General features: G+C 37.7%; 61 protein-coding genes and 1 riboswitch (1 of these 62 running past the window's edge). Of the genes, 47 read left to right on the top strand and 14 right to left on the bottom strand.

Going from position 1 to position 57421, the window contains the following annotated elements; translation table 11 throughout:
• Nucleotides 1-19 precede the first annotated feature (19 nt).
• Nucleotides 20-1918 (top strand): ribosomal protection-like ABC-F family protein, encoded by a 1899-nt coding sequence (gene abc-f / locus G3O09_RS06985; RefSeq protein WP_163100775.1) that lies wholly within the window; start codon nucleotides 20-22, stop codon nucleotides 1916-1918.
• 50 nt (nucleotides 1919-1968) lie between these two features.
• Nucleotides 1969-2397: a cytidine deaminase gene (locus tag G3O09_RS06980; protein ID WP_163100774.1), complete on the top strand. Its 429-nt coding sequence runs from the start codon at nucleotides 1969-1971 to the stop codon at nucleotides 2395-2397.
• A 276-nt stretch (nucleotides 2398-2673) separates the two neighbouring features.
• Here G3O09_RS06980 and G3O09_RS06975 read toward each other — a convergent pair whose 3' ends face one another.
• Both G3O09_RS06975 and G3O09_RS22170 read right to left on the bottom strand, forming a co-directional pair.
• Entirely contained in the window at nucleotides 2674-3078 is a 405-nt protein-coding gene (locus G3O09_RS06975) for a hypothetical protein (protein ID WP_240338365.1), read from the bottom strand.
• A 124-nt stretch (nucleotides 3079-3202) separates the two neighbouring features.
• The gene (locus G3O09_RS22170) at nucleotides 3203-3379 is read right to left on the bottom strand and encodes a hypothetical protein (RefSeq protein ID WP_205439621.1); all 177 of its coding nucleotides are present in this window, start codon (nucleotides 3377-3379) and stop codon (nucleotides 3203-3205) included.
• Between the two features lie 253 nt (nucleotides 3380-3632).
• Here G3O09_RS22170 and G3O09_RS06970 point away from each other — a divergent pair, with 253 nt between their 5' ends.
• Together G3O09_RS06970 and G3O09_RS06965 are read left to right on the top strand one after the other, a co-directional pair.
• Nucleotides 3633-3788, top strand: a complete 156-nt coding sequence (locus G3O09_RS06970) for a hypothetical protein (RefSeq protein ID WP_163100773.1) — start codon at nucleotides 3633-3635, stop codon at nucleotides 3786-3788.
• A gap of 139 nt (nucleotides 3789-3927) precedes the next feature.
• Nucleotides 3928-4692: a MerR family transcriptional regulator gene (locus G3O09_RS06965; RefSeq protein ID WP_163100772.1), complete on the top strand. Its 765-nt coding sequence runs from the start codon at nucleotides 3928-3930 to the stop codon at nucleotides 4690-4692.
• Nucleotides 4693-4783: 91 nt separating this feature from the next.
• Here G3O09_RS06965 and G3O09_RS06960 read toward each other — a convergent pair whose 3' ends face one another.
• Nucleotides 4784-5260, bottom strand: a complete 477-nt coding sequence (locus G3O09_RS06960; protein ID WP_163100771.1) for a hypothetical protein — start codon at nucleotides 5258-5260, stop codon at nucleotides 4784-4786.
• Nucleotides 5261-5422: 162 nt separating this feature from the next.
• Between G3O09_RS06960 and G3O09_RS06955 the strand changes: the two genes are divergently transcribed.
• The 3 genes from G3O09_RS06955 (at nucleotide 5423) to ybaK (ending at nucleotide 6942) form a co-directional block, all read left to right on the top strand.
• Nucleotides 5423-6058 (top strand): FMN-dependent NADH-azoreductase, encoded by a 636-nt coding sequence (locus tag G3O09_RS06955; RefSeq protein WP_163100770.1) that lies wholly within the window; start codon nucleotides 5423-5425, stop codon nucleotides 6056-6058.
• A 41-nt stretch (nucleotides 6059-6099) separates the two neighbouring features.
• A complete protein-coding gene (locus tag G3O09_RS22165; protein ID WP_205439620.1) occupies nucleotides 6100-6240 on the top strand; it encodes a hypothetical protein in 141 nt (46 codons plus the stop codon).
• A gap of 225 nt (nucleotides 6241-6465) precedes the next feature.
• Nucleotides 6466-6942, top strand: a complete 477-nt coding sequence (gene ybaK, locus G3O09_RS06950; protein ID WP_163100769.1) for a Cys-tRNA(Pro) deacylase — start codon at nucleotides 6466-6468, stop codon at nucleotides 6940-6942.
• A 148-nt stretch (nucleotides 6943-7090) separates the two neighbouring features.
• Here the strand turns inward: ybaK and G3O09_RS06945 are convergent, their stop codons facing one another.
• On the bottom strand, nucleotides 7091-7654 hold the full coding sequence (locus tag G3O09_RS06945; protein ID WP_163100768.1) for a thioredoxin family protein: 564 nt from the start codon (nucleotides 7652-7654) through the stop codon (nucleotides 7091-7093).
• Between the two features lie 132 nt (nucleotides 7655-7786).
• A riboswitch (TPP riboswitch) is annotated at nucleotides 7787-7896 on the top strand.
• Between the two features lie 132 nt (nucleotides 7897-8028).
• Between G3O09_RS06945 and G3O09_RS06940 the strand changes: the two genes are divergently transcribed.
• From G3O09_RS06940 to G3O09_RS06825, 24 genes are all read left to right on the top strand, one after another.
• A complete protein-coding gene (locus tag G3O09_RS06940) occupies nucleotides 8029-9024 on the top strand; it encodes an ABC transporter substrate-binding protein (protein ID WP_163100767.1) in 996 nt (331 codons plus the stop codon).
• Between the two features lie 13 nt (nucleotides 9025-9037).
• Nucleotides 9038-9322: a thiamine-binding protein gene (locus G3O09_RS06935; RefSeq protein ID WP_163100766.1), complete on the top strand. Its 285-nt coding sequence runs from the start codon at nucleotides 9038-9040 to the stop codon at nucleotides 9320-9322.
• Nucleotides 9319-10098, top strand: a complete 780-nt coding sequence (locus G3O09_RS06930; protein ID WP_163100765.1) for an ABC transporter permease — start codon at nucleotides 9319-9321, stop codon at nucleotides 10096-10098. The genes G3O09_RS06935 and G3O09_RS06930 overlap by 4 nt, the downstream gene beginning before the upstream one ends.
• Nucleotides 10085-10831, top strand: coding sequence for an ABC transporter ATP-binding protein (locus G3O09_RS06925; protein WP_163100764.1), 747 nt, complete (start codon nucleotides 10085-10087; stop codon nucleotides 10829-10831). Before G3O09_RS06930 ends, G3O09_RS06925 begins: the two co-directional genes overlap by 14 nt.
• Nucleotide 10832: 1 nt before the next feature.
• Entirely contained in the window at nucleotides 10833-11603 is a 771-nt protein-coding gene (locus G3O09_RS06920; RefSeq protein WP_163100763.1) for a TatD family hydrolase, read from the top strand.
• Nucleotides 11604-11660: 57 nt separating this feature from the next.
• Entirely contained in the window at nucleotides 11661-12212 is a 552-nt protein-coding gene (locus G3O09_RS06915) for a hypothetical protein (protein WP_163100762.1), read from the top strand.
• Between the two features lie 180 nt (nucleotides 12213-12392).
• Nucleotides 12393-15644 (top strand): BTAD domain-containing putative transcriptional regulator, encoded by a 3252-nt coding sequence (locus G3O09_RS06910; protein ID WP_240338364.1) that lies wholly within the window; start codon nucleotides 12393-12395, stop codon nucleotides 15642-15644.
• A gap of 414 nt (nucleotides 15645-16058) precedes the next feature.
• On the top strand, nucleotides 16059-17291 hold the full coding sequence (locus G3O09_RS06905) for an S-layer homology domain-containing protein (RefSeq protein WP_163100760.1): 1233 nt from the start codon (nucleotides 16059-16061) through the stop codon (nucleotides 17289-17291).
• A gap of 18 nt (nucleotides 17292-17309) precedes the next feature.
• The gene (locus tag G3O09_RS06900; RefSeq protein WP_163100759.1) at nucleotides 17310-18920 is read left to right on the top strand and encodes an ABC transporter substrate-binding protein; all 1611 of its coding nucleotides are present in this window, start codon (nucleotides 17310-17312) and stop codon (nucleotides 18918-18920) included.
• Nucleotides 18921-19090: 170 nt separating this feature from the next.
• A complete protein-coding gene (locus G3O09_RS06895) occupies nucleotides 19091-20053 on the top strand; it encodes an ABC transporter permease (protein ID WP_163100758.1) in 963 nt (320 codons plus the stop codon).
• 14 nt (nucleotides 20054-20067) lie between these two features.
• Complete coding sequence (opp4C, locus tag G3O09_RS06890; RefSeq protein ID WP_163100757.1) at nucleotides 20068-20985, top strand: oligopeptide ABC transporter permease; 918 nt, start codon at nucleotides 20068-20070, stop codon at nucleotides 20983-20985.
• Between the two features lie 15 nt (nucleotides 20986-21000).
• Entirely contained in the window at nucleotides 21001-22002 is a 1002-nt protein-coding gene (locus G3O09_RS06885; protein ID WP_163100756.1) for an ABC transporter ATP-binding protein, read from the top strand.
• 5 nt (nucleotides 22003-22007) lie between these two features.
• Nucleotides 22008-23027 (top strand): ABC transporter ATP-binding protein, encoded by a 1020-nt coding sequence (locus G3O09_RS06880; protein WP_163100755.1) that lies wholly within the window; start codon nucleotides 22008-22010, stop codon nucleotides 23025-23027.
• A 95-nt stretch (nucleotides 23028-23122) separates the two neighbouring features.
• Nucleotides 23123-23869, top strand: a complete 747-nt coding sequence (locus G3O09_RS06875) for a response regulator transcription factor (protein ID WP_163100754.1) — start codon at nucleotides 23123-23125, stop codon at nucleotides 23867-23869.
• 376 nt (nucleotides 23870-24245) lie between these two features.
• Entirely contained in the window at nucleotides 24246-25466 is a 1221-nt protein-coding gene (locus tag G3O09_RS06870; protein WP_163100753.1) for a substrate-binding domain-containing protein, read from the top strand.
• A gap of 123 nt (nucleotides 25467-25589) precedes the next feature.
• Nucleotides 25590-26357 (top strand): ABC transporter ATP-binding protein, encoded by a 768-nt coding sequence (locus G3O09_RS06865; RefSeq protein WP_163100752.1) that lies wholly within the window; start codon nucleotides 25590-25592, stop codon nucleotides 26355-26357.
• A complete protein-coding gene (locus G3O09_RS06860) occupies nucleotides 26341-27048 on the top strand; it encodes an ABC transporter ATP-binding protein (protein WP_163100751.1) in 708 nt (235 codons plus the stop codon). The genes G3O09_RS06865 and G3O09_RS06860 overlap by 17 nt, the downstream gene beginning before the upstream one ends.
• Before the next feature lie 11 nt (nucleotides 27049-27059).
• Nucleotides 27060-27920: a branched-chain amino acid ABC transporter permease gene (locus tag G3O09_RS06855; protein ID WP_163100750.1), complete on the top strand. Its 861-nt coding sequence runs from the start codon at nucleotides 27060-27062 to the stop codon at nucleotides 27918-27920.
• A 4-nt stretch (nucleotides 27921-27924) separates the two neighbouring features.
• On the top strand, nucleotides 27925-28935 hold the full coding sequence (locus tag G3O09_RS06850) for a branched-chain amino acid ABC transporter permease (protein WP_163100749.1): 1011 nt from the start codon (nucleotides 27925-27927) through the stop codon (nucleotides 28933-28935).
• Nucleotides 28936-28946: 11 nt separating this feature from the next.
• Nucleotides 28947-29144, top strand: a complete 198-nt coding sequence (locus G3O09_RS06845) for a hypothetical protein (RefSeq protein ID WP_163100748.1) — start codon at nucleotides 28947-28949, stop codon at nucleotides 29142-29144.
• A 16-nt stretch (nucleotides 29145-29160) separates the two neighbouring features.
• Entirely contained in the window at nucleotides 29161-30171 is a 1011-nt protein-coding gene (locus G3O09_RS06840) for a 3-oxoacyl-ACP synthase (protein ID WP_163100747.1), read from the top strand.
• Nucleotides 30172-30187: 16 nt separating this feature from the next.
• Entirely contained in the window at nucleotides 30188-31105 is a 918-nt protein-coding gene (gene phaZ, locus G3O09_RS06835; protein ID WP_163100746.1) for an intracellular short-chain-length polyhydroxyalkanoate depolymerase, read from the top strand.
• Nucleotides 31089-31829 (top strand): 3-oxoacyl-ACP reductase FabG, encoded by a 741-nt coding sequence (gene fabG, locus G3O09_RS06830; protein ID WP_163100745.1) that lies wholly within the window; start codon nucleotides 31089-31091, stop codon nucleotides 31827-31829. The genes phaZ and fabG overlap by 17 nt, the downstream gene beginning before the upstream one ends.
• A 117-nt stretch (nucleotides 31830-31946) precedes the next feature.
• Nucleotides 31947-33431, top strand: coding sequence for a class I adenylate-forming enzyme family protein (locus G3O09_RS06825; RefSeq protein ID WP_163100744.1), 1485 nt, complete (start codon nucleotides 31947-31949; stop codon nucleotides 33429-33431).
• Nucleotides 33432-33693: 262 nt separating this feature from the next.
• Here G3O09_RS06825 and mreBH read toward each other — a convergent pair whose 3' ends face one another.
• Together mreBH and G3O09_RS06815 are read right to left on the bottom strand one after the other, a co-directional pair.
• Nucleotides 33694-34701 (bottom strand): rod-share determining protein MreBH, encoded by a 1008-nt coding sequence (gene mreBH, locus G3O09_RS06820; protein ID WP_163100743.1) that lies wholly within the window; start codon nucleotides 34699-34701, stop codon nucleotides 33694-33696.
• 128 nt (nucleotides 34702-34829) lie between these two features.
• Nucleotides 34830-36113, bottom strand: coding sequence for an MDR family MFS transporter (locus G3O09_RS06815; protein WP_163100742.1), 1284 nt, complete (start codon nucleotides 36111-36113; stop codon nucleotides 34830-34832).
• Between the two features lie 377 nt (nucleotides 36114-36490).
• Between G3O09_RS06815 and G3O09_RS06810 the strand changes: the two genes are divergently transcribed.
• Nucleotides 36491-38137, top strand: coding sequence for a M20/M25/M40 family metallo-hydrolase (locus G3O09_RS06810; protein ID WP_163100741.1), 1647 nt, complete (start codon nucleotides 36491-36493; stop codon nucleotides 38135-38137).
• 184 nt (nucleotides 38138-38321) lie between these two features.
• Here G3O09_RS06810 and G3O09_RS22160 read toward each other — a convergent pair whose 3' ends face one another.
• On the bottom strand, nucleotides 38322-38489 hold the full coding sequence (locus tag G3O09_RS22160) for a hypothetical protein (RefSeq protein WP_205439619.1): 168 nt from the start codon (nucleotides 38487-38489) through the stop codon (nucleotides 38322-38324).
• A gap of 139 nt (nucleotides 38490-38628) precedes the next feature.
• Nucleotides 38629-39072, bottom strand: a complete 444-nt coding sequence (locus tag G3O09_RS06805) for a C40 family peptidase (RefSeq protein WP_163100740.1) — start codon at nucleotides 39070-39072, stop codon at nucleotides 38629-38631.
• Nucleotides 39073-39380: 308 nt separating this feature from the next.
• On the opposite strand from G3O09_RS06805, the gene G3O09_RS06800 reads away from it, so the two are divergent.
• From G3O09_RS06800 to motB, 3 genes are all read left to right on the top strand, one after another.
• Nucleotides 39381-39752: a DnaJ family domain-containing protein gene (locus G3O09_RS06800; RefSeq protein WP_163100739.1), complete on the top strand. Its 372-nt coding sequence runs from the start codon at nucleotides 39381-39383 to the stop codon at nucleotides 39750-39752.
• A 102-nt stretch (nucleotides 39753-39854) separates the two neighbouring features.
• On the top strand, nucleotides 39855-40646 hold the full coding sequence (motA, locus tag G3O09_RS06795; RefSeq protein ID WP_163100738.1) for a flagellar motor stator protein MotA: 792 nt from the start codon (nucleotides 39855-39857) through the stop codon (nucleotides 40644-40646).
• A complete protein-coding gene (gene motB / locus G3O09_RS06790) occupies nucleotides 40639-41415 on the top strand; it encodes a flagellar motor protein MotB (RefSeq protein WP_163100737.1) in 777 nt (258 codons plus the stop codon). Before motA ends, motB begins: the two co-directional genes overlap by 8 nt.
• Nucleotides 41416-41721: 306 nt before the next feature.
• On the opposite strand, the gene G3O09_RS06785 is transcribed toward motB, so the two are convergent.
• On the bottom strand, nucleotides 41722-42114 hold the full coding sequence (locus tag G3O09_RS06785; protein ID WP_163100736.1) for a thiol-disulfide oxidoreductase DCC family protein: 393 nt from the start codon (nucleotides 42112-42114) through the stop codon (nucleotides 41722-41724).
• 79 nt (nucleotides 42115-42193) lie between these two features.
• Nucleotides 42194-42481, bottom strand: a complete 288-nt coding sequence (locus G3O09_RS06780) for a hypothetical protein (RefSeq protein ID WP_163100735.1) — start codon at nucleotides 42479-42481, stop codon at nucleotides 42194-42196.
• Nucleotides 42482-42618: 137 nt separating this feature from the next.
• Between G3O09_RS06780 and map the strand changes: the two genes are divergently transcribed.
• From map to G3O09_RS06770, 3 genes are all read left to right on the top strand, one after another.
• Complete coding sequence (gene map / locus G3O09_RS06775; RefSeq protein WP_163100734.1) at nucleotides 42619-43365, top strand: type I methionyl aminopeptidase; 747 nt, start codon at nucleotides 42619-42621, stop codon at nucleotides 43363-43365.
• A gap of 143 nt (nucleotides 43366-43508) precedes the next feature.
• Nucleotides 43509-43667, top strand: coding sequence for a hypothetical protein (locus G3O09_RS22155; protein WP_205439618.1), 159 nt, complete (start codon nucleotides 43509-43511; stop codon nucleotides 43665-43667).
• Between the two features lie 143 nt (nucleotides 43668-43810).
• Nucleotides 43811-44815 (top strand): HD-GYP domain-containing protein, encoded by a 1005-nt coding sequence (locus G3O09_RS06770; protein ID WP_163100733.1) that lies wholly within the window; start codon nucleotides 43811-43813, stop codon nucleotides 44813-44815.
• Between the two features lie 27 nt (nucleotides 44816-44842).
• On the opposite strand, the gene G3O09_RS06765 is transcribed toward G3O09_RS06770, so the two are convergent.
• Entirely contained in the window at nucleotides 44843-45064 is a 222-nt protein-coding gene (locus G3O09_RS06765; protein WP_163100861.1) for a DUF1128 domain-containing protein, read from the bottom strand.
• Nucleotides 45065-45335: 271 nt separating this feature from the next.
• On the opposite strand from G3O09_RS06765, the gene G3O09_RS06760 reads away from it, so the two are divergent.
• A complete protein-coding gene (locus G3O09_RS06760) occupies nucleotides 45336-45764 on the top strand; it encodes a YtxH domain-containing protein (RefSeq protein WP_163100732.1) in 429 nt (142 codons plus the stop codon).
• A 27-nt stretch (nucleotides 45765-45791) separates the two neighbouring features.
• Complete coding sequence (locus G3O09_RS06755; RefSeq protein ID WP_240338363.1) at nucleotides 45792-46631, top strand: YihY/virulence factor BrkB family protein; 840 nt, start codon at nucleotides 45792-45794, stop codon at nucleotides 46629-46631.
• Between the two features lie 271 nt (nucleotides 46632-46902).
• Here G3O09_RS06755 and G3O09_RS06750 read toward each other — a convergent pair whose 3' ends face one another.
• Nucleotides 46903-48834 (bottom strand): heavy metal translocating P-type ATPase, encoded by a 1932-nt coding sequence (locus G3O09_RS06750; protein WP_163100731.1) that lies wholly within the window; start codon nucleotides 48832-48834, stop codon nucleotides 46903-46905.
• A gap of 219 nt (nucleotides 48835-49053) precedes the next feature.
• Here G3O09_RS06750 and G3O09_RS06745 point away from each other — a divergent pair, with 219 nt between their 5' ends.
• The gene (locus G3O09_RS06745; RefSeq protein WP_163100730.1) at nucleotides 49054-49998 is read left to right on the top strand and encodes a DMT family transporter; all 945 of its coding nucleotides are present in this window, start codon (nucleotides 49054-49056) and stop codon (nucleotides 49996-49998) included.
• A 68-nt stretch (nucleotides 49999-50066) separates the two neighbouring features.
• Here the strand turns inward: G3O09_RS06745 and G3O09_RS06740 are convergent, their stop codons facing one another.
• Complete coding sequence (locus tag G3O09_RS06740) at nucleotides 50067-51233, bottom strand: MFS transporter (RefSeq protein WP_240338362.1); 1167 nt, start codon at nucleotides 51231-51233, stop codon at nucleotides 50067-50069.
• Nucleotides 51234-51391: 158 nt separating this feature from the next.
• On the opposite strand from G3O09_RS06740, the gene G3O09_RS06735 reads away from it, so the two are divergent.
• From G3O09_RS06735 to G3O09_RS06720, 4 genes are all read left to right on the top strand, one after another.
• A complete protein-coding gene (locus tag G3O09_RS06735; protein ID WP_163100729.1) occupies nucleotides 51392-51772 on the top strand; it encodes an OsmC family protein in 381 nt (126 codons plus the stop codon).
• A 32-nt stretch (nucleotides 51773-51804) separates the two neighbouring features.
• Nucleotides 51805-52863 carry a calcium/proton exchanger gene (gene cax / locus G3O09_RS06730; RefSeq protein ID WP_163100728.1) on the top strand — a complete coding sequence of 353 codons (1059 nt, stop codon included), beginning with the start codon at nucleotides 51805-51807 and terminating at the stop codon, nucleotides 52861-52863.
• 400 nt (nucleotides 52864-53263) lie between these two features.
• Nucleotides 53264-53872: a YczE/YyaS/YitT family protein gene (locus G3O09_RS06725; protein ID WP_240338361.1), complete on the top strand. Its 609-nt coding sequence runs from the start codon at nucleotides 53264-53266 to the stop codon at nucleotides 53870-53872.
• A 75-nt stretch (nucleotides 53873-53947) separates the two neighbouring features.
• Nucleotides 53948-54766 (top strand): YfkD famly protein, encoded by an 819-nt coding sequence (locus G3O09_RS06720; RefSeq protein ID WP_205439617.1) that lies wholly within the window; start codon nucleotides 53948-53950, stop codon nucleotides 54764-54766.
• A gap of 261 nt (nucleotides 54767-55027) precedes the next feature.
• Here G3O09_RS06720 and yfkAB read toward each other — a convergent pair whose 3' ends face one another.
• The gene (gene yfkAB, locus G3O09_RS06715) at nucleotides 55028-56158 is read right to left on the bottom strand and encodes a radical SAM/CxCxxxxC motif protein YfkAB (RefSeq protein ID WP_163100726.1); all 1131 of its coding nucleotides are present in this window, start codon (nucleotides 56156-56158) and stop codon (nucleotides 55028-55030) included.
• A gap of 133 nt (nucleotides 56159-56291) precedes the next feature.
• Between yfkAB and G3O09_RS06710 the strand changes: the two genes are divergently transcribed.
• Nucleotides 56292-56471: an SE1561 family protein gene (locus G3O09_RS06710; protein WP_163100725.1), complete on the top strand. Its 180-nt coding sequence runs from the start codon at nucleotides 56292-56294 to the stop codon at nucleotides 56469-56471.
• A 530-nt stretch (nucleotides 56472-57001) separates the two neighbouring features.
• Nucleotides 57002-57421, top strand: partial view of a fumarate hydratase gene (locus G3O09_RS06705; RefSeq protein WP_163100724.1) — the beginning only. Its footprint extends 1128 nt past the window's final position; only the first 420 of its 1548 coding nucleotides appear in the window; the start codon lies at nucleotides 57002-57004; its stop codon lies off the right edge, out of view.

Raw genomic sequence — 57421 nt, 5'->3', positions numbered from 1 at the left:
ACAAGGAGAAATAAAATATATGATTATGTGCAGTTTAAACTCAGTGAAAAAAATGTTCGGGGGAAACACAGTATTTGAAGACTTATCATTCGAGATACAGGAAAAAGACAGAATAGGCTTAGTAGGGCGCAATGGCTGCGGTAAATCTACCATTCTTAAGCTAATAAGCGGTATGGAACCAGTAGATGCAGGTGCGATTCATATTAAGAAGGGTACAAAAATCGGATATCTATCACAAATACCAACTTTTGAAGATCAAACTTTGGGAAAGGATGTATTATTTTCAGCATTCTCAGAGGCAAGAGACATTTTTAACAAAATGAATGACATTGAACTTAAAATGTCAGCAGAACAAAATCCAGAAAAACTGGATTCACTTATCAGAGAGTACGGAAATCTTCAAGAGAAGTTTATTCATTTGAATGGGTATGAAATGGATGCAAAGGTATCAAAGGTGGCAAATGGACTAAAGATTGAAAGTCTGTTAGACACCGAATTCAAGACGTTAAGTGGTGGTGAACAGACGAAGGTTTGCCTTGGATACATGCTGCTTCAACAGCCTGACTTATTATTGCTTGACGAACCGACCAATCATCTAGATATTGGTGCGGTCGAATGGTTAGAAGAATTTTTGCAGGATTATGAAGGGACAGTCGTCATCGTTTCCCATGACCGTTATTTTCTAGATGAAGTTGCTAATAAAATCTTGGATTTAGAGGATGGGGAAATCTGTTTATATCATCACAATTATTCTGGGTTCATGATTGAAAAGGAAAAGAAGTTATTGGATGAATTCCAGTCATATCAGGAGCAGCAAAGAAAAATAAAGAAAATGAAAGAAGCGATCAAGCGATTAAGGGATTGGGCAAATCGTTCAAATCCACCTAGTGCTGCTCTTCATAAGAGAGCGACGAATATGCAACGTGCACTGGACCGGATGGAAAAGCTTAAAAAACCTATCCTAGAGAGAAAGAAAATGGGTCTTGAATTTGAGAAGGCGGACAGAAGTGGGAAGGATGTTGTTTTAGTTAAGAATGCGAGCAAAGTGTTCAAAAATAAAACTTTGTTTGAAAATGTGAATATACATGTCCAATATAAAGATCGAACGGCTATCGTAGGTGATAATGGAACAGGAAAATCTACCTTGTTGAAGATGATTTTGGGGGACTTGAAAGCTGAAACAGGTATCGTATCGGTTGGAAGTAATGTGAAGATTGGCTATTTGTCTCAACATTTATATACAGATAATCCTAATACAACAGTCTTAGAAGCTTTTAGAGAGGAAATTAAGGTTGCTGAAGGAGAAGCTAGACATTTGCTAGCAAAGTTTTTGTTTTACGGACCGGCTGTTTTTCGCAAAGTAGGGCAATTGAGTGGTGGAGAAAGAATGCGTCTACGACTGGCGCAGTTAATGCATCAAGATCTTAATCTGTTGATTTTAGATGAGCCAACCAATCATCTGGATATTGATTCCCGTGAAGTGTTGGAGGATGCGCTCGAAGATTTTCAGGGTACTATTTTGGCCGTCTCTCATGATCGCTACCTATTGAACAAATTATTCGATAAGACATATTGGATTCATAATAAGAGCATGCACTTTTTTGAGGGGCCATATCAATGGGCAAAAAAGAAGCTAGTTGAAAAGCTAGATAAGGAACCAAAGCAAATAATAACTGGAGCTCCCAAAAAGCAGGTTTCAAGTAACTTCGGCAGACCAGAAAAAACGAAAGAGAAAACTATTAACTTGGATCAGTTGGAAAAGGAAATTGAGCTCGTTGAAGAAGAACTTCTATATATGGAATTGTCTATGCAAAAAGAAAGTGACTTAGAAGCTCTTCAGTTATTGTATATAAAACAAAAAGAGCTTGAACAAAAAAGGGATGCACTTTATCAAACCTTAGAAAGTGTGTTGAGCTAAGGCAAATGGTGTGGCTTGTTGTCAGATAAAAATTAAGGAGACAAAAACGTATGAATATCATGAAATTAACTGAACAAGATCAAGAGTTGGTCCAATCTGCTCAAGAAATCATTAAAAAGTGTTATGAGTTGGATCGTCACCATATAGGTGCTGCATTAAGAACCAAGTCTGGTGAAATTTTTACCGCAGTGCATGTGGAAGCTTATATTGGCAGAATTACTGTTTGTGCTGAAGCAATGGTTATAGGAAAAGCCATTTCAGAAGGCTTTAAAGAGTTCGATACAATTGTTGCTGTACGCCATCCCCATCCAGATGAAGAAAATCAAGAAATCAATATTGTGACTCCGTGTGGAATGTGCAGAGAGCTTTTAAGCGATTATGGAAATAACATGAAAGTCATTATTCCATTTGAAAAAGAAAACGGTAAATGTGATATTTCAGCTATGCTACCTATGAAATATACTAGGGAAAATGTTTAATCAAACGTTTGATTAAATAGAGCCGAAAAAAATGTTTAATTGTAAATGAAGGTTGTTTTCGTAAAGTTTGCTGTTTTTTAGTGTATTTAATTTTGACTTTCTGAGTTGATTGTAGCGAAGGGTACTTGACTCCTGTGGGGATATAGAGGGAAGGGGGAGACTCACAGGCGCTAACCCTCCCCACGGAAAGCAAGTGCCTACGGACAAACTTTATAGACAAAAAATACAATCTATGTGAAAAGAACCTAAATAAAAAAAGAGCCTTATAGGCTCCTTCTATCTGGGTGTAACCGGCTTAACTGAAATCGCTGGTGAAGAGGATGTGATGATACAGCCATCCAGGTCAGTTGGATGAATCAATCCAAGATTAAGAGCAGCTTTAATTTTTACATCATCGGGTTTTCTTATTACTTGTATTAGATCATTCATATTCAATTCTTCTAACCTTTTGATGGTTAAGTCGTCGTTGAATTTTTCTGTTTTTCGTACTTGTCTCTGTAGTTTATACCCATTAATGGTGACTTCGCCTTTATCATTCAATCCAACTTGGTTATCAAAGTAGTGGTGGAATAAATCCTTTAATTCATTTAACTCTAATTCAATTTCTTTTTTCTTTTTGTTAAGCTCGTAATACTTAATGAGCATATCTCCTGTCATTAACGTTTCATTTTTATTGATCAAAGTTCTCCCCTCCACAACGAACAGATATTCTATTCTATTGTGAGTGACAGAGAATTATTACAGTAATAAATGATCTGAAATTTTTATAGGAAGAGGGTGACTAAACTTGGTCACCCTCTTTCTATCACTTCAATTTTTGAGCCATTGCATTCGATTTTCTAGCTTTTTTCGCTTTTTCTTTATGAAGTTGATTTGCCACTTCACTACCCATTTCTTGACCAAATTCTTGATTGATAACTGCAGAATCAAATCCTTGTTTATTCTTTTGATCTGCATCGTGTTTTTGTGTTCTTTTCGCCATTGTATATCCTCCTTCAAACTGTTATTAGAAACATCATTAGTTTTGAGACTTGATGATGTTTTTATTCGTTTCAATGGCAGGTCGCTCTTTTGTAATTAAGGTAAGTAAAGATAACCTGGAGGGTCTGAGGAATAGAGGTAAGTAGGTTGGAGTTTTATTCAGTCTTAAGTTGTATATAAAAATCAAACTGCCGAAGAATGTTTCCTGTTGGTAAATTTCGTATATTAACAGTAAGAACAAGGAGGCGATTACAATGAATATTAATCACTTTGCAATAGAGGAAATGGTAAAACTGAAAAGAGAGGAAATGAATATAAAAGAGAAATTTGTTGAGACGTATAATTTGTATCCTGTTGATCCGAGCAAAAAATATTTCTTTTCATATAAACAATTTAAATTTTGGATATGAAATTGGTGAAATAATATGGAGAAAGCCATGAATAAGCTTCTTGAGTGAAAATGGGCTCAAAGAAGCTTTTTTTTATTAAATATGTATTGACCTTAACGCTGCGTAAAGGTGTACAGTAAAGTTGTCAGGAGGTGAAAAGATGGAATATACAGTGCAGAAGTTAGGCCAGTTAGCAGGGATCAGTAACAGAACGCTTCGATATTATGATGAGATTGGCATTCTTAAGCCGGCAAGAATGAACTCTTCAGGATACCGAATCTACGGTCAGGCAGAAGTGGATAGGCTACAACAAATATTATTCTTCAGAGAACTAGGGCTCAGTTTAGAAAAAATCAAAGAAATCGTGACTGCCCCTTCCTTTAATGGTGCCGAAGCACTTAAAGAACATCGTGAAAAACTCCTGGACAAAAGAAATCAGTTGGATTTGTTGATTGCTAATGTGGAGAAATCAATTGCCTTAACTGAAGGGAGAATTACAATGTCAGATAAAGAAAAGTTTGAAGGCTTTAAGCAAAAAATGATAGATGATAACGAAAAGAAATATGGTAAAGAAATTCGTGAAAAGTATGGGGACGATGCTGTTAATAATAGCAATGAAAAGGTAAAAAATATGACCAAGGAGCAGCATGAGGAGGTCACTCGTCTAGCAAATGAAGTAACTGAGACAATAGCGGAAGCATTCAAAAAAGGCGACCCTGCTAGCGATATTGCCCAAAAAGCAGCAGATTTGCATAAAAAGTGGCTAACATTTTACTGGAGCGAGTACAGCAAAGAGGCACACGCAGGACTTGCTCAAATGTATGTAGATGATGAAAGGTTTAAGGCATACTATGATAAAGAGCAACCTGGCACAGCAGAATTCCTGAGAGATGCAATCCACATTTATACAGGTTTTAAGAGTTAAGTTTTATTAATGGAGGTAGCACTGTAGTCTTTGGCTACTGGGCTGCCTTTTCTTTTTTATACAAAAAAGATTGGTATTAAAACCAACCTTTCTAATAAGAATACCCACTCTGGGCCTCACTACTTGATGGAAATGAAACACCCATGGCAATTAATGCTTCTTTAGCTTGTTTTAAGTAGGATTCCGTTTGTTCCTGCCATCTAATAATCATCCGGACAAATGACTTGTACTCAGGAACTACATTTTCCTCCATTGTGTGTAAACCTTCTCTTACTTTTTTATCCCGATTTTCAGCATTAATGATACATGCTACAAGAGTTGCAGTAATGGTTGGTTGTTGTTCTCCATTGACAAGCCTCTGTGCTGAACCCACTGCTGATACTCGGTGATAGGTAGCGTGGACAAGATGTTCATGCATCTCAGCATTTCCTTTTAAATCCTTAGTTTGAGGGATATGAAAAAGCTCACTACTCATGGAACATACCATTTCTTCGGCATATAAACTTTTGTGCAACAAAGATAAAACCTGTTCCCAATTATTCACACGATAATAATAGTAAGGATACAAAAAGGACATCTCCTTTGATTGGAAAATTTGAACCTTCATTTATATAGGTATGTTTAAGGTATGAAAAAGGTTTATGTCCATATCTTATGATCAACAGGATTATTTAAGGGTGAATAGGAGAATATTAGTTATTGTGAAAATCAAACAAAAAGGAGAAATAGAATGGCACAGGTTCTTTATATTACTGCACACCCACATGATGATGCCGTATCATACAGTATGGCAGTAGGAAAAGCGTTTATTGATACTTACAAAGAGTTGAATCCCACAGATGAAGTAGTTCACCTTGATCTTTATAAGGAGAATATTCCACATATAGATGTAGATGTTTTTAGCGGATGGGGGAAACTACAAGGTGGGAAGGGGTTTGAAGAACTTTCAGCTGAAGAACAAGCGAAAGTCGGACGTCTTTCCCAGTTATGTGAACAATTTATTGCTGCAGATAAATATGTGTTTGTAACGCCGTTATGGAATTTTTCATTCCCACCAATCCTAAAGGCATATATTGACTCTGTTTCTGTAGCGGGAAAAACATTTAAATACACTGCTGAAGGGCCAGTTGGACTTTTAACCAATAAAAAAGCCTTACATATTCAAGCGCGTGGCGGAATCTATTCAGAAGGACCAGCAGCTGCAATGGAAATGGGTCACAGGTATTTGCAGGTAATTATGCAATTCTATGGTGTTCCATCGTTTGAAGGTTTATTTGTGGAAGGGCATGCTGCGATGCCAGATAAAGCGCAAGAAATAAAGGAAAATGCTATAGCACGTGCTAAAGATTTTGCTCATACTTTTTAAAAATAATGGTATAATTTCCATATATAGGAGAGGTGATGACTATGGATCAAAAACCCATTCATTATGACGGAAGTATGCAAGGGAATTACGAAGTAAAGGATGAAGTGACTAATCAGGATTCGTTTCAAATTACGGATGAAATGAGAAAGTTTATTGGTGGAAACCCTTATATTATTAATTAAGAGCTGTCATTGCAGCTCTTTTTCTTTTGGACCGTAATATAGAGCCGAGCCATTATTTTTCACTTTAGAAAATATAAATTGGCGGCAAAGAAGTAAGTCGGCTTCGTTGCCAATCTTAGGATTAAAATATAAGTGCAAATAGGCGGTTCCCCAGTGCTAAAGCTTGGCGCTAGCTAAGATTTCTAATGTATACTTATTTCATCGATATCTGACAAGGAGATAAACATGAAAAAAGTAAAAACAAATGCTATGCGGATTTTAGATAAAGAAAAAATATCATATGAAATGATGACGTATAGAGCTGACGATGGAAAAATTGATGGCGTTTCTGTTGCACAAAAGATTGGAAGAAAAGAAGAGGTAGTCTATAAAACGCTTGTTTCCCAAGGTTCTAGTAAGGGAAATTATGTATTTGTTATTCCTGTAGAGACAGAACTGGATTTGAAAAAGGCGGCAAAGGCTGTGGGAGAAAAGAAAGTCGAAATGATTCTTGTTAAGGATATACTAAAAGTAACAGGATATATACGAGGTGGCTGCTCTCCAATTGGGATGAAAAAACTATTTCCAACATTCATTGATGAAAGTGCTAAAGCACTTGATACCATAATTGTCAGTGGTGGCAATATTGGAGTTCAAATTGAATTGAAAATCGACGATTTAGTTAAAGTAATTAAGGGTCAAGTTGTGGATTTGACAAAGTGAACTTATTCAATAAAATGAGAGACCCCTTTTAATTTAAGTGGGTCTCTCATTTATTAACAGATAGCTTGGATCAAGAGCCAAGAAGTAGCTTGAAATGAGAATCATCTTGACAATCGAGGCGATAAGCCTTGTGTTAGCTAAGGACTAATTATTTCATTTCAGTTAATGTGTGTACCATGTCTTTTTCAACAGCACTCCATAACTCTAGATCAGTAGTAAAGAGGGCAGATATTTTTTCGACGAATGCTTTAAAAGCCTCTTTGAATGCAGGGTCCTCTTTGTCAGGCATACCAGTTTTAATTTCTTCGACTACTGATTGCACTTCAGGAGCACGCGGGCCCCATTTGCCGATTTCATGACCGTTTTCATCTATGAAAATGAAAATGGGAATCGAACGTGCTGTTCCATTCGTTAAGTATTGATCCATTAACTCTAAATTCTCATCACGGATTAAGTATCGTGGTTCAATACCTGCAATATCACCAAGCTTTTTGAAAATAGGAACATTCATCATTGCATCCCCACACCAGTCAGCTGTCAGGACGATAGCAGCAATATTTCGATCCTTCAATTTGGAAAGTGATAGCTTACTACCTTCTGATACCGAGTATTCATCATACACCTTTTGTAGGTTTTCTTTATGTACAGTCATACTAGTGACATAGTCATCGTGTGTCATGCCCTTTTCAAACCAAGAACGTAAATTACTCATGATATTACCTCCTTTTTTGTAATCATAACATGCTTATATGATTGTAGTCTTTTCTGACGAATTCGTTTCAATTATAAAAATTTATTTGATTTGTAAAACTTTCTGCTATAATACTAATGAAGTTCATGAGTAACAAACATGTAGGGGGGCCGATGTTGTCGGCTGAGATAGCGTCCATAAGATGCTGACTCTTAGAACCTGATCTGGTTGATGCCAGCGGAGGGAACATATAATTACGTTTTTTGTATGTTTACGTCCGATTCTGTCATCGGGCGTTTTTTGTATTTCAAAAGAGTTTTTTCTGAAAGACTTGCCCAATGAAGAACGGTTCCGGCATTACTATGGGCTTCCAATCTATCAATGGAGGAATACATATGAAGAAATGGTTATCACTTGTCCTTGCTGCTAGTTTGTTAACTGGCTGTACTGCAGACAATTCAAGTAAAGAAAAAGAAGGCAAAGATATAAAGGATTTAGAAAAGGTATCCGTTGTCCTTGATTGGACGCCAAATACAAATCATACAGGTTTATATGTGGCAAAGGAAAAAGGATATTTTGAAGAGGAAGGCTTGGACGTTGAAATTATTATGCCAGGTGAGGCTGGAGCGGATCAGCTTGTTGCTTCTGGGAAGTCTGAGTTCGGTGTAAGCTATCAGGAAAGTATAACACAGGCACGAGTGCAAGGAGTTCCTCTAGTTTCTTTAGCTGCAGTTATCCAGCATAATACTTCAGGCTTTGCATCACCAGTTGCTAAAAATATTGCTTCACCAAAGGATTTTGAAGGTAAAACTTATGGTGGCTGGGGATCACCAGTTGAAAAGGCAGTCATTGATTCCCTCATGAAAACAGAAAACGCAGACGTCAATAAAGTAGAAATCGTCAGCACTGGAGACAGCGATTTCTTTACTTCTGTTAAAAGAGATATCGATTTTGCATGGATTTATTACGGTTGGACAGGTGTGGAATCTGAGCTACGCAACGAAAAAATCAATATGGTCTACCTAACCGACTACTCAGATAAATTAGATTACTATACACCGGTGCTTGCAACGAATGAGAAGATGATTAGCGATAACCCTGAGACAGTGAAAGCCTTCGTCCATGCGGCTTCAAAAGGGTATCAGTTTGCGATTGATAATCCATCAGAAGCTGCTGATATTTTATTGAAAGGTGCTCCTGACTTAGATACTGAACTAGTAAAGAAAAGCCAAGAATGGTTAGCGCCTAAATATCAAGATGATGCACCACGTTGGGGTGAGCAAAAGCATGAGGTATGGAAAAATTACGCAGATTGGATGACGGAGAACAAACTTCTAGAAGGTGAGTTTGATCCGGAGAAGGCATTTACAAACGAATTTTTACCAAAATAGGAGAGTGAACGATATGGCTAGTACTTTAATGAGTGTGCAAATCATTCCAAAAGCGGAAAATGTCATTCCTTTAGTAGATGAGGCTATTGCTGTCATCCACGAGTCAGGAGTGAAATATGAGGTGCATCCCCTTGAAACGACGATGGAGGGGGAGCTCTCGGAATTACTTGCTATTTTGGAGAAAATGAATAAGAGAATGATAGAGTTAGGGTCTCCAAACGTCATTACACAAGTGAAAATCTTGTATCAGCCAACTGGCATCACTATGGGTACATTAACGGAAAAGTACAGAGCATGATCAGGAGTAATGTGTGGAAGAAGGGCTTATCCTTCTTCCTTTTTATCATTTTGTTTATCATTTGGGAATTATCAGTTAGGGTTCTTAACATTGAACCTTGGCTACTCCCTTCTCCAACTGCCATTTTTAAAGAAGGCATTATTGCATTTGGTGGATTGCAGGAACATTTATGGTCCACTATACGTTTGGCGGTTATTGGTCTTGTAATAGGGAGTTTCGTTGGTTGGAGTATGGCGGTTATCCTTCATTTATTCCCTTTCGCAAAGGATATTGTGTACCCATTGTTGATTCTATCCCAAAATGTCCCAATTATTGTTCTTGCACCGTTACTTGTGATTTGGTTTGGTTTTGGCTTATTGCCAAAACTAATTGTGATAACGCTGGTTTGCTTTTTCCCTGTGGTGGTCGCTTCATTGGATGGATTCCGTCAAACCCCTTATGAATGGAGGCATTATTTTGATATGATGGGGGCGACTAAAAAGCAACGGTTCTGGAAATTGGAGCTGCCTAATTCCCTACCTTTTATTTTTTCAGGTTTGAAGATATCAGCCACATACAGCGTCATGGGAGCCGTGATTTCTGAATGGCTTGGTGCTAAATCAGGGATAGGGGTCTATATGACACTGGCCTCTTCATCCTTCCGAACGGATCGCGTTTTTGTTGCAATTTTTATCATTATGTCACTGAGTCTACTGTTTTTTGCAGCCATCACTTTTATGGAACGAATGGTCGTCTCCTGGAATCGAAAGGAGGACACACTACGTGTTAAACATTGATTCATTGAATTTTTCATATGACGGGAAAGAAAATACCCTTGAAAATTTGAGCCTTGAAGTGAATGATGGGGAATTTGTGTCGATTTTAGGACCATCAGGCAGTGGTAAAAGCACGTTGTTCCATTTGATAGGTGGCATGTTGAAACCAGATTCAGGAACCATTTCATTACAAGGTATAACGTTGAATGGCTCAAGAGGTCATATTAGTTATATGCCTCAACAGCCGGCACTTCTCCCTTGGCGGACAATAATGGAAAACGTTGCATTAGGGGCTGAGATTTCGGGGCAAGTAGACAAGGAAAAGGCACAATCAATGCTCGAGCGCGCAGGTTTGGGTGAATACGCACAGGCTTATCCGCACCAATTATCTGGGGGTATGAAACAAAGGGCCGCATTTTTACGAACATTATTGAGTCCCCAACCATTCATGTGCTTGGACGAACCTTTCTCTGCTTTGGATGAATTGACAAGGTTAGAGATGCAGCAATGGTTGTTGTCGATATGGGAAGCTGATCGACGGTCTGTTTTATTCATAACTCATAGCATGGAAGAAGCGATTTTTTTATCGGACCGAATAATAGTTTTATCTAGTAAGCCAGCGAGCATAATCCATGAAGTAACCGTGCCTTTTCCAAGACCCCGGTCCAAGGAATTGCTGCTAGGTAAGGAATGCCTTGAATTGAAACGCGAGCTTTATTCGTTATTAACCACAAATAAAGTTAAGGGGAACTGATATGAGGTTAATAGATAGCCATATTCATTTTGATAAATATGATAGAGTTCAACAAAACCTTATTTTAAGCGGGTTAGAGCATTCAGGTGTCGATGCTCTGATCTCAGTATCGATGGACTTAGCATCTTGTGAGCGGAACAAGGCGCTTTCTAAGGTTGATTCGAGAATTAAGGCTGCATTCGGTTTCCATCCGGAACAAGATCTTCTAACAGAAAAGGAAATCGAAAAGTTATTCAAGTGGATGGAACAGCATCAAAGTGAGATGGTGGCAGTAGGTGAAGTCGGACTTCCTTATTATCGAAGATTGGAAGGGAGGCCAGTTGATATGCCAAAGTATATAGAATTGCTTGAGCATTTTATTATATTTGCCAAAAAGACAGATAAGCCAGTCATTCTCCATGCTGTATATGAAGATGCTCCAGTCGTATGCGGTCTCTTGGAAAAACATTCGATTACCAAGGCTCATTTTCATTGGTTTAAAGGAGATTCAAAAACCATCGAGAGAATGATTAACAATGGCTTTCATGTGTCTATTACACCGGATGTATGTTATGAAAAGGAAATACAAGATCTTGTATGTAGGTACCCAATCGAACTCTTAATGATTGAAACAGATGGACCTTGGCCATTTGAAGGCCCCTTTGAAGGTAGGATGACAAATCCGGATATGATGATTCACACTATAGATAAGGTTGCGGAACTAAAGCGTATGCCTTTACAAACTGTCTCAGACATCATATACAGAAATACGATTAACTTTTATCATTTGTAATCAATCAACTGAAACATATTGAATATTCTTCACGTCAATAATTTTGAGGTGAGAATAATGAGTAAATGGCTTCATGTACTTGTCTTATTTTGTATGGTCGTAAGTATGTTTATCGTAGCGATTCCATCGCCTGCTTCGGCTTGCTCATGTGCAGAGCGACCGAGTGTAGAGAGTGAGTTCAACCGATCAAAGCTGGTTTTTAGTGGAGTGGTTAAAGATATTAAAGAAAATAAAAGTATAAGTGGTTACATCACGAAATCCGTTCTTTTCGAAGTATCGAAAACGTGGAAAGGAACAAATGAGTCACAAATCATTATTGCCACAGGTCAAGGCGGAGGAGATTGCGGGTACGAATTCGTTAAAGGAATAGAATATTTTGTGTATGCCAATGAATCCTCATTGTATGGAGACAATGTATTATCCACAGGAATTTGCGATAGGACTGCAGAATTAACATCTGCAACAGAAGATTTATCCATTCTTGGTGAAGGAAAAACACCCACTAAACATGTGGATCTTGAGAGGGAAATTGAAGCTCCCCCCTTTTATTGGTGGCTGGGTATTCCTGTGTTAATCATAGGTTTATTCATTTGGCGCAAACGAAAATAATTAATATAAATTAAGATTGACACACTTTAGTGAAAGGTATCTCGAAGGTGCCTTTGCATTACGTTTTGTCAGTCTTTTTTTGTGTACACCAATGGGTCAGACCCTGGTCGGTTTTTCTAACATCATCTTCGATTGTGTGATAAAATATTAGAAAATTCAGAAGTATTCAGGGGGTGTATGATGAACCCATTCGGTATTATTAAAACGAAATTACTTCCTCCAGGTATAAAGGATTCAATGCTACGCAGGGCAAAATTGTTTAAGAAGTTCCAAAAAATAGAGGAGTATCCAGTTACGTTAATTTACTCGGGTGCAGGCTACGGAAAGAGTACTGCATTATCCCTTTATATTCATGATGTGAAAAGCGAGGCATGCTGGTACAGTATATCTTCACGGGATGATGATTTCTTGCCTTTTTTTGTATATGTCATACATAGCATTCAAACAAAGCATCCACAATTTGGACATGTACTGCTCGATGAAATATCAAAAGGGAGTCAATTCTTCCGCGAAGAAGAGGTCCGGATGCTGGGAACGCTTTTTATTAACGAAATGCTTTCCATGGAAGAGGAAGTTACGCTTGTATTGGACGACTTCCATCATGTTGAGAAATCAGTTGTTATAGAGGAGTTCATGGAAAACATATTGGAGCATTGCCCTCCTAATTTTCACCTTATCATTTCCAGCAGAAGCAGACCAAGGTGGAGAGGCCTTACACGCTTAAAAGTAAGGGGGCAATTATTGGAGGTCAACCAATTTGATTTGACCTTATTGAAAGATGAAGTAGAGCTATTATTATTGGATACATACGAAGTTTCTTTATCGGAAGAAGAAATCGAAGCAGTTTGTAAACTGACAGAAGGATGGGTAATCGCCCTCGGGTTTATAGGGCAGCAGCTCCAAGTCGAGAAAAATGTATCAAAGATTATACAGAACCGTACTCGGTCTCTTGAAGATTTATTTCAATATATAGCTTTAGAAGTGTTGTTGAAGCAATCTCCTATGGTGCAGAAATTTTTAGAGCAAACCAGCATTTTAGAAGAGATTTCGATAGATTCGTGTAGCTACATTTTAGACTTAGATGGAGCAGACTCTATTTTGGAAGGGCTTTCAGATAAGAATATTTATATTCAGTCGATTGGTGAGGGACTTTACCGTTACCATGCCTTGTTTAAGGAATTGCTGGAGAAGCGATTTATAGATACTCAGCCTCAGGAATACCGTCAGTTAAATGATCGTGCTGCAAGATATTTCGAGAGAAAGGGAATGAAAGAGGCTAGTTTATATCATCTTGAAAAGAGCGGGCGTTGGACTGCTGTAGCTGAAATTCTCCAAGACTATGGATTCCAATTGTTAAAGGAAGGCAAGCTTCAGACATTGTACGACAGGATTAAAGCGATTGACCATTCAGCCAAGGATACGTTTTACTTGCTTTGGTTTTTCGAGGCTGAAGTACAAAGACTACAATCCAAATTCGAACAAGCTGAATTGTGCTATGAACTTGCCATTCATCATAGCCAGAAAAATGAAGATTGGAAGACTGCAAGCCTTGCATATGAAGGAATGGCAAAGATTTTCTTGGATACCATTCAACCTGGAATGGCAGAGCGTTATTTACAACTAGCAATAGAGAGTCGTGAAAATAATGATGGGTTCTCCAATGATGATAAAGCTAGTTTGTATCTTCTTATGGCAGAAAATTTAATCAATAGTGGTAAGGCAAGTAAAGCGGAAAAATGGTTGGAAAGAGGTAGGAATCTTGATCTAATCTTGGATGATGGAAACTTATTGGCTAGGCTTCATTTACGTACAGGCAGGTTAAAGGAAGCAAAGTCTATTTTACTTGATCGAAAAAAAGAGAATCCTTTTTTAGAAGAGAATCATATACCGCAATACCATCGAGAAACAGATTTGCTACTTTCTCTTATTTCTGCCTTTATAGGGAAAGGAGAGGAGAGTAAGAGATATGCACAGGAAGCCATTCAGCAAGGTATTCAATTGAAATCTCCTTATATAGAAGCATGTGGATGGATTCGAATGGGTCATGCCGTTCAAATGGCTACTTCCTATCAATCTCAATTGGCTATCCAATGCTATGAAACTTCCTTGCAAATCATGGATGACCTACATAATGCAAGAGGGAAAGCAGAACCTTACATGGGGTTATGTATCTACTATGCTGGAAATGAAGACTTTGAAAAAGCGTGGGAATACGGAAAGCTTGCTCTATATGAAACAGAACGGGTTCATGACATGTGGTTATCCTCTTATATAAAGCTCGGTATTTCCGTAGCTGCCATCCATAGCGATCGTCTGGAAGAAGCCCTAGGTTACTTAGATGAAACAGAAAACCTTTTTTCTGAATGTGAAGACTTATATGGATTGACCGTTACTAGTCTTTGGAAATCTTACTGTGCGTACGTCCAATCGGATTGGGATACGTTTGAAAAAGAATGTTTAAAGCTTTTACAGCGTGTACAGTTTGGTCAATATGATTTTATTTTTAAATCTAGGACCATATTTGGACCGGTTGATATTCAACAATTGATCCCTTTACTTTTAGAAGCCCAGAAGAGGCGCATTCAAGAACCTTTTATCTCAAGATTGCTTATGGAGCTTGGTCAATCCGATGTGGAGCTTCATCCTGGCTTTACGTTGAGAATCCAAACTCTGAGCACTTTTAAAGTGTTTTTAGGTAATAGGGAAGTGAAAGAAAAGGATTGGCAGCGAGGGAAGGCACGGGAGCTTTTTGAGCTATTTATCACTTATAAAAAGGAATTATTCCAAAAACAACAAATCATGGATTTACTATGGGCAAATCAAGAAGAAAAATCAGCAGACCGTGACTTTAAGGTAGCCTTGAACGCTTTGAATAATGCACTTGAGCCTAACCGAAAAGCTAGAACACAACCCTTTTTTATCAAACGTTTTGGAAGTGGCTATGGACTAAATCCAAATGCCGGCTATATCCTTGATACGAAAAATTTTGAGGAATGGGTTACGGCAGGCCTTGAGGAAAAAAAGCCATCTCAGTCAAAGGCTTATTTAGAAAAAGGACTGCGCCTTTATGAGGGTGACTATCTTCCAGAAAGAAGATTTGAAGATTGGTGCATTAACGAAAGAGAGAGACTACTAGTGATCTTTTTACGCGGTGCAGAAAAAATGGCTCAAGCCTCCATTGCGACGAAGGATATGAATAGCGCCATATACTGGTGTGAAAAAATACTAGAAAAAGACCGAACGTGGGAAGAAGCTTATCGACTCCTCATGTATAGTTATTATTTAAAAAACAATCGACCACAAAGTTTGAAATGGTACCAGAAATGCTGTGACACCTTACAGGAAGAAATGGGAGTAGAACCTTTAGATGCAACGAAAGAAATGTATAAAATGATAATGGAAGCTGTGGAAATAGGAGCTTTTAGAGATTAGTAAGAAACGACACAATATTCGTCAAAAATAGACGAATTTTGTGTCGTTTTTTTATTGAAAAAATTTTTCATAGTAAAAAAGGAGTGTGTGGATTTTTGTCGATTTTAGATACAAATTACCAGGTTAAAACTCGAAATCCATGAAGAAATAGTAAATTTCTAACAAAATATTTGCACTTATTTGAAAATTGAATCTTTTTTAAACAATTTGTTACCATTTCGCAAGAATCGACGGAAGGTGTAAAAACATAGGAATGAGAATATGTAATTTAAACATTTCGAAAGTTTTTTCTTTTCTAAAAACTTTCGGATGAAAGTTAATTTTTAGGGGGGCAGAGCAGATACATACAAAAAAATAATATAAAAACATCAGTCTTTAGAAAACGAAGTTATTCAAGAGAGGGGAAACAACAAAATGAATTTTCGAAAGTTTCTTGTAGCAGGAGCTTTATCTTGCTCTCTAGCCTTAGGCACTGTGGGTGCAACCCAAGCTTTTGCAGTCGAATTTGTTGATACGTCTGGCTTAAGCAGTGAGTCATCTATCAACAAACTTGTTTCATTGGGGATTATGAAAAATACTGGCGATACGTTTAATCCTGATGCAGGATTAACAAGATCAGAATTTGTTCTAATGGTTAACAGTATCATGGGTTTAAGCACAGGAAGTAAAAAGGTTACTTTTTCAGATTTATCACAAAAGCACAAAGACTATAACAATACATTACGTTTGGTTAACAACGGTTATCTTTCAGTTGATAAAGGAGCCATTAAGCCAAATAAAGGTGTAACCTATGCGGAATTGAGTAAGGTGTTGGCCCAAGGTTTGGGATTAAAGAAATCTTGGACAAACCGACCTGTTGACTATCTATTCTACTTAAACCGTAAAGAAGTATTGGATATTGATGTTGACTTAGATGAAGTAGTAACTAAAGAAGCTGCAGCTGTTGCTTTTGACAAATATATAACTCAAAAGGGATTATTTACAACGGAAACAGGTATCGTTGCATCAGTACATGCAAAAGGATTCACGTTAACGGATGGTTCATCGTATACGTTTGCAAGCAATGTGTCTGTTTTAGTTAGTGGACAAGGAGCTACTATCGATGATTTACAAGTTGGAAGTCCAGCTACTGTCATCCTAAACAAGAAAGGCACAGTTGCATACTACGGCGGAGAACTACTTGATGCTGAAGAGTCAACTATTAAATATGGAAGTGCTAAATGGACAATTGGTACTTTAACGAAGGAAGTGAATCTTGACGCATTCGTTCAAACTCTACCAAACAATCCAGGAAAAGAATTTGGAATCAAATTAATTGATGAATATCAAAAAGCTGGAGCTCAATTCTCAGGTCAAGTATTCTTCACAAATATTGATGAAGTAACGGCGTTATATCCGTATATTGCTAAGGCGGAAAATAAAGCTATCTCTGTAAATGGTAATGCTTTAACACTTACGTTATCTGCAACAATCAGTGAAACGTTTAACATTAGCGAAGAAGTAAAAGTAACTCTAAATGGAAAAGATGCAACATTAGCTGATGTAACTGCTAAACAAACTGCAGGTGAAACAATCTCAGCAACAATTGAAGCAGATAAGTTTGGTAATGTAACTGTTATTACAGCTACTTCAGCACCTAAAAAATAATCTAAGGGGGAACAAAAATTGGTTAAAAAGTTTAAAGTATTATTACTAACTGCTATTGCCTTTGTAATGATGTTCGCTACTTTTGCTCCACAGGGGAACGCAGCGAATTTCCGTAAAGGTTATGATCCTAAAAAGGTAGGAGGAGATTTAGTATTCAGTTCATTCGCTGATGCTACACGATTAACTCCATACACGGTAAGTGATGCGGTATCTAACCGTATTATTGGATTCTTATTCGATGGTCTAGTTTCTACAGATAAGAAAAATCAAATCATTCCAAGCGTTGCAACAAGCTGGAAAGTTGAAAATAACACAAAACGATATACATTCAACATGCGTAAAGATGTTAAATGGCATGATGGTAAGCCATTAACAGCACATGACGTAAAATTCTCTTTTGATATGTACCTTCATAAAGATTCAATCAATCCTTACAAAGGTTCATTTTCAATGATTGACAAAGTTACTGCAAAAGACAACTATACAGTTGTTTTTGATTTAAAAGATCCATCACCACTTTTCTTGTATGCAGTAGGAGCTCCTATCATTCCGAAGCATAAATTCCCTAACGGAGTTAAGAGTTTTAATGATTCTAGTTTCCACCGTAAGCCTGTAGGATCAGGGCCATTCGTTTTCAAAGAGTGGAAAACTGCTCAACGTATTGTTGTTACTGCAAACAAAAACTACTGGGATGGTCGTCCATACCTAGATACAATCACTATGAAAATTCTACCAGATGCTAACGTGGAAGTTGTTAACCTATTAAAAAATCAAGTAGACTTCATCGAGTCTGTTGATCCAAAAATGGTTTCACAAGTTTCTAAAAATAAGAGCTTAAAAGTTAAGAAGTATGACTCCGGTCGCTACGATTATATTGGATTAAATACTGAAGATCCAAGATTCTCTGATAAGAGAGTACGTCAAGCTTTACAATACGGATTAAATCGTAAATCAATCGTAGACAGTGTTATGTTAAAGAATGCGGTTCTAGCTAGTGGTCCAATCCATCCATTAGAAGCACCTTATAATAAAAATGTTAAGCCATATGCTTACGACGTGAAAAAAGCAAATGACTTATTAGATGATGCTGGTTGGAAGATGGGCAAGAGCGGATACCGTGAGAAAAACGGTAAAATCTTTGAAATTGAATTAGCTTACAACAATGGTAATAAAGTACGTGAAGCAATTGCTAAAATTGCTCAACAGGACTGGAAAAAAATTGGTGTTAAAGTTGTACCACGTTCTTGGGATTTCTCTATCGAGCTAGAAAAAATTGATTCTGGTGAAATCGATGCTTACATCATGGCATGGTCACTAGGAACTAACCCAGACAAATATGGATTATGGCATTCTAGTCAAATTCCTGCTAACAACAACCAACGTATTAAAGACAAACGTGTAGACCAAATTATGGAGCAGTTCCGTAAAGAACCAAGTGCTTCTAAACGTAATGCACTATACCAAGAGCTTCACAAAATCCTAAACGATAATGCATACAGCTTATGGACACATCATCCTAAAGGCTTTGCAGGAATGGATAAAGACTTAGCTGGAGTTGAATTCTCACTATATACGCGTTGGTACAACGTTATTGACTGGTACTGGGCTGACGCTAAAAAGAGAAAATAATAGAAAGAAAGATTCTAATGTCGATATCATAGCTCAAATTAACATCAAGAAAATAACATAAATTGACCAGACATTGTAGTAGCCGTAGTGGACCGTCAGGTCTCTACGGCTATTATTCTGAAAGAGATAGATAGAGAAAATTTACGAATTAGAAAGCGGGGGAAATTAAAGTGTGGAAGTATATATTAAGACGTAGTATTCAAGCGATTCCTCTTTTAATTATCATTTCAATTATTTCATTTATATTAATTACAATCGCTCCTGGAGATCCTCTAGATATGTATCGAAGCAGTGAAGGAGCAGAAGCAGTTGATACAACGGCTATTGAATCAAAGCTAGGATTAGATAAACCATTATATATCCAATATTTTAGTTGGTTAAAATTATTGGTGCTAGATGGAAATTTAGGTTATTCATTTGAAGATGGACGTCCAGTTATGGAGAAAATTCTAGAGAGAATTCCAGCAACTATGCTTTTAATGGGTGTAGCAATTTTTTTGTCAGTTATTATTGCTGTACCAATTGGAGTATACTCTGCTGTTAAAAAATATTCATGGTTTGATAATTTATTTACCTCATTTACTTACGTAGGAATTGCTGTTCCTTCTTTTTATTTAGCATTAATGGTCATTTTAGTGTTTTCTTTAAAACTCGATTTATTCCCACCTAGTGATATGATGTCAAACTATGATGAATTTGATTTGATGGATCGAATCAAACATTTAGTATTGCCTGCATCCGTTTTATGCTTCGGACTAATTGCAACCAAGTCACGCTTTACGCGTTCAAGTATGCTAGAAGTTATTAAACAAGATTATGTAAGAACAGCGAGAGCTAAGGGTGTGTCAGAAAAGAAGGTTATATATAAACATGCTTTAAGAAACGCCTTACTGCCTCTTATTACAATCTTGGGATTGCAGCTACCTTCGCTATTTGCTGGAGCCTTATTTATTGAACAAGTTTTTGCTTGGCCTGGTATGGGGCGTTTAGCAATTAATGCCATCTATGTGCGTGACTATCAAGTTATCATGGGAACAACCATGTTCGCTGGTGTAATGGTAGTATTAGGGAATTTAGTGGCGGATATTTTATATGCGATTGTAGATCCAAGAATTCAATACAGTAAGAATTAGAGAGGTGAATAACGATGAGTCTACCAAATACAGTAACTAATCAAAAAACTGTGGTATCAACTGAGTGGCAGGAACAGGGTAAAATTGAAACCCGATCAGCGGTCATATGGAAAAGATATAAGAAAAATAAGCTGGCTGTCACTGGGCTTATCACATTTTCATTATTAATATTAATGGCAATATTTGCTCCTCTACTTACTCCGCATGACCCAACAGAATTTGTGTTGGAGGAACCGAATTTACCACCAAGCCTAGATCACCCATTTGGAACAGATGGTCTAGGGGGAGATGTATTTAGCCGTGTAATTCAAGGAACAAGAGTATCTCTAACCGTGGCTCTTGCAGCTATGTTTTTTACATTATTAATTGGAATATCATACGGTGCCGTTGCAGGTTATTTTGGCGGCATTGTTGATAACATTATGATGCGTATTGTCGACGCTATTCAGTCTATTCCATCATTATTTTTACTTCTAATTATTGCTTCTATCATGGTTCCATCTGTTTGGACTACAGTATTTGTTTTAAGTATCGTTGGTTGGACAGGCATGTCACGTATCGTACGTGGTGAAATTTTGACTTTAAAGCAACGGGATTTCGTAGAAGCAGCTAGAGCTACAGGAGAATTGAAGCCCAGTATTATTTTCTATCATATTCTTCCGAATGCCATAGCTCCTATTACGGTTATTGCTACATTAGATATCGCTGGAAACATTTTAGCAGAAGCAGGTTTAAGTTTCTTAGGTCTAGGGATTCAATCTCCTACTCCAAGCTGGGGCAATATGCTAACTCAAGCACAGGAACTCCCTACATTGATGATGTATCCATGGGTTGCCATTTTCCCAGGTCTATTTATCTTAATCGCAGTATTATCAGTGAACTTTATCGGTGATGGTCTACGTGATGCATTAGATCCGCGTAATAAAAACTAGGAAGGAGGACGACCAATGAACCAAACATTAACGGAGAAAAAAACATTATTACATGTGAAGAATTTAAAAACACATTACTTCACAGAAGAAGGTGTCGTTCCTGCAGTAGACGGAATTGATTTTAAAATTAAAAAAGGTGAAACGTTAGCCATTGTTGGAGAATCTGGGAGTGGAAAAAGCCAAACTTCCTTATCTATTATTAGATTAATACCTTCACCACCTGGAAAAATCGTGGATGGTGAAATCAATTATGATGGAGAGAATCTATTAGAAAAATCGGATAATGAAATGCGGAAAATTCGAGGAAATAAAATCTCGATGATTTTCCAAGAGCCTATGACTTCCCTCAACCCGGTATTTCGAGTGGGTAATCAAATCTCTGAATCATTAATTCTACATCAGGGAATGAATGCACAAGAAGCACTTGAACAATCCATTAAATTATTGAAATTAGTAGGAATTCCTGAAGCTGAGCGTCGTGTTCACGCCTTCCCACATGAGTTGAGTGGTGGGATGAGACAGCGTGTCATGATCGCCATTGCACTTGCATGTAATCCAGAATTATTAATTGCAGACGAGCCTACGACTGCATTGGATGTAACGATTCAAAACCAAATACTAGAGTTAATGAAGGAACTAAAAAATAAACTAGATACATCTATCATGCTCATTACCCACGATTTAGGAGTCGTAGCAGAAATGGCAGACCGAGTGGTGGTAATGTATTCGGGTCAAATAGTAGAACAAGGTGATGTTTTTACTATATTTGAAAATCCAAAGCATCCGTATACTGAAGGTTTATTACGCTCAATGCCTACTCCTGAAAAGAAACAAGGTAAGCTATATGCAATAGAAGGGGTCGTTCCAAACCCTTTAAATCTACCACCAGGGTGTCGATTCGCCCCTCGCTGTGAATATGCAACAGAACTTTGTCATAGAGAAATGCCTGAGGTCATCAATATATCAGAAGAAGAAGTAGTACGTTGTTGGAAATATACTAACCGTTGGGAGGCATAAGAAAAATGCTGAATACTATGTTGGAGCAAGAAAAAGACGTAGAAAAGAAGTCTTCAGTTATTCTGAGTGCCAGAGATGTTACAAAACATTTTCCTATAAAAGGTGGCTTTTTAGGTCGGGTACAAGGTTATGTAAAAGCAGTTGATGGGGTTAGCTTAGATATATATCGTGGAGAAACTCTGGGACTTGTTGGCGAGAGTGGTTGTGGAAAGTCTACCATTGGACGAGTTATGCTTAATTTACTAGAAGCTTCGAGTGGTTCAGTAGAATTTGAAGGTCAGAATATCTTTGATCTTTCAGATGAAAAAATGCGACAAACGCGTAAAGATATGCAGTTGATTTTCCAAGATCCATACTCTTCCCTAAATCCTAGGCTTAGTGTGGGAGATATTATCGGAAGAGTTCTAAAGATTCATGGAATGAAGGATGCTTCTGCAAGAGAGAAACGTGTACAAGAATTATTAGAAACAGTTGGATTAAGTCCTTATCATATTAGAAGATATCCACATGAATTTAGTGGTGGTCAAAGGCAAAGAATAGGTATTGCCAGAGCACTAGCTTTGAATCCTAAATTCCTTGTATTAGATGAAGCGGTATCAGCACTAGATGTTTCGATACAAGCACAAATTGTCAATCTTTTAGAAGAGCTTCAAGAAGAAATGGACCTTACTTATTTATTTGTGTCTCATGGATTGAACATTGTCCGGCACATTAGTAAGCGTGTTGGTGTTATGTATTTAGGTAAATTGGTAGAGTTAGCTGAAGTAGATGAACTATTTGAAAATCCAAAGCATCCTTATACTTTAGCACTTATTTCAGCGAACCCTATAGTTAATCCTAGATTAAGAGATCAAAAGAATCGTATTGTACTTGAAGGAGATGTACCTAGCCCAATTAACCCTCCTTCTGGTTGTCGATTCCATACACGGTGTCCTATGGCTCAGCCGATGTGTAAGGAAGTTGAACCAGAGTTTAAGGAACATAGTGATGGTCATTTTGCCGCATGTCATTTCACACTTAATTAAAAAAAATTTTTATATTATTCGGGACTTTCGAAAGGGTAATGGTCCATATGTCACGAATATATCTATAGGTAATTTCGGTTAAGTGGAGGATTTTAATGGTCAAGAAAATGCTTGTAATAGAGGATGATGCTTTAATTATTGACCAGTACCATCAGTTTTTTTCTACTTCGTTTGAAGTTTTAGATAGTAGGGATGGTATAAGTGGTATGGTAAAGGCTATTCAAGAAAAAGTGGATATAATAATTATTAGTTATGAAGTACCTAAATTGCATGCATTAGAAATATGTAAACAAATTCGTCCCAGTTCAGGTTCACCAATATTTATCACGTATCAAAATCTTCACGAGGATGAAAAAGTGAATTGTTTTGAAGCGGGAGCAGACGACATTATTCAAAAACCAATGAGCTTTCGTGAATTAATGTATAGAATCACGATTCATCTAAAGAAAAACAAGAATTCCGAAGAATTCAAAGAAGAGGAAAACGTGTATACCTTTGGTAATATCACAATGAATAAATCGAGTTATAAAGTATATATTGATTCGGAAGAAGTCCTATTTACAAGAAAAGAATTCGCAATATTGTGGATATTACTTAAAAAAGTTGGTGAAGTTGTTACTCGTCGAGAATTAATGATGACAATTTGGGGATATGATACGCTTCACGATGATCGCATGATTGATACACATTTAAATAGGATCAGAAAGAAAATGCAAATCTATACTCAAGATGTGACTATTTCTACTGTGTGGGGAGTAGGCTATAAAATTGAAAAGAAAAAAATGTATACTCAATCGAAAAACAATGAACAGAAATTAGTTTTTAAAACAGTTGAATTATAAAATCCTTTCATAAATTAAGGGTGACTTAGAAGATCGTTAATGGACGACCTTTTAAGTCACTTTTTTTTTAGCTCAGTTAAACCTGCGGGTTGATTTCCGCTTCGGACGCTCACTTTCAGCGGGTGGTTCGGGAGCCTCCACGTCTCTTGTGCCTGTGGGGTCTCCCTTAACACTCTTTTCCCGAAGGAGTCTCGAGCCTTCCGCTTCAATCAACCTAGTGCCAAATAAACAAAGAGCATTAACATAGCCTATTTTTAAGTTGTAGAATCCTCAATTGTCTTTTCTAACATTTGTAACTACTCTGTAACTTCCTCCTTGTACGATACATTCAAAGCATGTGTGCTTTTAATACAAGTTAATAATGGGGGTAGTGTGGATGAGGAAAAGAAAATTTTCGGCTGTCATGCTTGTGCTATGCTTCTTGCTGATTTTCGCTTCGGCATGTAATTCTAAGTCTTCTTCGGAACCTAAGGAAGAAAAGGAAGAAAGCAAAGAAACAATAAAAATCGGTGTCTTAGCTTCCATGACGGGGGCACTTGAATCTTATGGTAAACAATCGACAAGAGGATTTGAGTTAGGTCTTGATTATGCAACGGACGGTACGAGAGAGGTTGCTGGCAAGAAGATTGAGTTTGTAATTGAAGATACTGAAACAAAGCCAGAGGTTGCGGTTCAAAAAGCTACAAAGTTACTTGAAGAAGATGGTGTAGATTTCTTAGTTGGATCTTCTAGCTCTGGTGATACGTTGGCGGTGCTTCCTTTAGCTGAAGAATACCAAAAGATCATGGTTGTTGAGCCAGCAGTTGCTGATAGTATCACTGGGTCAGAATTCAATCCATATCTATTCCGTACTTCAAGAAACTCCTCACAGGATGCTGTTGCAGGAGCGGCTGCCATCGCTAAGGATGGAGTAAAGATTGCGACATTCGCACCGGATAATTCGTTTGGCCGTGACGGTATTGCTGCTTTTAAAGAAGCCGCAGAAAAGCTTGGAGCTAAAGTCACGCATGAGGAATATGCAGATCCAGCTGCAACTGATTTTACCTCCAATGTTCAAAAGGTAATTGATAACAAGCCAGACTATTTATTTGTTGTATGGGCTGGTGCCAACTCACCTTGGAACCAAATTGTTGATATGAAGGTGCAAGATAAAGGTATCAAAATTTCAACAGGAGCTCCGGATATCGCGGCTCTTGGAACGATGGGCGCGTTGGTGGGAATGGAAGGTTTCAGTGTGTATTATCATGACCTGCCAAAAAATGAAGTCAATAACTGGTTAGTAGAAGAACATAAGAAACGTTTTAATGGAGAGGTCCCAGATTTGTTCACTCCTGGTGGCATGAGTGCTGCGATTGCTATTGTAGAAGCACTTAAACAATCAGAGGGAGATACAGATTCTGAAAAGCTGATTGAAACAATGGAGGGAATGAGCTTTGAAACTCCTAAAGGAAAAATGACATTCCGTAAAGAAGATCATCAAGCTCTTCAAACGTTGTATGCAATCAAGCTAGAGAATAAAGATGGAGTTCCGTATCCAGTACCCGTGTTAATTCGCGAATTGACACCAGAAGAAACGGCTCCGCCAATCCGTAATTAATTAACCGAAGGGGCCGACCCAAAGATACTAGCGCTGTAAGCTCTCTAAGATTAGTAGAGAACTAAGTGCTTGGCTCTTCAACTTGGGTCAGCCCCTTCTTTCAAAATGAAAGGAGTGGGCAGTATGTCCGTACTACTTCAAACGAATGGGGTCGGCATTGCCTTCGGGGCACATAAAGCAGTGGATGGTGTCACATTTTCGGTGAAAGAGAATGAGTTTAAATCGATAATTGGTCCCAATGGAGCAGGAAAAACAACGCTGTTTAATTTATTAAGTGGTCAACTGGCAACTACAGAAGGAAGAATTAGATTCCAACATCAGGACGTGACAAAATTATCTCCTATGGAAAGAACGAGGCTTGGAATGGGAAGGTCGTTTCAAATAACAAATGTCTTTCCCAACCTGACAGTTTTAGAGAATGTCAGATTAGCAGTGCAATCCCAACAAAAGGTTCGATACCAAATGCTTCAGCATTTTAAAAAGTATAAGGAATTTGAAGAGAGGGCGCATCATTGGCTTCAGTTAGTTCGTCTTGAAAATAAGTCGGGTACTTTGGCCAAAAACTTGGCTCATGGCGAAAAAAGAAAATTGGAAATTGCAATGATTTTAGCACTGGAACCTTCACTTCTATTACTGGATGAACCAACTGCAGGAATGTCACTTGAAGATGTTCCTATGATTCTGGAGGTCATCAAAAATATTAAGAAAGAAGGTAATAAAACGATCTTATTGATTGAACACAAGATGGACATGATTATGGATTTATCTGATAGCATCATGGTCCTTTTTAACGGCAAGCTTTTAGCCGATGGAACACCTCGAGACATCATGGACAATGAAACCGTACAAACTGCATATTTAGGAGGACTATACGATGAATACACTGCTTAGTCTTTCAAATGTTGAAACGTATATCGGGCAATACCATATCCTCCAGGATATATCCTTCCAAGTGCCTCAAGGAGAAGTCACAGTCCTGTTAGGTAGGAACGGGGCCGGAAAGACGACTACTTTACGGTCTATTATGGGGTTAAACCCACCTTCAAAAGGTTCTGTCCTTTATAAAGGCAAAAGCATTCAAGGCTTGCCACCGTATGAGATTGCCAATTTGGGGATGGGGTATGTGCCGGAGGATCAAGGTATTTTTGGTGAATTAACGGTTGAAGAAAACATGAAGGTTGCGATAAGGAAAGAAGATGATGAAACTCTTAAAAAGGTTGAATGGATTCTTCAGCTTTTTCCAGATTTGAAGACCTTCTGGAAAAAACAAGGTGGATTTCTGAGTGGAGGTCAGAAGCAAATGCTTTCGATAGCCCGTGCCTATGTTCGTGAAAGCGATTTACTTTTGATAGACGAACCAAGTAAAGGACTTGCCCCAATAGTGGTAGAGAAAGTAATGGATTCAATTCAACAAATGAAGCAAAAAACGACCATTGTGCTAGTTGAGCAGAACTTTTTAATGGCAAGTGCGATAGGGGACAGCTTCTATATTATTGACGATGGCAGAACCGTATACAATGGGCGAATGAACGAACTCCGCGAAGATGAAGTCCTTAGAAGAAAATATTTAGGAATTGCGTAAGGAGGTGCCATATGGAATTGTTTTTTAATTTGACCATCAATGGATTGGCGACAGGGATGTTGATATTTCTATTGGCAGCCGGACTTACGCTGATTTTTGGTCTGATGGATGTCCTGAATTTTGCCCATGGAGGATTGTTTGCCTGGGGTGCTTATAGTGGAGTATGGGTGTATGCGCTGACAGACAGCTTTCTAGTGGGAATCTTGGGGGCAATTTTGACTGGCTTAATATTAGGATTTATTACAGAAAAGTGGATCATCAAACCTGTTTATGGCAATCATGTTCAGCAAATCTTAATTACATTAGGCTTCATGTTGGTTTTATCAGAATTATTAAAAGTCGTTTGGGGTCCTAATCAAATTGCCGTTTCTGCGCCTGAGTATTTAAAGGGAAGCTGGGAAATAGGTGACATCCTTATCATCAAGTACAGAGCATTCATTATTTTGGTAGGTGCTTTAGTTTACTTCATAATTCATTACATCCTAAAGAAAACGAAAATTGGATTGATAGTACGTGCTGGAGTAATGAATAAAGAAATGATTCAAGCTTTAGGTATCAACATTAACCGAGTGTTTCTATATGTATTTATGGCGGGTGCTGCGATGGCAGCTTTAGGTGGAGCGTTATTAGGGCCATATTCAGGTGTGATCCATGCGGAAATGGGGCTGGAATTCGCAATTCTAGCGTTCATCGTAGTTGTCATTGGAGGTATGGGGAATATTACTGGATCGGTTTTAGCGGCAATATTGGTTGGTTTAACAGGTTCTTATATGGCCTACTATGTACCAGACCTATCTTTAGCAGTCAACATGATTTTAATGGCGGTCGTATTAATATTTAAACCAACTGGGTTGTTCGCGGTGAAGGGGTGATGAGATGAAACTGACACATAAATGGAAGGAAGATAAAGTAAATCTACTATTTCTTTTCGTAAGTTTAGGATTGTTTATTTTTCCGTTTGTATATGAAGACAGGAACTTGCTAATTCTCTTTACCCAAATTTTTATCTTTGCAATATTTGCGATGAGCTATGACATTCTACTTGGATACACCGGGATTGTATCATTTGGTCACGCTATGTTCTTCGGTATTGGTGCTTATTCTGCCAGTATTTTTTTGAAGAGGTTTGAGCCTGATTTGATGTTTGTCGTTCTAGCCATTTTAGTAGGGATACTGTTATCAGCCGTGGTGAGTTTTGTTGTCGGTTTGATGACTTTACGCCTGAAAAGTCACTTTTATGCAATGCTGACACTAGCATTATCTGGATTATTTCTGGTGGCTGCCGAAAAATGGAGAACACTTACGTATGGGAATGACGGTTTTACTTTTAGGGTTCCAGAAGTTTTCCGTGATCGTACCAGCTTCTATTTAATCTGCCTCGTATGTATGGTTTTGGTTTTCTTTTGTTTAAAGCGATTCATTCATTCTCCGCTAGGGAGGGTATTGGTTGCGATAAAGGAAAATGAACATCGAACTGAATCTCTTGGATATAAGGTCCTTCATTATAAGGTAATTGCCAGTGTCGTATCCGGAATATTAGCAAGCCTTGCGGGTTCTTTATATGCTTTATCACTCCGCTTTGTCAATACGAGTGTTTTTACAATGGATATAACATTGGATGCACTGCTTATGACGATTATCGGTGGAGTTGGAACGCTTATCGGTGCGGTGATTGGATCAGGAATCATTGAGTTTGCCCACCATTGGCTCACAGGGCTATCGAAAGTCCATTGGATTTTTGAGAGATGGATTATCCTGTTTGGAATTGTTTTTATTCTTGCTGTGATGTTCTTCCCTCAAGGAATTGTTGGAAGTATCACTTTATTGAAGGAAAAAAAGAAAGTGAAAAAGACAAAAGTTGAATCAGATAAAAAATTGGCTGGCTAGGAGGAGGAATCATGAGTGCTCCAAGTGTCACCTCTTTCATTGTCCGTTTTCATCTTGCAAGTATGGAGCCGGAGAGTGGTCAAAAGAAGTGGAGAATCAAAGTAACCCATGTCCAAGATGAAACAGAAATGACGTTTGAGAATATCGAAGAAGTATCGTTATTCCTACAGGATTGGATGCAATCGAATGATGTAATGGATAAAGTCTAAATGGAGGGGAGAAGGTATGGCGGATATTGGGATAATCGGGTGGGGGACTTATTTGCCCGAATCATATCAAACCTCAAAAGAAATAAGCGAACTAGCAGGAATGCCACAGGAAATTGTAGAAAGAAAACTAGGAATCTTAAAAAAAACGATACCTGGTGAAGATGATCATACCTGTGAAATGGGAATTTGGGCTGCCAGAAAAGCCATTCAAAAAGCAAAGATTGACCCAAACGATATAGATGGAATCATTTATATAGGAGAAGAGCATAAAGAATATCCACTCTGGACAGCGGGCATCAAACTACAGCATGAGATTGGAGCCGTAAATGCCTGGGCTTTTGACATGGCTCTTCGATGCGGAACGACTATCATGGCTCTTAAGTTAGCGAAGGACATTCTCCGTTCTGATCCAGGTGTTAAAACGATTCTTTTGGCGGGTGGATATAGAAATGGTGACTTTATAGATTACAAGAATGAGAGAACCCGTTTCATGTTCAACCTTGGTACAGGTGGAGGAGCCATTATCCTACAAAAAGGTGTTTCAAGCAATCTATTGCTCGAAAGTTCCATCATTACGGATGGTTCTTTTTCTGAAGACGTTGTGGTAGTTGCTGGGGGAACAAAGCATCCAATATCAAAGGAAGCCATTGACCAGAGTTTAAATAAGCTCGATGTATTGGACCCACAAGGGATGAAGGCGCGCCTGGAAGAGAAATCGATGGAAAATTTTCTATATGTCATCAGGGAAGCTCTAAGAAAAAGTGGTTATTCCGAGCAAGACATTAATTATTTAGGAATCCTTCATATGAAAAAATCAGCACATGATTATGTACTGTCTCAGTTAGGGCTTGAGGAGGATCAGTCGATTTATTTGAATAAGTATGGTCATATTGGTCAAATTGATCAAATTTTATCTCTAGAGTTAGCAGAACAACAAGGCAAATTAAAAATCGGGGATATTGTGGTTTTAGTGAGCGCTGGAATTGGATATGCATGGGGAGCTACGGTTATTCGCTGGGGAGAATAGAGGAGGAGTGGTGACTATGATTACATTGAAGAGTGTTACATTACCAAATGGTGAAACTTTAGGGTACAGAGAACGTGAAAGTGGGGAAAAAATTGTCCTTCTGGTCCATGGCAACATGACATCCTCTATGCACTGGGATCTGTTAATGGAAGCGTTTGACCATCAATATAAAATATACGCAGTCGATATGAGAGGGTTCGGAATCTCCACCTATTTGAAACCAGTAGAATCCATTAAGGACTTTGCAGACGACATAAAATCTTTCGTCGATGAACTAGGATTAAAGGATTTTGCAATGGTTGGATGGTCAACAGGAGGAGCGGTATCCATGGAGTTTTGTGCAGATTATCCTGGGTATTGCAATCAGTTGGTTTTATTGGCTTCTGCTTCGACTAGAGGATACCCGTTCTTTGGCACAAATGAAGACGGAGCATTGGATGTAACGAAGCGATTATCTACATTGGAAGACATTAAAAAAGATCCTATCCGGACTATTCCCATCCAAGGGGCGTATGATTCGGGTAATAAAGAGCTCCTAAAGGCGATATGGAATAGTTTGATTTATACGAAAAACCAACCAAGTGCTGAACAATACGATGAATATTTAGATGATATGCTTACACAACGTAACTTAGCTGAGGTGTATCATTCATTGAATACATTTAATATCAGCAATGAATCTGGAGTGAGGGCAGGTTCTAGCAAGGTGGAGAAAATTTGCATCCCAGTTCTTATCCTTCGTGGGGACGAGGATTTGGTTGTGACGGACACCATGACAAAAGAGATCATACAGGATCTTGGTCCAGTTGCTAAGTATATTGAACTTACGGGTTGTGGGCACTCTCCCCTCATTGATAACTTAGATTTATTGAAGACTTCTATCACAAATTTTTTACAAGAGACGGAGAACAAGCAATATGAGATTAAAGGATAAAGTAGCAATCATTACAGGTGGAGCGAATGGCATCGGTTGGGAAGCAGTCCAAGTTTTCCTCAGGGAAGGAGCCTCTGTGGCAATAGCAGATTTTGACGAGGAGAACGGCTCTCAGAGACTTTCTTCCTTGCAGGGATATATAGAGAACACAGCTTTTTTCCAAGTGAATGTAGCGGACCGTGCTAGTGTGGATCGCATGGTTGAGCGTGTACTACAAAGGTTTGGAAAAATTGATATTTTGATTAATAATGCGGGGATTACCCGTGATGCTATGCTGACGAAGCTCAGCGTGGATGATTTCCAAAAAGTATTGGATGTCAACTTGACTGGTGTATTTCATTGCACACAGGCAGTAGTTCCAACTATGATCAGCCAAGGATTCGGAAAAATCATCAACACCTCCTCCGTTTCAGGAGTGTATGGAAACGTCGGTCAAACAAATTATGCTGCAGCCAAATCGGGCTTGATTGGTATGACAAAAACGTGGGCTAAAGAGTTGGGACGTAAAGGAATCAATGTCAATGCCGTTGCTCCAGGATTCATTGCCACTGGAATGGTAGAAACGGTTCCAGAAAAGGTCATCCAGCAGCTAACTAGTACAATCCCACTTCAAAGGTTGGGTAAGCCGGAAGATATCGCAAATGCGTATCTATTCCTATCTTCCGAAGAATCTAACTATGTGAATGGTACAGTGCTTCATGTAGATGGTGGGATAATGATGTAAATAGTCAAAAGCTTAGGTGAAAACCTAAGCATTTTTATTTTCACCTTAACAATGTAACTCATCTGTAACTATCGCTTTTTATAGTATAGCTATCTATTGAAGCGAGGGGGGACGCATATGCTAGAGATAGACTGGCTTTATAAAAGGGCTATGATGACACCTGCAAAAATAGCTGTTCACAATGCGGAAACTCTAGAATCATATACATATATGGAATTAAATGAACGCGCGGAACTACAAGCGTCCGTTTTTGCCTTACAGGGTGTAAAAAAAGGGGACCGTGTTGCGCTGTTGTCAGTAAACGATGTATGTTATTTGGATTATTTATTTGGTTGTCTTAAACTGGGGGCCATATTTGTTCCCTTAAACTGGAGGCTTTCAGAAAGGGAATTAAGGTATATTTTAGACGATTGCGACCCTGCTTGGATTGGAGTTCAGAATCAATTCCAACCGCTAATTTCAGATAATTACAAGGATATCTGCTTTGATTTGGATTTTCTGCCCATTCCATTTGAGAAACATGAGCACACGAGAGAATGGCCACCGGAAACACCTGCAGTCATCATTTATACAGGAGGGACAACAGGCTATCCAAAAGGGGCGGTATTATCCAATAAAGCTTTATTCACAAATGCAGTAAATACAATCATTAGCTGGGGATTGGCAAATGATGACTGTACAATAACTTATTTGCCGATGTTCCATACGGGCGGTTTGAATGCTTTGACTCTACCTATTCTGCTTGCAGGAGGGACGGTCGTAATAACATCTGGCTTTGAGGCTGAAGCCGTTGTGGAAAACCTAGTCAGGTTCAAATGTACGATAGTATTACTAGTACCCACTATGTATCACTTAGTCATTCAGACAGATGCTTTTCATAAAACGAACTTTCACAATATGAGGGTCTTCTTATCTGGAGGGGCTCCGTGTCCTCTTGAAGTTTATGATGCGTTTAAAATGAAGGGAATTCCTTTTAAAGAAGGATATGGATTATCAGAAGCTGGTCCGAATAATTTTTACATTGATCCAATAGATGCAGCTGTTAAAAAGGGATCAATAGGGAAGCCGATGTTATTAAACGATGTTAAATTAGTTGATGGGGAAAAAGAGATTTCGAACCATGATGAGGTGGGTGAACTACTTATTTCTGGGGGGCACACATTCCTCAAATATTGGAATAAGGAAGAAGAAACAAGGAACACCTTAATAAATGGATGGCTCCATACAGGAGATTTAGCTAAAAGAGACATTGAAGGATATTATTATATTGTAGGACGAAAAAAAGATTTGATCATAACAGGTGGAGAAAATGTGTATCCATTGGAAGTAGAGCAAGTATTGTCTGCCCATCCATTCGTTTCGGAAGCTGCCGTCATCGGGATGCCGCACTTGAAATGGGGAGAAGAAGTGGTAGCATTTGTTTCAACCAAGCAACATGAAGGGATATCTGTTGAGGATTTAAAAGGATATTGCTCTCAAACCTTGGCAAAATACAAAGTTCCTAAACGCTTTTATTTATTACCAGAATTACCGAAGACCCACGTAGGAAAAATCGATAAAAAGGCATTAAAAGAGGGAGTAGATTCCTATTCATTTGAATAGGGACCTACTCCCTTTTTTATGAAGATATAAAAGTATAACTCTTGGAGCAGAGTCTAGCTCCAATGCCCAGCGACTAGTGTGCTTCCGCACCCCTCCTTACGCTAAGTCAACATCGAATCACTATCCTTCTTCGTGTTTCCTTTATCTCATACGGGGTTCGTCCAGCCCATAAGTCGCTAAGCACAAAGAAAAGCTTCTAAGAATAATCCTCGCAGGGACAATCGGCTTTTGGATTGTCCCGAGGGCGCTTGCGCTTTTCTAATTATCTAGTAGCCTTTTGCAACTTATGAATAACCTCGAGTGAACGTCCAGTTCCGATTGCAACTGACTCGAGTGGGTTAGGTGCAATATGAACGGGAACAACGATTACTTCGCTCAGCCATTCTTGGAGACCATTTAGGAGTGCTCCTCCACCAGTCAAGATAACACCTTGATCCACAATATCACCGCTAAGTTCTGGTGGGCAATTTTCTAGTGTCGCACGGATTGCTTCAAGAATATGCATCAAGGATTCTTTGATGGCATCTTGGATTTCAGTCGATTTTATATTAACCGTTTTTGGCAATCCAGATACAAGGTCACGACCACGTACATCCATTGTTCTATCTTCATGTCCAATTGGAGCGTAACCAATTTCGATTTTAATTTGCTCAGAAGTTCTTTCTCCAATTAGGAGATTGTATTTTTTTCTAACATATTGAATGATATCTTCATCCATCTGATCTCCACCGATTCGGATAGAATTACAAGAAACGATACCACCAAACGAAATAATGGCAACTTCTGTAGTTCCGCCTCCAATATCAACTATGACATTTGCAATAGGCTCGTCCACTGGTAGGTCAGAACCAATCGCTGCTGCTACTGGTTCCTCGATTAGATGGACGTGCTTAGCACCACAATTTTTTACTGAATCATGGATGGCCCTTCTTTCAACAGAAGTGGATCCTGACGGTGTACAAACGACTACTACAGGTTTGCTGATGGATAGACCTAGTTTTTTACCGGCCTTCTTCATTATATGTTTCAGCATTTGTGTTGTAATATCGAAATCGGCAATAACACCGTCTTTCAGTGGTCGTACTGCCACGATTTTACCTGGCGTTTTTCCAATCATATCTTTTGCCTCTTGACCAACGGCAAGGACATTCTTTGTTTCAGTATCAATCGCCACCACAGATGGCTCATTCAGAACTATACCTTTATTTTTGCTATATACAAGTGTGTTTGCAGTTCCTAGATCAATACCTATCTCTGTATTTGTAAACATATATAGTCACCCCTTCAATCGGTTTGACCCCCATAAGAGCATTCTACACAAAAACCACGTTTTGTGGGGGTCTTAAACCATGGTAAATGTTGGGTGTGTGTCAAATCCAATGATTGGTTATTCATCATTCATGGAGTAATAGTGACTGCTTGATTCTTTTTCTCGTGAAGAGAATACATTAAATAGTACAAAAAGGCACTGATTAAACAGAAAAAGAACAAAATGATAAAAGTGGTACTATTGCCAAACCAAGAGGACATTGGAATTGCGATCGGTGCAATCATTCTACCGATGGTAAATCGAAGACTGGCAGCTGCGAAATATTGGCCCCTCATATGTTCAGGCGCAATTTTTGAAATGAATCCTTGTTGGATACCTACTGTCATTAGTTCTCCGAATGTAAATAAGGCCATTGCTAGTATGAGACCCCAAATCCACCCCGTGGAAGCTGCAACTAACATAGAGAATCCATATATAATAGATGAAACAACAAACACATTTCTTTCCTTGTACAAGCCCATCCATTTAGTTACCGCAATTGTGAAAATGGCAACTAGCAATCCGTTTTCGGATATTAATAATCCAAAAGCCTGTTCTCCACCAATTTTAATCTCCCATTTTCCCATTGAAAGCAATGTTTGGTTATGAATAACCTCTTTCGTATAGACTGGAAATAATAAATCCAATTGCATAAAAGTCATCCCGCCAATGATTCCAGCAAGTATGAACAATAGAAATACTTTATCTTGAATTATGATTTTATAGGTTTTAATTTGATCGACAAGAAATTCGAGTCCAGTTTTTGAACTCCCATTAGTCGTATGGCTACCGATTAATGTAGGGGCTGTTTCTTCGATTTTTTTCTGTAAGATTAATGCTAATGTTGCATTCATGATTCCAGCAAGTAGTAATAATTCGAAACGGTGTTCAGCATAGAATAATCCTCCAATGATTGGTCCGATGACTACTGCAATATTGATGCTGGTGTAAAATACAGCAAAAACGCTGCTGCGATTTTTTTCATCAACCACATCTGCAACCATTGCTTGGCTTGCAGGCCAATACAATGAGCCACAAACGCTTACTAGACTAAAACAAATGAAAGCGAGCGTAGGTGAATCCAACCATGGTGAGGAAGCGTATGCAAAAGCAAAAAATGCCAAGGCCTGGCAAGAAGAGGAGAGGACCATCATTCTTTTCCGGCCATATCTGTCCGCACAATATCCTCCTAAAAGGTTGGCAATTACTGAAAAGATTTGCGAAAAGATGAGTAAGAAACCAGCCGTTGTTTTACCAAAGGCTTCCGAGAAAAAAATCGTTAAGAAGGGGAAGAACATCCAAAAAGTAATATTGACTAAGGCTTCGCCACCCAAGCGGATTTTTAAATTTCGATCCCAATTGCGTAATTTCATAAGTGATTTCCCCTGACCATTGCTTTGATTTCAACCATTACATCATACAATTATTCTTAATATTGGAACAACTAAAATGAATTTTTAAAAGAATGAGTATTTATTAGCTTGGGGTCCATACTTGAATAAATATGAGTTTCTTTTATTTCTTATATTGTCGACATTTCCCGGACAATAATCGATTTTTTTCGCGGAAGTAGTATGATTTTGAAGTTAGATGAAATCAATCTTTTTTACATTTTCAATCAAACGTTTGATTAAAAAAACATGGTGGGGATTATGTCATATTATGAGTTATTAACCAAATAAAAAAGAAATATTGAAAAAAAAGGCTAGAATCTTCACACTGTAGGTAGAACTTTTAAAGGGGTATAGATATGAACCATTCGCATTGGAATAACAAACAGGACTTACTTTCAATTGTAAAACGTCTAGTAAAGGTGGCTAGCATTTCTGGTACAAATGGTGAAAACAAAATGGTCAAGGAAATTAGAGACATATTAAGTGACATCCCTTACTACTCTCAGTTACCAGAATATATTATAGAAGAGGAAATAAAAGGGGATACCCTAGGAAGAAGTGCCATAGCAGCTCTGTATAAGTCTTCGAAAAACACTGATAAAACCATTGTGTTATTAAGTCATTATGATGTTGTAGATATAGAAGATTATGGTCATTTGAAAGAATATGCTTTTTTTCCTGATGAATACACGAGCCTCTTAAAGAATGAAGAGATACCCTCTGACGCTAAAGAAGATTTACAATCTGGTGATTGGCTATTTGCCAGAGGTATTATGGATATGAAAGCAGGTCTCGCCTTACATATCGGATTAATCTCTGAAACGAGCATGGCTGGTTGGGATGGGAATATAGTACTGCTTTCTGTTCCTGATGAAGAACGGAATTCTGAAGGAATGTTTGCAGGAGTAGAGTTATTAACCTCCTTAAAAGATAAGCATGGGCTGAACTATGAAGTGTGCATATGTTCAGAACCGAATTTTGCGAGCTATCCAGGTGACAGAAATAAATATGTTTATCTTGGATCGGTAGGTAAATTGCTTCCATTAGTTTATTGTAAAGGGAAGGAAACGCACGTTGGGGAACCATTAGAAGGTGTAAATGCCTCTTGGATGGCTTCATCATTTACTAACGAAATGGAATTAAATGAATTGTTTATCGAAGAGAAGTATGGCGAGAAGGTATCGTTACCAACCTGCTTGAAGCTTGAAGATTTAAAGCAACTTTATAATGTACAAACTCCTACGAGTGCATATGTCCTGTATAACGTTTTAACACTGACGCAATCTCCAGAACAAATACTGGAAAAGATCACTCAAGTAGCTAGAGACAGCAGTAATCTAATTCATGGGAGAATTCAAAAGGCATATAGGAAAATGGGTAATGAAAACGCTATGGACATTTCCCGATTAAAACCAAAAGTGTTTACCTATTCCGAGTTATATGCAATTGGAGTGGAGCGTTACGGTGACCAATTTGTGTCTGAAGTGAAGTCGATTTTAGAAAAAGAAACCGATCCTCAATTTGATCTACGAAAATTAACTGTTTCTATTGCAGAAGGGATTAGTCAATTTTGTAACGACTTAGCTCCATTCTACTTAGTGATGTTAGCTCCGCCATATTACCCGCATGTCTCTTTAACGAAAGGAGACAAAAGGGAGCAAAGAATTAAAGATTTATCTACTTCGATAATCGAATTTGCTCAAAATGAGTTTAACGAAGAACTAAAATTACTGTATTATTTTGCTGGCCTTTCTGATGTAAGCTATTGCCGACTGGTAGGAGGAGAGGGAACGATTGCAACATTAGAAAATGAAATGCCTCTTTACGGTAAAAAATATTTGTTGCCTTTAGAAAAGATAGAGTCATTAGATATTCCTACCATCAATCTTGGACCATTTGGAAAAGATGCACATAAAAGAACGGAAAGACTACATATACCTTACTCATTTGAAATTGCTCCAATGCTTTTAAAGCAAGCAGTAAAACAGGTTTTTGAAGAATAAAATAAGAGGGTGATTCGAAAGCAATTAGCTTTGAGTCACCCTGAATTCTTATATACAATAAATTACTGTTAGAATTTAGAGCAGTGTCTCGCTACGAAGCACAGGACGTGCTAGTGCCGGCATCTCCACAGGATGTGGCGGATTTTAGATAACGTTCCTTACTAGCGGAGCGCTTCCGCTTTTCTTACGGCATACTGTCTTCTTTAACGCGATTTTTAAATGCCTCGTGTGTGACGATGTCTTCTACTTGTTCATATTGTCTGCTATGTTCTTTGCCTTCTACTGTACTATTTTCAGGTAAGTTACCTGGATGGCTTTTTTTCTTATGGTCGAAATGTTTTCCGCGTCCCATATCCTCACTCCTTTACATGCATTAATCCTATTTTTTCTTTAATCATTTTTTTCATGCAGGGAATAATATGTATATCATGAACCATTCGTTGGACAAATAAAAAACAGACAGTTAAAAACTGTCTGTTGAAAAGTTTAGATTACATTCTTTTTGCACCAATGAATCTTGGTTTCCAGTAAGAATTATTTAATGAAGCTATGCTAACTCCTTTTGAAGAAGAAGCATGGATGAATTGGTTATTTCCGATATAGATGCCTGCATGTGACGCACCTTTTTTATATGTAGTGAAGAACACTAAGTCACCTTTTTGTAACTTGGATTTTGAAACTGCTTTGCCTGTTGCATAGATACCAGCAGCAGTTCGCGGGAGAGTTTTACCTGTAGCTTTTTTGAAAGTATAGCCAAGGAAACCAGAGCAATCAAAACCTTTTGGAGTTGTTCCACCAAATTTATATTTAGTTCCTATGTATTTTTTTCCTTCACTAACTATTTTGTCAGGAGAGTAAGCTGCTTCAGCAGAAGGAGCAATAAAACCTATTAAAATCGTTAGCATCAACACTGTTGCGACTAAAGCTTTTTTCATTGAATCCTCCGGCAGCTTAGAAAGAAAACTTTCTTTTCGTTAAATCTAATATATCAAACTCTAAACCTATTTTTCGTTACAAGTCTATTAAGAATTGTTACATGAATATTACAAAAATTGTCGAAGTCTGAATAGTAATGTAACAAAAAAGCGATAAAACAGGTCTTAAGGATTAGTTAAAAGCATTATTATATAAGGACTTAGGAATTATTTAACAAATCTTTCAAAATGTAGCATCTTATTATAGAGGATTATGATTGTTCACAATTTAATATACAAGGTAAATGATAGAACAGGAGCGATGTTTCATGGATATATTTCATATCGTAGCCGAGGATAAAATAAAAAGGGCAATGAAAGAAGGGGAGTTTGATAACTTGCCCGGTAAAGGAAAGCCTTTAGAATTGGATGATCTTTCTTCAATTCCTACAGAGTTAAGGATGGCATATAAAATTATGAAGAACGCAGGTATGCTGGATGAGGAGTTTGCAAGGAATGAGCTTTTACAGATAGAAGATTTAATAGAAAAGACAAAAGATAGAGAAGAAAAAGAGCAACTAAAAAGGAAACTCAATGAGAAGCTGTTACAATTCAATCGATTCATTGACAAAAAAAAGACTACAAATTCGGCTGTTTTTAAGCAATATGATAAAAAGCTACATGACAAATTACTAGACTAAACACTTTAATGTTTTTAGTAAAATATGAAAAAAGTCATTCATTTTTATCCACAATTGTCGATATAAAAAGCACAGTATATAAAGTAAAGATAGGTGACTTTTGTGGATAAAACATCATTGATAGGATTGATATTAGGATTCATTGCTGTAGGAATTGGAATGATTTTCAAAGGGGTTAGCCCAGTAGTATTGGTAAATCCAGCTGCAATACTAATTATTGTAGTAGGTACAGTAGCAGCGGTTGTAACGGCATTTCCTACAACAGAAATTAAAAGAGTCCCTAAGCTATTTAAAATCATCTTCACAGAGCGACAATTAGTGAAGCCAGAAGAATTGATAAAGACTTTTTCCGAGTGGGCTGTCACTGCTCGTAAAGAAGGCCTTTTGGCTTTGGAGAGTATTTCTGAGAAAGTAGAAGATCCTTTTTTAAGAAATGGTTTAAACCTTGCAGTCGAAGGTCAAAGTGCGGATTACATTCGTGATATTCTTTCAGAAGAAATAGATGCAATGGAAGAAAGGCACCTATCAGGTGCGGCTATTTTTACACAGGCGGGTACATATGCCCCAACTTTAGGAGTGCTTGGAGCTGTTATAGGTCTTGTTGCAGCACTCTCTAATATGGATAATACTGATGAGTTAGGGAAAGCCATTTCTGCCGCGTTTATTGCTACATTGTTGGGGATTTATACTGGGTATGTATTGTGGCACCCCTTTGCAAACAAGCTTAAACGTAAATCCAAACAAGAGGTCCGTATTAAAAATATGATGATCGAGGGCATCCTGTCCATTATTGAAGGAGAAGCCCCGAGGACAATAGAACAAAAGCTTACTTCCTATCTTCCTGCAGAAGAGCGTAAATTATGGCTAGAAGGTGGAATGAAGCAGGATGAGTAGACGCCGCAAGAAACATAAAGTACATGAAGAACATATGGACGAATCCTGGCTAATTCCTTATGCGGACTTATTAACGTTGTTACTTGCTTTATTTATTGTATTATTTGCCATGAGCTCTGTAGATGCCGTGAAATTTCAACAGCTTTCAAAAGCATTTAATGATATTTTTTCAGGAGGGACAGGAGTATTCGAATTCCCAAGTCCAAATCCAGATGGAGATCCTACATCGACAACAAGAGAGCAACGAGGATTAATCGGAGATGACAATGGGACAGGTGGCCTCGGTGAGGAAGAGCATCAAGAGTTGGCTGAAGTCCAAAAGAGGGTAAATGAGTACATTGAGAAAAATAATTTGACTACTAAACTCGGTACGAAATTAAGTGGTGAAGGATTGCTTGTGACCATTCGTGATAACGTATTATTTGAATCTGGAAGTGCAGATGTTAGAAGTAGGGATAAAGAGGTTGCTCTAGAAATCGCAGACTTGCTTGTAATGGATCCGCCTAGAAATATTGTTATCAGTGGACATACAGATAATGTACCAATTAATACTGCCAGATTTGATTCCAACTGGGATTTAAGCGTCATGCGTGCGGTTAATTTTATGAAAATTTTGCTCGAAAACCGGAAGCTTCAACCTGAGTGGTTTAGTGCAAAGGGATATGGTGAGTTTAGTCCTGTTGCTACAAATAAAACACCAGAAGGAAAAGCAAAAAATCGGCGCGTAGAGATTTTGATTATGCCTAGGGCAGAAATTATTAATAAATAGTAAAAAGGTGACTAATAGTAAGTCACCTTTTTTAGTGTGGAATCTAAATGATATATGAATAGTACGATATTCAAAGTTGTTATTCTGCTTGTTGCTCAATTGTTTCTTTATTTGGTTTACATAGATGATCAAGCCAAAACCCTATTGCCACCATGCAGCCAATCGGAAGTACATAGTTTATAATATGGAGCACCGTCATATTACTAACCTCCTTCAAGAGTATATTATCAGAATATTCTTTAATATAAGGATATTATATGACGTTTGTTCTATTATTTGTCAAAAAATGTTTATAATTAAGCTTTATTAATTTAAAAATTTCTTTCTTGTCTCTGGCGTTAACAAAATACAAGAATCACTTTTTCTAAACCATTTATAACGATTTCTTGCAACGACCATGTAGAAAATGTCACGTATACTGCTTGGAATGAAAGAAAATAAGAACAAAAGATTCCAAGGTGGTTTAAAATATTTACATATTTTAAAGGCTGCAGTAGATTTGCTGTAGAATTTTCCTTTTTCAATAAAAATGACACTATTTAGATCCGAGGGAATTCGATATTTTGACATTAATTGTTGGCCGATAGAGCTTTCAATTGGAGCAAATAAAAATACATTTCCTTTTTCGTGTCGAAGGATAAATTGAATGCTACGATTACAAACTCCACAATCCCCATCAAACAAAACAATTTTATCCAAAGTAAGTCCCCCATTCTTTCTTTTTATTCTATAACAAACCTCCTTAATAGTTAATCAAACGTTTGATTAAAAATCTTTGCTACATAACTCCCTGAATATCTAGATTAATATCCTTCATATATTCAGGTACATTAGGGAAGTATTTCGAAATAAGGGTATCAACACCATCTTTAAAGTAACCTTTATCAATAGCAATACCTAATAAAATGGAGAGTACACTCTTTGAGATAGAATTCACTTTATGGACTTTATCTGACATTTTACGATTTTTGTAGTATTCAAAGAAGATTTCTTTTTGAAAAATGATACAGGAAGTAATTTTTTCTTTTTTCAATTCTTTTTCGAATACTTTATAGTTTATGTTCATCATTTACTCCTTTTTCAATAAAATGGATAATTACATGATATTTCCAATAATCGGTTTTGGAAATAGAGTTTTATTTCTATTCTGTTAGGTTTTTGAGTACAATGATTATTAGTTGAAGTTAAGAAAAGGGTGGAGAAATGATCGTATTAAAATCGGAACGTGAAATAAAATCCATGCATGAAGCAGGAAAAATCTTAGCTGCTTGTCATAGAGAAATCGCAAAGCTCATACGACCTGGAGTGTCATCTTGGGATATTGAGGTGTTTGTAGATGAATTCTTAAGAAAGCATGATGCTAAGCCAGAGCAAAAAGGATACAAAGGATATGAATTTGCCACATGTGCATGTATAAACGATGAAATTTGTCATGGGTTTCCGAGAAAAACACCTTTGAAGGATGGAGATATTGTCACTATAGATATGGTGGTTAATTATAATGGCGCTTTAGCCGATTCTGCTTGGTCATATGCAGTGGGAGAAGTGACAGGGCAAACGGAGAAACTCTTGGCTGTAACAAAAGAATCTTTATATCGAGGAATTGAACAAGCGAAAGCAGGAAATCGAATTGGTGACATTGGCCACGCAATCCAAAGCTATGTGGAAGGTGAAGGTTTTTCAGTGGTCCGAGATTTCATTGGTCATGGAATTGGAGCTTCTATTCATGAAAAACCCGATGTGCCACATTATGGACTACCGAACCGGGGCACACGATTAAAAGAAGGTATGGTGTTCACCATTGAACCAATGGTGAATGTTGGTGTGTACCAATCGAAGCGTGATAATAACGGATGGACTGCTAGAACAGCGGATGGTAAGTATTCTGCCCAATATGAACATACGATTGCCATTACTAAAGAAGGGACTATTATATTGACAGAGCAATAGCTCATTAGGACTTAAGAATCATTTAAGCTGTTTTTTTTCTTTTTGGGTTTGTGGTTGTTCCTCGAGGGTATTTATAGAACAAGTTGATCAACACAACATCGAAATGACTATTATTTTTTCTTAACTACGAGGAGGAACAAACTATGAAATCATGGAAAAAGAAATTAATGGCTAGTGGTTTTGCGGTTGGACTAACAGTAGCAGGTTTGGCAGCTTGTGGGGACGGAGTCGATCAAGATAACGGGGTCGACGACGGCGAAGTAAACGACGAGCAAGATGACAAAAACGAAGAAAATGGTTAATGATATAGATAGTAGTAGGCAGCCGGATTTTACTGGCTGCCTTTTCTACTTAAACAAGGTAAACCATAACTTTGGTTTCAACATCTGTGTTAAAATAAGTTAAAATTGAAAACTTTAAAAGGCTAAACAAAAGGAGTACATACATGAGGTTGATAAACTTAGATGAATATCGCCCACAAACGATGGAACTTGCTAGACCGATATTCGATAAGTACAAAAGGGTGTTACTAGCAGAAGGACGTTCTATTCATCCGACGTTTTTAAAGCGGTTAGGACAAATGGATATTCGTTATTTATTTGTAGAAGATGCCATTTCAAAGGGTATAACAATGGAAGAAATGATAGATATGCCTACGTGGATGGAAGCGATCCAGGTAGTTCAACTGACGTTTGAGTCAACTAAAAAGAAAGGTGCCTTTCCATTTAGGGAGATTCAAGAAACTGTCAAAAAGCTAGTGGCAGAAGTGTATAAGCGAGGTGCCGTCGTTCTTGTCCCTACCACCTTTCTAGCTGAGGAGCTTAGGGATTACGCACATGCCGTGAATGTTGCCCTATTATCCACCCAACTTGGAAAGAAAAAGGGTTTAAATCAAATGCAAGTGAAAGATCTAGCCTTAGGAGCATTACTCCATGACATAGGAAAGGTAGAGATAGAAGGAGAAGGACATGCTCAAGCTGGATTTGAGATATTGCGAAAAATTAGGGAAGTGGGCTTATTATCTGCCCACGTAGCTTATCAACATCACGAAATGGTGGAGGGTAGTGGGTACCCTAGGGGGATCAATGGAACTCAAATACAAGAATATGCTCAAATATGTGCCATAGCTAACACATTTGAAAATATGATATCGTCACAAGGATATGCTCCTCATGAAGTCATCGAATATATCATGACAAAATCAGGATCTTGTTTTAGAGAAGATTTGGTACATCTATTCGTGAGAGAAGTGCCATTATATCCTCCAGGTACAAAAATTAGATTGAATACTGGGGAACAAGCGATTGTCACGAAAGTCCATAAAAACCCACAACGACCGGATATTCGCATATTGGATACAAAAGCAAATCTATCATTGGCAGATCATCCTACGCTATTGGTTTCTGAAGTTTTAGTCGATGAGGAAAAATATACAGAGGAAGCAAAATAAAATAGAGGGCAAACTGCCCTCTATTTTTTATTTCTTAAGATTTCCCAATTCTTCAGCAATAGCTTCCATTTCACTTGGGCTAAAGCTATTTTTCTTCATGACTAAGTCATATAGAAACTTTAGATCTTCATACATTTCTACATTAAAGTGCGATGATTTTACCGCTCCCATATTCATCATGCGAAGTTTATCCTTAATCCCATCAACCATATATTCTACATTTTCTGGAGTGTTTTTTGTAAGATCCATCATCAGCCTTCTTTCCTTATGATATTGCTATCATTTCATAGGAGTCATTTTTTTGTCAATCATAGGCGCAGTTTTCATTATTACATCCCTATCACTTTCTCTTCTTGGATTTTCAACTTGAAATAAGGAACTTAAGAAAGAGGTGAAAAAATTCATACTTGGAGTTTTACAAAATCATACAGTGAAGGCAATAAGTAAATGCTATGTTTCATGAAAATGTAAAAAGGGAATCATACATAGTAACAAACATTTAATCGAGGAGGAAAATGTCATGAATCAATATCGAGGAGAATATTCATATCAACAAATGGGGACAAGAAAAAATAGATTGCTTCAAGGAATCATGTTAGGAGCATTGGCAGGAGCAGCTATGAGTTTAATGAGTCGTGATACGCGTAGTTCAGTAGTATCAGGTACCAAACAATATTCAAAAGAGCTTCAATCATTTATTAAAAATCCAAATGACTTTTTTGACCGACTGAAGGAAACGTCTGGCAGAATCAGAAAAACCGTTCAACAAATTTCTGATGATGTAGCTTTTATTTCTCAAAAGGTCGAGGAAATAAAAGATGTTCCGCCTCAAGTTGCGAGCATGGTTAAGGAAACGAAAGAAGCATTTATTTCCCATGATGAACAGGACGCACCTGAAGCAAATCAAAGGCAGGAGCAACATTACAGAAATACAGTTCTAAAATCTTAATTCCATTTGAAGTTCCGAGGTGGCAGTATGGGCGTGAAGAAAGAATGGATGAATAAATCTTTCATTGTGGAATTATATGAAAGGATAAAAGGGGATGATGTTTCAGGCTGGGCTGCACAACTTGCTTTTTTCTTTCTCTTATCCATATTTCCACTTCTAATTTTTTTAGTGACTCTATTACCTTATTTACCAATCCATCAGGAAGATATTCTTACTTTCATAAGGGATTATGCCCCAGAACAATCCATGACGCTTATTGAAACGAATGTTGCAGAAATTATGAAGCAAAACGGTAAGCTTCTTTCTTTTGGGGTCATCGCAACGTTGTGGACAGCCTCTAATGGACTTAACGCGATTATTCGTGCATTTAACCGAGCCTATGATGTAAAGGAAAATCGATCCTTTATCTTTGCGAGGGCTTTAAGTATTTTGTTAACGATTGGGATGATTATTGTTTTCGTCATTGCCTTGTTATTACCTGTTTTTGGGAAGCAAATAGGTAGTGTATTGTTTGCCCAATTTGGATTTACTGATGAATTTCGTCAAATATGGGGAGCAATCAGATGGGTATTAAGCTCGGTTATATTATTTGTAGTTTTTTTAGTCTTATATTGGATTGCTCCAAATATTAAATTAAAGTGTCTTAGCGTGATACCCGGAGCTTTATTTGCTACTGTTGGGTGGATATTGGTTTCCTATGCCTTTTCTTACTATGTATCCAATTTTGCCAACTACGCATCTACATACGGAAGTATTGGGGGAATCATTGTCCTCATGATTTGGTTTTATTTAACTGCTCATATCATTATTCTTGGTGGAGAAATTAATGCGATGGTGAGCGAAAAGAAGGACCCTACCTGTGGATGACATTATTATCCTTCATAAAACTTTTATCACTACACAAACTACAATGGATACCAAATCGGTGTCCATTTTTCTTTTTCAAAGGAGAGAATATTCATGACTAAAAAGACGAAAAAAGACGGTGGAACAAAACAAAACTCTAATCAAAAACCAAAAGGTAAAACATCCGGTTCTGCTAATGGTCAAAACGGATATCACTAAAAAAAAAGCTTGCCCTTTAAAAAACGGGCAAGCCTTTTTTTCGATAGTCCCTTATATGAAGTCCAAGAACAATTTAAGATCTCAGTAAGCGCAAACTGTTTAAGATAACCAAAATCGTACTTCCTTCATGCCCGATAACTCCATATGGGAGATCTAGCACTTGAAGGAAATTCGAAGCAATGAGGAACATGATTACTGTAATTGAAAAGACAACATTTTGCTTAATGATTAGATTCATTTTTCTTGAAAGGGCAATCGCTTCAGCTATTTTAGGTAAATCGTTTTTCATCAGTACAATATCGGCAGTTTCCAATGCGACGTCGGTTCCTTCGCCCATTGCAATTCCCACTGATGCGCTTGCCAATGCCGGAGCATCATTAATGCCATCTCCAACCATGGCAACTGTGTTATATTTCTCTTTTAGAGTCTTTACTTCTTCCACTTTAGTTTCTGGGAGGCATTCGGCAACATACTCATCAATATGACTTTCCGATGCGATGACATGTGCGGTTTTTTCACTGTCTCCCGTCAACATAACAGTGTGGATTCCCTGTGAACGTAACGTTTCAATAGCTTCACTGGTTTCTTCCCTAACTACATCTTTTAATGCCATAAGTCCAGCAATACCTTGTTCATCCCTAGCAAAAACAATGGTTTTGCCTTCAGATGCTAGTTTTTGATAGATTCCACCTTTGAAAGCTTCTGCAGCTTCTTTTCCAATGAAATCTGCTTTCCCAATTTTCCATTTTACTCCTTCTATCGTTGCCTGTACGCCCCATCCACTAATATCTTCCATTTGATCGGGTCTTTTTAATGTTCTGGATTCTTGGTGCTTCACGTATCTAGTAATCGATTGTGCAAGTGGGTGATTAGAGTATTGTTCAATAGATCCAACACTATAAAGGAAAGATCCTAGTTTAAGGTCTTCGCGATACACCACATCCGTTACTTCGGGTTTTCCCTTGGTTAATGTCCCAGTTTTGTCAAAAGCAATTGCCCTCAAGTTCCCTAGGTTTTCTAAATGGACGCCACCTTTAAAAAGAATCCCTTTTTTAGCTCCGTTTGAAATAGCTGAAAGGGTGGCTGGCATAATAGAAGCTACAAGTGCACAAGGAGATGCTACAACAAGTAAAATCATGGCCCGGTAAAATGTTTCAGTCCAACTCCAACCCAGTAGGAAATGAGGTAGTACCATCATGACCAAAACAGAAGCTAAAACAACTTTTACATAAGTACCTTCAAACTTCTCAATGAAAAGTTGGGAAGGGGATTTTTCGCTTTGTGCAGATTGAACGAGTTGGATGATTTTTTGAAACAATGTATCTTGATTTAATTTTGTAATCCTTACTGAGATGGTTCCTCGGAGATTTACCGTTCCAGCAAAAACCTCATCGTCTTCCCTTTTGTTGATAGGTAAAGACTCACCTGTGATGGCGGCTTCATCAATATGTGTTTGGCCCTCTGCTATGACCCCATCAGATGGGACTCGCTCACCTGCTTTCACAAGAATTTTATCTCCAATCACCAATTCGGAAACATGGACTTTTTCTTCTTTTCCCGAAGAAGAGATCCTTAGTGCTTCCTCTGGCTGAAGCTCCATTAATGATGAAATTTCCTTATGGCTCTTATTCATTGTGTATGTTTCAAGAGCCCCACTTACCGCGAATATGAATATCAATATGGCTCCTTCTGTCCAATAGCCGATGATAGCAGATCCAATCGCTGCGAATATCATCAACATCTCTACGTTAAGCTCTTTGTTCTCTATAGTTTCTTCAATGCCTTCCTTAGCTTTGGCAAAACCACCAATTATGAAGGAAAGAACATAAGCAATAATGGAGGGGGTTTCTTGGCCATTATTAGAGAAAATCCATCCTATAGCAATTAAAAGTCCACAGGTCCCGGCTGCGATCAATTCAATATGGGGTAAAAACCTATTCCATACGTTTTCATTTGAATCTGGATGATCGCTAGCTTGATTCCAAGCATTTGCATTTGAGCTCATTCAGTTCTCCTCCTTAACAAAAATCACTTGATTTAATGAGAAAGATATTCATCGTCAATACCCTTAAAAAACACGAAAGCTGTCATCTGGAGAGATGACAGCAAAAAATGAAAAAATTAAGAGATATTTGATTACATTTATCCTACCATAAAGGATATGCAAAAAGATATTAAATTGTACTTATTCTAATTAATAATTTTAGAGGCAGGTTAATCCAACATGTTAAAGGCAGAACGGTTTTTTACTCATCCTTTTGGAATCATTCTATCAGCCGGAAGCGCGGCATTTTTATGGGGAAGCGCCTTTCCAGCAATAAAATTAAGCTATAGCTTACTGGATATCCAACCGAATGAAAGTAGTGAAATGCTATTATTCGCAGGGTATCGGTTTATATTGGCTGCACTTTTGATTTTTATTTTTTTAGGATTTACAAGAAAACAGCTTCAACTTCAAAAAGCAGACATTAAACCGCTTGCGAAAATTGGCTTATTTCAAACGTTCATTCAATATGTTCTGTTTTATATCGGTTTAAGTTATTCAAGTGGAGTTCAAGGGTCCATCATTGCAGGGACCACTACTTTTTTCCAAATTTTATTTGCACATTTTCTGTATGATAATGACAAATTGAGCATGAGAAAGGGTTGGGGGCTTTTATTGGGCTTCAGTGGGGTCATCGTCGTCAATGTCAGTAAAGGTAATTTGGCGATTGATTTTGGAATAGGAGAAGTCCTATTGCTAGTTGCAATGGCTTCAGGTGGATATGGTAATATCTTAGCCAGGAATGCAAGCAGGCATATGGAAGTTGGGTACATTACAAGTTACGAAATGGTTTTTGGTGCCATAGGTCTAATTTTGGTCGCCATGCCAGGAGTAGGACTTTTTCCATTCTCCTTCTCACTTGAAGCAGCAGGACTGTTGCTTTATTTATCCTTTTTATCTGCGGCCGGTTATATATTATGGAATAATGTTATGAAATACAATCAAGTAGGAAAAATTTCTGTATATCTATTTCTAATGCCTGTCTTTGGAGTTTTTCTTTCATTGGTATTCTTAAATGAAAAGGTAAGCACCTATGTGTTTTTTGGATTATTACTAGTAACTATAGGAATCGTAATTGTTAATCGCGAGAAAAAGTCAGAAAGCCCGCATATTGGGATGTCTTAAACATAGTGTGAAACGTATCTTTAGAAAAATAAAAGCACTGTCCTGGGACAGTGCTTTTGATTTTTCACCTAAACAGAATGTGTTACCAGCTCTTTTGATCTGAACATTAACAGTGCTATAAATATGGTTAGCATCATGGCACTGATAACGTAGAAGAAAGAATTATTGAAGTATTGTATGATAATTCCCCCGAGAAAGGGACCAGATATACTACCAACACTGAAAAGGATTCCACACATCAGATTGCCAGCCGGCAATAGGTTTTTAGGTAATAAATCTGCCATATAGGTAATACCTAATGAAAATGTCGAGCCTGTCATCATCCCTGCGAGCAAGAAGCAGATAAAAAGAATGACTCCTGAATGTTGGAATAAGCCTGCCGTAGTAAAGCAAATGAATCCTGACATCATGACAATCAGTAAAATATTTTTTCTCCCGTACTTATCACTCACATAGCCTAACGGAAACTGAAACAAGATTGCTCCAACAGCAAAGGCGGGCAATAATATTGAGACATCTTTAATTTCCATACCTGAACGAAGGGCGTATACAGGAAAATTCCCATTCAAGGTTGATTCGAGAAATCCATAACCAAAAGGAGGCAGAAATGCCACCCAGGCATATTTGCAAACTTTCCCAAACCTTTGAAGGGTCCCCAGAAAGTTAGAGGTTTCTACGCCTTGATCGGGCTTTTCATTCTGTAATAAAAATACTGTGGTCCAAGCGACCAGACTGATTATTGAAGATATAATAAAAGGTAAAGCTTCACTTACTTCTAATAACCTTGTCATTAATGGTCCGACGGCAAATCCGAGTCCAAAGAATATGCCGTAAATGGATATATTTCTCCCTCTTTGATTTTCAGGTGAAAAGGCGGTAATCCATGTTTGAGTGGAAAAGTGTAGCATATGATCCCCAATGCCAATCAGTAAACGAAGCAGGAACCAGAACCAGAATGATTTCCATAAAGGAAACAGAGCCAGGGCTAGAAAAACGGCTGCCCCTCCAATAATAATGATGGGTTTGTATCCAAACTTTCTTAAAGGCCCTTCCATAAGTGGGGAAACTAGAAGGATTCCTAAATATAACCCTGTGGCATGAAAGCCGTTCATAGAAGAACTTATCCCATCATTTTCAAAAATAATGGCAATCAAAGGTAACAACATCCCTTGAGAAAAGCCAGAAATACCAACAATGGTAACTAATATCCACAATCGTTTCATAGATGTATCCATAATGGCTCCTTTCTTAACAAATTTCATGTTACTGAGTAATAGTGGATTAGGCAATACTAATTTGAGGTAAAGAATAGGTGAAAGCCTTTAGAAAGTTTGTAGGAAAAGGTATAATATTCCTTATTCAATAACAAACATAGGGGAGAGAGGTATTTTAAGTGGAATTTCTAATGAAGGAGAAAGGCTTCGTTACTGAGTTAGCTTACGGAGATCTTCATGTTTCTGGTAATGAGGAATATGGGTATCGGCCATATCAATTATTAGTTTCTTCGATTGCTGTTTGTAGTGGTGGTATATTAAAGACCATTTTAGAAAAAATGAGGATGACAGTTGAGGATATGTCAATAAAAACGCAGGTTGAACGGAACACAGAAGAGGCAAACCGCGTTGAAAAAATTCATCTTCACTTTGTTTTACGTATTCCACAAGCAGACAAGGAAAAGATAGAAAAAGCGGTTCATTTGGCCAATAAAAATTGTCCAATGGTTCAATCGGTTAAAGGAAGCATTGATATAGTCGAGAGCTATGAACTCATCTGATACATATTTCTTAGAGATAGCGAGGAAAACTTATGGCGAATAAAATATTTCTTATTCTGGTTTTAGCAGGTGTGCCGTTATCGGTAGCTGGCTCACTCATGCATTGGCCAAGTGTTGTAATGTTTGGTGTGTACTGTTTAACGATCATTGCATTGGCTAGTTTCATGGGGAGAGCAACTGAAAGTTTAGCAGTTGTGATGGGTCCTCGAATCGGTGGATTGCTAAATGCGACTTTCGGTAATGCCGTGGAATTAATCATTTCAATTTTTGCTTTAAAAGCAGGATTAGTAGGTGTTGTACTTGCTTCCTTAACAGGTTCTGTACTTGGAAACCTATTACTTGTAGCAGGTCTTTCGTTTTTTGTTGGAGGATTGAAATTCAAAAGACAAACCTTCAATGTTTTTGATGCTAGGCACAATGCAGGATTATTGATATTTGCAGTAGTGGTAGCATTCGTTATTCCTGAAGTCTTCGCTCAGTCAATGAATGAAACTAAAACGATTTCATTAAGCGTAGGAATTTCAATCATTTTGATTCTTTTATATCTTGCCGCTCTATTCTTCAAGCTTGTTACTCATCGTGGGGTATACCAGCATGGGGAAAATGGAAGTCATCATGAGGAAGAAACGCCGGAATGGAGCAAAGGAAAGTCTATGCTCATATTACTCTTGGCAACGGTGGCTGTAGCATATGTATCTGAAAACTTGGTTCACACATTCGAAGTCGTTGCTGAATCATTTGGTTGGACTGAGCTATTCATTGGGGTTATCATTGTTGCAATTGTCGGTAATGCAGCTGAGCATGCTTCTGCTATCATCTTTGCTTATAAGAATAAGATGGATATTGCAGTCGAAATTGCTGTAGGATCAACCCTGCAAATTGCGATGTTCGTAGCTCCAGTACTTGTTCTAATTTCATTAATGTTCCCAACAGCGATGCCTCTGGTATTCTCCATGCCAGAATTGATTGCAATGGTTTCATCCGTATTCTTAATGATTGTGATCTCCAATGATGGTGAAACAAACTGGTTTGAGGGAGTTACACTTTTGGCGGCTTACTTGATTATGGGAATTGGGTTTTTCCTATTATAAAAATAACAATAAAAAAAGACTCTGCATGTATGGTACAATTTGCAGAGTCCTTTTTATATGGTCATAATTTCTGTTAAGTACATAATACAATCCAGACTATCTTGATTCTTCGAAAGAATGAAACTTCCTACACAACGAGCAGGGGTATTCACGTCGAACGATCCCAGATAACTTTCTCGGATATTCACCAACCTTTAAGTATTTTTTTCAAACATGAAAGTGTTCTTAGTTGAATATATTTTCGATAGACAACCTCCCTTTATGTGTGGACTAAGATGTAAAGATCGCCTCCTTTTCGAAAGGGTAAGGTAATTATATCGTTTAAATGAATAAAAGTAAATATTCTAAATTTTACAAAAACATTACAATTTGTAGTTATAAAAAGAAATGGGGATTCATTTTGAAGCTTTGGAAGAGAATCGTGTTCTTTGTAGGAGGAATATTAATCCTCACACTTGGAATCAGTATGACGATTAAGGCGAATATTGGGACAGGTGCATGGGACGCACTAAATGTAGGGCTTTCAAAAAAAGTAGGATTTACAATTGGAAATTGGGTCTTTCTAAGTGGAGTATTTATCATGTTTATCAATGCCTATTTATTAAGGGAAAAGCCTAGGGTACTCTCACTAGGAACGATATTCGTCATTGGGATGTTTGTTGATTTTTGGATGATATTAGTCTTGAAGGATTGGGCACCAGTTACTCCTATCTGGAAGCTTTCAACATTGTTAAGTGGAATAGCTGTAATTTCAGTTGGAGTAGCAATATATCTTTTACCTAAATTTCCTCCTAGTCCCATGGATATATTTATGTTGGCCATCCATCAGCGCTTCAAGGTAAACTTGATGGCGGCGAAAACAATTGGAGAATTGTTTGGGTTGATATTAGCATTCTTAATTGGAGGTCCAATCGGTGTTGGAACATTGATCATTACTTTTTTAATTGGACCTCTTGTTCAGTTGTTTTTCCCAATAGCAGAAAGATGGTTGGGTGGAGCAAGAACGTAGAATAATGTGCATAGTAAAATCTTTTTGAGCAAACAATACTAGCAAATGATTTTTTGCTCAGAAGGAGTGCACATCATGAAACGATTAGCATTTTTAACGGTTGGATTTTTACTATTTTTACAGCTTTTTATTGGGGCTAATGTATTTGCCTCTTCAATTGAGGTGGGGGGAAAGCCATCAGGTCCTGTTCCAATCCCGTCTTCAGTTCTAAATATAGCTAAGGAGAATACGTATCCAAACCCAACACAGGATTTACCGTATCTCCAACCAAGTGAGCTCACCCAACAATTAATCGATTCATCCAAAGTGAAAATCGATAATCCAGAACTAATCCATATGTTAAATGAATCGACTGTGTCTAAAGCTCCATTGGCATTTGGATATAGGGCTACCATTTATTTAGGGCATTGGGCACTTAATTACGAATCGACTGAAACATCACCAAATTGGGAATACCAAAAAATCAATACGAACTACTTCGACAATAGAGGCGGAACAAAGAATTACCAAATCCATTACGTCCAAGAAGCACAAAAGATTGTAAAAGGTGGACTAACTGCTAAAATTCCAGCAGCGGACGATGTTCAAAAAATGATGATTATTAAAGCAGCAAAGAAAACGAATTTACCACTGTCATTCGAAACCGTTGTGGGCGGAGGTACCAAAAAAGATCAAGTGTATAATATCCCACCAAAAAGACTTGGATATTTATATTCATATGCTTCTGCTGTCAACGAAAAAGGAAAGGTAACCTACGGCGAGGTTTTCCTAGTCCTAAAAGGTAATAAGAAAATGATTGTCGTCAAAAATGTGACTCATCAAGGGATAGGGGCTTGGATTCCAGTTCAGGATCATCTATCGTTTGGATTCCTAGCTACAGAAAGACCTAGATAAAGTTAAAAAGAGTGCGATATTGCACTCTTTTTTAATTTGCCATTTCATAGTGATGACGACTTATGCCTATTTTGGTTGGGAGAGGGTGTGAAAGGTAATTATAGGAGCAGAATGATGCCCGTTTTGGGTGAGCGAGGATGCAAAAGGTAATAATAGGAGCTAAATCATATCGATTTTGAATGGGAGCAGAAATAAAAACAGCTTGAGAGACAACCCAAGCTGTTTTCGTTTCTTTTTTATATCACAAAAATGACCCATTAATTATTTCGATATTTTTGCTTGTTGGACTGTAAAATCTTCTTTTGGATAATAAGCGTTTTTAACCAGAACATTCGGTCCAAGGCATTGGGCAGCTGGGCAATGACAGTTCAATGACTTAGCGAGCTTGGAGTCCATCCAATTCTGATACGACTCTTGTAAGCTGTGTGTTTGGATATTCCCAAGAGATGGTGCATCACCAAAATCAGTTACGATTACTTCACCATTGAAAATATTGACGTTTAAACGTGACCTACCGTCAGGATCATTGCGGACTGTAACATTCTTTGCACTATACAGTTTTTGAAGAAGATCTAAATCGTCTTGATTGTAACTACACGGATAGAATGGCAATGTTCCAAACAACATCCATACGTCCTCATTACGAATTTCTAATAAATGCGAAATCGCCTTCCTCATTTCATCTAAAGAAACCGCCTCTAGACTTGAAGCGAAGTCACTAGGATACATCGGATGAACTTCGTGACGTTGACAACCCATTTCCTCAGTAATCTGTTTATGGATGCTTTCCAAATATGGAAGCGTTCGATTGTTCAGCATTGTCTCAGCTGATACTATAACACCCGCTTTAGTCAGAGCTTGACTGTTGTCGATCATTTTTTGAAATAGAACAGCTCTCTGTTCTCTCGTTGGCTTTCGTTCCATCATAGCAAAGCCGTGATCGATAAAATGATCAATCGTCCCCCAATTATGAGAAATATGTAGAACATCAAGATAAGGAATAATATCATCATATCGTTCTAGGTCTAGGGTTAAATTAGAGTTGATTTGAGTACGCACACCTCTTTCATGGGCATACTTTAAAAGAGGGACGACATAGTTTTGTACCGATTTTTTGGACAGCATAGGTTCGCCACCCGTAATGCTTAGAGATCTTAACTCTTTAACCTCATCCAGTCTTTGAAGGAGAAGTTCAATTGGAAGTGCGTTTGGGTCCTTTGGTTGTAGTGTGTAACCGACAGCACAATGTTCACATCGCATATTACAAAGTGTAGTCGTAGTGAATTCAATATTAGTCAAGGTCATTTTACCGTACTGTTGAATGTCCATATATGCTTCCCACGGATCATACTGTGGGGTAATAGGTTGAAGACGAGAAGTAGTTTTTATCATATAAAAGCTCCTTACAAGGATTGTAATGGCACTGTATCATTATGAAAAAATGACTTAATAAAGTCAATGACAACGATTGAACTTTTATTCATTATTATGTAGGATTAATTAATCGAAAGGGGGAGTACATACAATGGGAAACGCAATTACTAACAAAGATGACCAAATGAATTATTTAAAACAAAGGCTCTCAATGTTTCTGGAAGTTTTGGAAAATATTGATCCTGAACATACAGAATTAGAGGATATTGACCGTCTAATTGGAATCATCGATGAACTAGAAACGAAAATTGACCAATTCAAGACTAAGTAAAATAAAGGTATTAACGGGCTTTTTCTATTAAAGAGAAGCCCATTTATTTTGTGTGCCCCCTATCTAGAACTAATTCGAAGAAAAAGGATTGCTTCAGTAATTTTTGTATCATCTGGGTATTAAGTAGCCAAAAAGGTTTTTAATTTATCTTCTAGATGATGGAGAATATAGGCTTTAACATCGATTTCCTTTTACATTTTCGCTTCTCCGTGGATAAAAAATTCCTTCACGATTTTCCCCTGTAGCTTAATTTCCAATGTCCTTAAGTTTTTCATTCAATATTTTTACATCGTTAATCCAAATATCAATGATTCCTCGTCCTAATTTTAGTTTTTTAAATAATTTCACATCTTACTTATATAGTTTGAAAAAAAAGTTTCATAATATTTACTTGTATTCGTTTTCACCTGAAGACTTTTCGAACGTAAAAGATAGGAGTATAATAAGAAACGTAAATTTTTTAACAATAATTTGTATATATAAAAGTGTATCAGGAATCAAAGGGAGTAAATAGAGGGGGAGAAACAAGCATGAACATGGAAAAATTCCAGGAGAGCATGTACCAGTTAATTGTAGAAACATCTACTAATCTTCCAAAGGATGTTCGTAGAGCCATTAAAGAAGCCAAAATAAAAGAGAGTGAAGGCACTCGTTCTGCAATGAGCTTGGCAACCATTACACAGAACATCACTATGGCAGATGAGAATATATCTCCAATTTGCCAAGATACAGGATTACCGACATTTAAAATTAAAACACCTGTGGGTGTAAATCAAATTCAAATTAAAGAAGCTATTAAAGCGGCAATAGCTTTGGCTACTAAAAACGGAAAACTTCGTCCAAACTCCGTTGACTCTTTAACTGGGGACAATAGTGGTGACAACCTTGGCCAAGGTGTTCCAGTCATGAAGTTCGAACAATGGGAAAAGGATTACATTGATGCCCGACTT

Origin of the sequence: Peribacillus alkalitolerans (assembly GCF_010882125.1) — a bacterium.
GTDB lineage: Bacteria > Bacillota > Bacilli > Bacillales > DSM-1321 > Bacillus_BN > Bacillus_BN alkalitolerans.
This window is presented reverse-complemented; position numbering and strand designations above follow the sequence as displayed.

What these genes read in the sequence shown, in the direction of transcription:
- abc-f (WP_163100775.1), top strand. Translation starts at nt 20, where the DNA reads ATGATTATGTGCAGTTTAAACTCAGTGAAAAAAATGTTCGGGGGAAAC.
- G3O09_RS06980 (WP_163100774.1), top strand. Translation starts at nt 1,969, where the DNA reads ATGAATATCATGAAATTAACTGAACAAGATCAAGAGTTGGTCCAATCT.
- G3O09_RS22170 (WP_205439621.1), bottom strand. Translation starts at nt 3,379, where the DNA reads ATGGCGAAAAGAACACAAAAACACGATGCAGATCAAAAGAATAAACAA.
- G3O09_RS06970 (WP_163100773.1), top strand. Translation starts at nt 3,633, where the DNA reads ATGAATATTAATCACTTTGCAATAGAGGAAATGGTAAAACTGAAAAGA.
- G3O09_RS06965 (WP_163100772.1), top strand. Translation starts at nt 3,928, where the DNA reads ATGGAATATACAGTGCAGAAGTTAGGCCAGTTAGCAGGGATCAGTAAC.
- G3O09_RS06955 (WP_163100770.1), top strand. Translation starts at nt 5,423, where the DNA reads ATGGCACAGGTTCTTTATATTACTGCACACCCACATGATGATGCCGTA.
- G3O09_RS22165 (WP_205439620.1), top strand. Translation starts at nt 6,100, where the DNA reads ATGGATCAAAAACCCATTCATTATGACGGAAGTATGCAAGGGAATTAC.
- ybaK (WP_163100769.1), top strand. Translation starts at nt 6,466, where the DNA reads ATGAAAAAAGTAAAAACAAATGCTATGCGGATTTTAGATAAAGAAAAA.
- G3O09_RS06945 (WP_163100768.1), bottom strand. Translation starts at nt 7,654, where the DNA reads ATGAGTAATTTACGTTCTTGGTTTGAAAAGGGCATGACACACGATGAC.
- G3O09_RS06940 (WP_163100767.1), top strand. Translation starts at nt 8,029, where the DNA reads ATGAAGAAATGGTTATCACTTGTCCTTGCTGCTAGTTTGTTAACTGGC.
- G3O09_RS06935 (WP_163100766.1), top strand. Translation starts at nt 9,038, where the DNA reads ATGGCTAGTACTTTAATGAGTGTGCAAATCATTCCAAAAGCGGAAAAT.
- G3O09_RS06930 (WP_163100765.1), top strand. Translation starts at nt 9,319, where the DNA reads ATGATCAGGAGTAATGTGTGGAAGAAGGGCTTATCCTTCTTCCTTTTT.
- G3O09_RS06920 (WP_163100763.1), top strand. Translation starts at nt 10,833, where the DNA reads ATGAGGTTAATAGATAGCCATATTCATTTTGATAAATATGATAGAGTT.
- G3O09_RS06915 (WP_163100762.1), top strand. Translation starts at nt 11,661, where the DNA reads ATGAGTAAATGGCTTCATGTACTTGTCTTATTTTGTATGGTCGTAAGT.
- G3O09_RS06910 (WP_240338364.1), top strand. Translation starts at nt 12,393, where the DNA reads ATGAACCCATTCGGTATTATTAAAACGAAATTACTTCCTCCAGGTATA.
- G3O09_RS06905 (WP_163100760.1), top strand. Translation starts at nt 16,059, where the DNA reads ATGAATTTTCGAAAGTTTCTTGTAGCAGGAGCTTTATCTTGCTCTCTA.
- opp4C (WP_163100757.1), top strand. Translation starts at nt 20,068, where the DNA reads ATGAGTCTACCAAATACAGTAACTAATCAAAAAACTGTGGTATCAACT.
- G3O09_RS06885 (WP_163100756.1), top strand. Translation starts at nt 21,001, where the DNA reads ATGAACCAAACATTAACGGAGAAAAAAACATTATTACATGTGAAGAAT.
- G3O09_RS06880 (WP_163100755.1), top strand. Translation starts at nt 22,008, where the DNA reads ATGCTGAATACTATGTTGGAGCAAGAAAAAGACGTAGAAAAGAAGTCT.
- G3O09_RS06875 (WP_163100754.1), top strand. Translation starts at nt 23,123, where the DNA reads ATGGTCAAGAAAATGCTTGTAATAGAGGATGATGCTTTAATTATTGAC.
- G3O09_RS06870 (WP_163100753.1), top strand. Translation starts at nt 24,246, where the DNA reads ATGAGGAAAAGAAAATTTTCGGCTGTCATGCTTGTGCTATGCTTCTTG.
- G3O09_RS06865 (WP_163100752.1), top strand. Translation starts at nt 25,590, where the DNA reads ATGTCCGTACTACTTCAAACGAATGGGGTCGGCATTGCCTTCGGGGCA.
- G3O09_RS06860 (WP_163100751.1), top strand. Translation starts at nt 26,341, where the DNA reads ATGAATACACTGCTTAGTCTTTCAAATGTTGAAACGTATATCGGGCAA.
- G3O09_RS06855 (WP_163100750.1), top strand. Translation starts at nt 27,060, where the DNA reads ATGGAATTGTTTTTTAATTTGACCATCAATGGATTGGCGACAGGGATG.
- G3O09_RS06850 (WP_163100749.1), top strand. Translation starts at nt 27,925, where the DNA reads ATGAAACTGACACATAAATGGAAGGAAGATAAAGTAAATCTACTATTT.
- G3O09_RS06845 (WP_163100748.1), top strand. Translation starts at nt 28,947, where the DNA reads ATGAGTGCTCCAAGTGTCACCTCTTTCATTGTCCGTTTTCATCTTGCA.
- G3O09_RS06840 (WP_163100747.1), top strand. Translation starts at nt 29,161, where the DNA reads ATGGCGGATATTGGGATAATCGGGTGGGGGACTTATTTGCCCGAATCA.
- phaZ (WP_163100746.1), top strand. Translation starts at nt 30,188, where the DNA reads ATGATTACATTGAAGAGTGTTACATTACCAAATGGTGAAACTTTAGGG.
- fabG (WP_163100745.1), top strand. Translation starts at nt 31,089, where the DNA reads ATGAGATTAAAGGATAAAGTAGCAATCATTACAGGTGGAGCGAATGGC.
- G3O09_RS06825 (WP_163100744.1), top strand. Translation starts at nt 31,947, where the DNA reads ATGCTAGAGATAGACTGGCTTTATAAAAGGGCTATGATGACACCTGCA.
- mreBH (WP_163100743.1), bottom strand. Translation starts at nt 34,701, where the DNA reads ATGTTTACAAATACAGAGATAGGTATTGATCTAGGAACTGCAAACACA.
- G3O09_RS06815 (WP_163100742.1), bottom strand. Translation starts at nt 36,113, where the DNA reads ATGAAATTACGCAATTGGGATCGAAATTTAAAAATCCGCTTGGGTGGC.
- G3O09_RS06810 (WP_163100741.1), top strand. Translation starts at nt 36,491, where the DNA reads ATGAACCATTCGCATTGGAATAACAAACAGGACTTACTTTCAATTGTA.
- G3O09_RS22160 (WP_205439619.1), bottom strand. Translation starts at nt 38,489, where the DNA reads ATGGGACGCGGAAAACATTTCGACCATAAGAAAAAAAGCCATCCAGGT.
- G3O09_RS06805 (WP_163100740.1), bottom strand. Translation starts at nt 39,072, where the DNA reads ATGAAAAAAGCTTTAGTCGCAACAGTGTTGATGCTAACGATTTTAATA.
- G3O09_RS06800 (WP_163100739.1), top strand. Translation starts at nt 39,381, where the DNA reads ATGGATATATTTCATATCGTAGCCGAGGATAAAATAAAAAGGGCAATG.
- motB (WP_163100737.1), top strand. Translation starts at nt 40,639, where the DNA reads ATGAGTAGACGCCGCAAGAAACATAAAGTACATGAAGAACATATGGAC.
- G3O09_RS06780 (WP_163100735.1), bottom strand. Translation starts at nt 42,481, where the DNA reads ATGAACATAAACTATAAAGTATTCGAAAAAGAATTGAAAAAAGAAAAA.
- map (WP_163100734.1), top strand. Translation starts at nt 42,619, where the DNA reads ATGATCGTATTAAAATCGGAACGTGAAATAAAATCCATGCATGAAGCA.
- G3O09_RS22155 (WP_205439618.1), top strand. Translation starts at nt 43,509, where the DNA reads ATGAAATCATGGAAAAAGAAATTAATGGCTAGTGGTTTTGCGGTTGGA.
- G3O09_RS06770 (WP_163100733.1), top strand. Translation starts at nt 43,811, where the DNA reads ATGAGGTTGATAAACTTAGATGAATATCGCCCACAAACGATGGAACTT.
- G3O09_RS06765 (WP_163100861.1), bottom strand. Translation starts at nt 45,064, where the DNA reads ATGGATCTTACAAAAAACACTCCAGAAAATGTAGAATATATGGTTGAT.
- G3O09_RS06760 (WP_163100732.1), top strand. Translation starts at nt 45,336, where the DNA reads ATGAATCAATATCGAGGAGAATATTCATATCAACAAATGGGGACAAGA.
- G3O09_RS06755 (WP_240338363.1), top strand. Translation starts at nt 45,792, where the DNA reads ATGGGCGTGAAGAAAGAATGGATGAATAAATCTTTCATTGTGGAATTA.
- G3O09_RS06750 (WP_163100731.1), bottom strand. Translation starts at nt 48,834, where the DNA reads ATGAGCTCAAATGCAAATGCTTGGAATCAAGCTAGCGATCATCCAGAT.
- G3O09_RS06745 (WP_163100730.1), top strand. Translation starts at nt 49,054, where the DNA reads ATGTTAAAGGCAGAACGGTTTTTTACTCATCCTTTTGGAATCATTCTA.
- G3O09_RS06740 (WP_240338362.1), bottom strand. Translation starts at nt 51,233, where the DNA reads ATGGATACATCTATGAAACGATTGTGGATATTAGTTACCATTGTTGGT.
- cax (WP_163100728.1), top strand. Translation starts at nt 51,805, where the DNA reads ATGGCGAATAAAATATTTCTTATTCTGGTTTTAGCAGGTGTGCCGTTA.
- G3O09_RS06720 (WP_205439617.1), top strand. Translation starts at nt 53,948, where the DNA reads ATGAAACGATTAGCATTTTTAACGGTTGGATTTTTACTATTTTTACAG.
- yfkAB (WP_163100726.1), bottom strand. Translation starts at nt 56,158, where the DNA reads ATGATAAAAACTACTTCTCGTCTTCAACCTATTACCCCACAGTATGAT.
- G3O09_RS06710 (WP_163100725.1), top strand. Translation starts at nt 56,292, where the DNA reads ATGGGAAACGCAATTACTAACAAAGATGACCAAATGAATTATTTAAAA.